This is a genomic window from Oceaniovalibus sp. ACAM 378 (genome assembly GCF_008085915.1).
Lineage (GTDB): Bacteria > Pseudomonadota > Alphaproteobacteria > Rhodobacterales > Rhodobacteraceae > Oceaniglobus.
Map to the genome: position 1 here is coordinate 1 of NZ_VSJK01000020.1, position 57135 is coordinate 57135.

Genomic DNA, 57135 nt, shown 5'->3' on the forward strand with positions numbered 1-57135 from the left:
TGTCCTCTGTCAATCGAGGCAAAATCACCTCGATCAACAGCACACACCCAACATCACAAAACGCGAAACAAATCCCAGCTCAGCACATAGGCAGAAACAAGCGCCCTATCGCGGAGCGATTTAGTGCTCGAGCCCTCTTTACCGATTTTCTACGGTGCAACGAATGGCTGCTTTTGTTCGAGCGACCTGACTTCCTAAAAATCTTCGGCGAAATTTATGCTTCCAGCAGGGCATCGATAACCGCGCATTCTGGGGCGGCGTCGCCTGTGCATCGGGCGACGGTCTCCGACAGGACACGTTCAATCCGCGTGAGATCGGCGATTTTCGCCTGCACATCTTCAAGATGCGCCTCGGCAACGGCCTGAACCTGAGCGCAGGTCTGGGATCGGTCATCGACCAACCCGAGCAGACCGCGAATTTCTTCCAGTGAGAAGCCAAGATCGCGGGACCGCATGACGAATTTCAACCGTCTGACATGAGCATCGTCATAGCTTCGATATCCTTTTGCGGTGCGGGGCGGGTCCGGCATGATGCCGACCGTCTCGTAGTAACGGATGGTTTCGAGATTGCAGCCCGTGGCGCGCGCCAGATCAACGCGCCGGAGTGCTGTCACGCTTCTGTTATCCATTTTTCGCAGAAATCCCTTGAGCCTGTATCAACTACAGACCGTAGAGCTGTGGAAATATCTGAGCAAGGGCGATTCCATGGAACAGAGCTTCACGGCACAGACGCCCGATCAAACACGCCAAGTCAGCGATGAAACGGCGAAAGGATGGGGCGCGACCGGCTTTGGTGTTCTAGGTGCATTGGCAATGACTTCGTGCTGCATTCTGCCGCTCGTGCTGGTGAGCTTTGGCGTGACAGGCGTGTTCATCGCGCAGCTCGGCGCGCTCTACGCCTACAAATGGTATACTTTCACGCTGAGTGCCGCGTTCCTCGGATACGGGTTCTACAAGGCCTACAAGCCGGTGAGTCCGGGCGCTTGCGCCGATGGCACCTGTGCCCGTCCGATCAACCGCAAGGTCATGCGGGCGACGCTCTGGACCGCTACCGCAATTGTCGCTGTAGCGATGGTCTTTCCCTACATCACGCCGTTCATCCTGAAACTCTGAGCAAGGATCAAAACCATGAAAAAGATACTGTTGTCTTCGGCGCTGGCCCTTGCCGCGCTATCCTCAGCGGCCCTCGCGGAAGAGCGTAGGGTCGAGATCGCGGTCAGTGAACTGACCTGTCCCTCCTGCTCCTTCATCGTTGCCAGTTCCATGCGCGGCGTCCCATCGGTTCAGATCGAAAGCTTCGCAGACGGCCACGAGTATGGGCAAGGCGTTTACAGCGTCACCTTCGACGATACCGAAACCAGCGTGGATGGCCTGATCGCCGCCGTGACCGCGAATGGCTATCCCGCTCAGGTCTTGCCCAAAACCGGATCCTGACTGTGGACGGGGCAAGAGGTGACGCGCTGTCGTCATCTCTCTCACGCCACTCAGACGCAGTTCCGACTTCAAATAGAAAGTTTGCACGTTGACCCAAGATACCCAAGATCCCGACCTCTTGCTGAAATGGGGGCTGGGCGGCGCGCTGTTCGCAGCCCTGTGCTGCTTCACACCCCTTCTGGTCGTCGTCGTTGCTGGCGTTGGTCTGACGGCTTTGACCGGCTGGCTCGACTACGCGCTGTTCCCCCTGCTGTTCTTCAGCCTTGCCATCGTGGCGCAGGCGCTCTGGTTGCGCGCTGGACGGCAGGGGCCAAGTCCGAAAATCTGGGCGACAGCACTCGCGACTCTGATGTCGGCGTTCATCATTTGGATCGAGTTCCGCTTTGCCCTGCGCATCACGGTCGGCGCTTTCATGGCTATTGGCGTCTACGCCTTTGTCCTCAATCGAATAAAATCAAAAGGAGCAACGCAATGATGATGGGATCTTGCACAGGAGTCGGCATGTTCTTCGGAATGCTTGGCATGCTGATACCGCTCATAGCCATTGGTGCGGTCATCTATTTGATCGTGGCAAAACGAAAAAATTCTGATCTGCACGAGGCGCGCTGAAATGAAAGACATCAACAAGAACGACGACGGAAACGGCGGCTATGACCTGATCGTCATCGGGGCCGGATCGGCGGGGTTCTCCGCTGCGATCACGGCTGCTGACGCGGGAAAACGTGTTGCACTTGTCGGGCATGGCACCATCGGCGGAACCTGCGTTAACGTCGGCTGTGTGCCGTCCAAGGTGATGATACGTGCGGCAGAGGCAATCCATGGCGCACATGCGGCAAAGCGGTTTCCCGGTCTGTCCGGTCACGCCCAGGTCGACGACTGGCACACCTTGATCCAGTCCAAGGACGATCTGGTAGCAACCCTGCGGCAGAAGAAATACGCCGACTTGCTGCCGGAATATCCCGGGGTCGATTATATCGACGCCGGTCCCGCGCGGCTGATCGAGGGTGGCGTCATTGTCGGTGGGCGCACCCTGACCGCACCGAAGATGATCATCGCAACCGGAGGTCATCCGGTCCTACCGACGATTGACGGCATCGAGGAGATCGGTGCACTCGACAGCACCAGTCTGCTGGAACTCGAAACCCTGCCGGAAAGCCTGATTTTCATCGGGGCGGGCTACATCGGGGCGGAACTGGCCCAGATGATGAGCCGGATGGGTGTGAAGGTCACCCTGGTTGCACGATCACACCTGCTGCCCGGTGCCGAACCGGAAGTGTCCGAGGCTTTGGCAGACGCGTTCATGGTCGAAGGGATCACCCTGTTGACCGGGCTGAGCTATGAGAGTGTCAGACGTGACGCGGCGGGCGTGACCTTGCGGGTCATGCAAGACGGCGAGCCGGTCGAGGTTACGGCGGATCATCTTGTTTCGACCTCAGGTCGGCGTGCCAATACCGACGGTATGGGTTTGGAGGAAGCCGGCATAGAGACCGACACGCGCGGGTCCATCGTCATCAGCGACGACATGCAGACGTCGGTGCCTGGCATCTTTGCGGCGGGCGACGTGACCGACCGAGACCAGTTCGTTTATATGGCAGCCTACGGGGCGAAACTGGCTGTGAAAAACGCCATTCTGGATGATGATCAGCGCTATGACAATTATGTCATGCCCTGGGTCGTGTTCTCCGATCCACAGGTCGCCGGGGTTGGCCTGAGCGAACAACAGGCGAGGGACGCAGGGTTCGACGTGAAGACTTCTGTCGTGCCGCTTGATCAGGTGCCCCGCGCTCTTGCCGCCCGTGACACGCGTGGATTGATCAAGCTTGTCGCGGACAAGACCACCGACAAACTGCTTGGTGGCCAGATCATCGCACCCGAAGGGTCCGACACAATCCAGACACTGGTCATGGCGCTGAAGTTTGGCATGACGACCAAAGCTTTGGGAGAAACGATCTTCCCCTACTTGACCACTGTGGAGGGGCTGAAATTGGCCGCGCAGACTTTCGATATGGACGTGGCAAAGCTCAGCTGCTGCGCCGGATGAAGGCACAAACGAAGGACGAGAATATGAGTGAGACGTATGACCTGATCGTTATCGGGGCAGGTATGGCCGGGGTTGCGGCGGCGAACAAATGCGGCGCGGCGGGCTGGCGCGTGGCGATTGTCGATGCGCTGCCCTATGGCGGCACCTGCGCCCTGCGGGGGTGCGATCCGAAGAAGATCCTTCGGCGCGGCGCGGAAATCGTCGATGCCGCGCGGCTGATGGACGGCAAGGGGATCGACCCGGACGGACTGTCGATTAATTGGTCCGATCTGATGGCCCACAAGCGCGGCTTTACCGACCCGGTGCCAGACAAGATGGAAAAGGGTCTGACGGGGAATGGTGTCGAGACGCTGCATGGTACCGCGCAGTTCACCGGACCCAATACGCTCGAAGTTGACGGGAACGCCTACGAGTCGCGCCGCTTTCTCGTCGCTGCTGGAGCGATCCCGAGACCTGTCACCTTCGCCGGTGCCGATCTGATGATCGACAGCACGGATTTTCTCAATCTTGAGGCTTTGCCCAAGCGTATCCTGTTTGTCGGCGGCGGCTTCGTATCTTTCGAGTTCGCGCATATCGCGGCGCGGGCCGGTGCCGCGCCGGTCATCGTGGATCGCGGAGCCCGACCGTTGAACGCCTTTGATCCCGATCTGGTCGAGATGCTGATTGAGCGCAGCGCCGGTGTCGGTGTGGAACTGCGCCGCGAAACCGAGATCGTCTCGATCATGGAGACAGATGGCGTATTCATGGTCGAGGTGAAGTCGAGCGGCGAGACTAGAACCATCGAGACCGATCTGGTCGTGCATGGCGCTGGCCGCATCGCGGCCCTTGCCGATCTCAACCTTGAGGCAGCCGATGTCGCGTATGGCGATAAGGGCATCGCCGTGGCTCCGCATCTGCAAAGCACGACCAACAGCGCGGTTTTTGCCGCCGGGGACTCTGCTGATACCAAGGGTATGCCGCTGACGCCCGTTGCCGTGATCGAGGGCAAGGTTGCGGCCTCCAACATGCTCAAGGATGCCCAGACGGCCCCGGACTACGTTGGTATCCCAACGGCGGTGTTCACGGTTCCTGAACTGGCGCGCGTCGGGATGTTAGAGGCCGAGGCCAGGGAGGCCGGTCACGATGTTGATGTCCGTTTCACCGACACGGGCGGCTGGTATTCAAACTACCGGATCGGTGAAAAATCCGCCGCCGCGAAGGTGCTGGTGGACAAGTTAGATGACAAGATACTTGGCGCGCACCTGTTCGGCCCTGAATACGGTGAGCTGATCAACTTTTTCGGGCTGGCGATCAAACTGGGGCTGACCGCAAAACAGCTCAAGTCGATGACCGCCGTCTATCCAAGCGTTGGGTCGGATTTAGGGTCGCTGCTCTGAATTGGAAGTTGGCGTGACCTATCGAACGCAAGGTCAAATTCGTAAGACAGCTTGGCATCAAGAGCAGCGATTGACCCTCCGCCGGGATCGACCACGGCCGAACGACAAGTGGCACCTGGACGAAGTCGTGATCTCGGTCCGTGGCGAGAAGCACTGGCTCTGGCGCGCAATCGACGCAAATGGCAACGTCCTCGATATCCTCGTGCAAACACGCCGAAATGCTAAGGCAGCAAAGCGGTTTTTCAAAAGGCTGGTTGCAAAGTTTGGCCAAACGGGGGTCGTCATCACCGACAAACTACGCAGCTACATCAACCCGATTAAAACAGTAGCCCCGGACGCTGACCACCGTGCCCACAAGGGTCTAAACAACGCGATCAAAGTATCGCATCGGCCGACTCTAAAAAGAGAGGATACTTGGCCGATTCAAATCTTACCGGCAAGCTCAGAGGTTTCTGTCTGCACATGACCAGATCAACCTGATCTTCCGCCAGCACCGCTACCAACTTTCAGCAGCCTCATACCGCCACGCCCGCTCCGATGCCTTCAGCCTCTGGGCAGGTTACGCCGCCGAAAGGGCCGCATAATCCATCCTTTTCCAACCCTTCACAGTCCGGGGCAATCAACTTGGCAATACCCCGCCCGGCTCTACCAACCCAGCCCGTCTAGATCCAGCTACCTGGCCTTCACTTTGGCTGCCGTCAAGCTGGGGCCAAAGCGTGCAGCATTATATCGCGGATGCGGCGCGAATTGCCAGGATCAACTGACAACCGGGCCGGCGCGATAGACTCGGATGATGTGACCGCTCTACTTTGTGGATCGTTGCGGACCGGCCTTGGCACATCAATGCCGTCGGGGGGCACATCATCAGAGCCGTTTGCTGGGGTAATTCCATGGGGACTGTTGCATTAACTGCCGAGTGTTTGGGATTATGGTTGTGAAAGGACCTCTAAGAGGTTGTGTGAGAAGTCATCATGGCGCGATCCGGCGGACCATCAGGGCGCATGCGGCAATCCTGATGAGTGTTTCGGACGTCTGCACCCGATACTCGTAATCCTTCGACATGCGGCGCTGCCGACCAAGCCAAGCGAAACTGCGTTCGACGATCCAGTTAAGCCCGGCGATCTTGAACGCTTGTTCCTTGCGCTTGACGATCGTCAGCTTCCAGCCGTTTTGATCCTTCAGGTCTAGGAACAGTCCTTTGCTCTCGTAGCCAGCATCTGCGATCATAGTATGGATTGCCACAGCGGGGACAGCCCGCCAGTCAGGAAACGGGCTGTCCGACACCGTCGGTGATATTCCCGCCATCTGGTCCACAAGTCCTTTAAGGGGCGCTCCCGGAAAAGAACGTTGCGATCCATGCGGCAAAGGCGGCAGCTTCGGGGCTGTCGTGGGCCCGCACCACCAACCAGTAGACATCGCGCGGCAACGGCGGGGTTTCCATCCGTACCAGCCGCCCATCGGCCAGGTAGGCGTCAACCAGCGGATTTCCGGCAAGCGCAACACCCTGACCCTCGATCGCGGCCTGAAGCATGGTGGTGTAGCTGTCGAACTGGATGCCCTTTGCTGCGCCCGGAAAGGCCAGACCGCATTGGGTGAACCAGTGTTCCCAACGGGCCTGGGGGCGATACTTTCCGCTGAGTTGCAATAACCGCTCAGAGAGCAGATCCTCGGGCGCGCGCAGGGCAGTCTGCGCTTCGTAGGTCGTGCTCCAGACCGGGGCGATGAATTCCTGGGTCAGCCGCACCCCGCCGGGCGCTGCTTCGGGGCCATAGCGGATCGCGACGTCAATGCCGTCGTCGTCGAGGTCGAGATTGCGGTCGGACACGATCAGGTCGATTTCGATCGAAGGATGGCCGGTGATGAAAGAGGCCAGCCGGGGCATCAGCCAGAGGTTCGCAAAGGCCGCCGTGGCCGTGACCTTTAGCCGGCGCACCGGGGCGGGTTCGCGCATCCGGTCGAGCGCTTCGGTGATCGCCGCCAGTGCAGGGGTCACCACCGAGTCAAGCTCGGCGCCGGCATGGGTGGGGTGGACCTGACGGTGACCACGTTCAAATAGGCGGGTGTCGAGATGCGCCTCAAGCTCGCCGATCTGGCGGCTGACAGCGACCCGTGACACGCCTAGTTCTTCGGCGGCGCGGGTGAAATTTTCCGTCCGGCAGGCGGTCACGAAAACGACGAGATGCCTTAGCAGATGCGCGTGCTCTCGGGGTTTTGCCATAACGATATGGTTAACGAAGCGCTACGCAAATAGCAACTGGAAGCATCGTTTCGGTAACCCTATCTTTCCGACATCTGAAAAATTCTGAAACAAACAACGGTGGTTCCCTATGTTCCGTCCGATCCTAAATGCTGGTGCGCTGACGGCCAGCCTTCTTCTTGCCACGACTGCAATCGCGCAGGACATGCCCGGTGATGGCGTGTCGGTGCAGGCCATCAAGGCTACACCGGTTAATGCTTGGCTGTGGAACCAAGTTGTCGCGCTGGGTCTCGAAGAACTTGGCTATGACGTGGCCGAAATCCGCGAGGCCGACTTTCCGGTCCTGCATCTGGCCGTCGGTCAGGGCGACGCCGATTTCACCGCCAACAACTGGAAGCCGCTGCATGATGCCTATTTTGACCGTGCCGGGGGCGACGATACAATGGTGCGTGTTGGTCCGATCACCACCGGAGCCGGACAAGGGTACTACATCGACAAGGCCACCGCCGATGAATACGGGATCACCAATCTTGGACAGTTGAAAGACCCCGAGATCGCCGCGCTGTTTGACAGCAACGGTGATGGCAAGGCGAACCTGGCAGGCTGCAATCCCGGTTGGGGCTGTGAGGGTGTCATCGAGCATCAGTTGGACGAATTCGGCCTTCGCGATACTGTCCATCACGATCAGGGCAGCTATTACGCGATCATTGCCGATGTGCTGACCCGGCATGAAAATGGCGAGCCGATCCTGTATTATACTTGGACCCCCAACTGGGTGGGTGACGTGCTGGTGCCGGGTGAAAACACCACGCCGCTGAATGTGCCCTATTCGTCGATGCCGGGTGATCCCGATGTAGATACCGAAATGCCAGACGGTTCAAACCCCGGCTTTGTCATGAACGAAATCTATATTCTGGCCAACCGTGAGTTCTATGACGAGAACCCGGCTGCAGCGACATTCATGGAACAAGTGAGAATTCCGCTGTCCGACGTGAATGCCGTGCAGGTTCAAATTCGCGATGGTGCCGATAAAGCCGAGGATTTCCTGAACCAAGCGCAAACTTGGATCGATGACAATCGCGATACGGTTGACGGCTGGCTGGAAAAGGCGCGGGCGGCAGCAAAGTGAGCGAGTTGAACCAAGAAACAAATGCGGGCGAGCGGTCAAAGATCGCCCGCGTCGCTTGCAAAGGGGTTTGGAAACTTTTCGGTGACCGCGCTGACGAAGCATTGGAAGCTGCGCGCGCTGAAAACCTGTCCAAGGACGAAATACGCGAGCGTTTTGACTGCGTGCTTGGTGTGCGTGATGCCAGCTTTGAGGTCTATGAGGGCGAGATTTTTTGCATCATGGGCCTCTCCGGCTCGGGCAAGTCAACGCTTGTCCGCCATATCAATCGTTTGATTGACCCCACAGCGGGTGAAATTCACGTTGCGGGCGACAGGGTGGATACTATGGACGAAGCGTCGCTCAACGCGCTGCGCTCTGAAAAGATCGGCATGGTATTTCAGCACATGGCGCTTTGGCCCCATCGCACATTGGCCGAAACTGTCGCCTTCGGGTTGGAAGTACGCGGTGTGCCCAAGGCCGAACGCCGCAAGCGGGCAATTGCCGCGCTGAGTGACATGGAGCTTGGCGATTGGGTCGACAGCTATCCTGACGAGCTTTCGGGAGGCATGCAGCAACGGGTCGGACTGGCGCGTGCGCTGGCCGCCGATCCTGACATTCTGCTTATGGACGAACCGTTTTCGGCCCTTGATCCGCTGATCCGGCGGCAATTGCAGGATCAGTTTCTGGATCTGTCGCGCAAGCTGGGCAAGACAACGATATTTATTACCCATGATCTGGATGAAGCGATCCGGATGGGCGACCGGATTGCCATCATGAAGGATGGCGTGATCGTGCAGACCGGAACAGCGGAAGAGATCGTCACCGCGCCTGCCAACGATTATGTGGCGGCTTTTGTCGAAAACGTCCCCAAGGGCGGCTTCGTCACGGCCAGCCAAATCATGGAACCCGTTGACGGCACGAAATTGGATCGCAGTATCGAACCCGGCATGCCACTGGACGATATCCTGGCGACATTCGCAGAGGATCAAACGCCACTTGCCGTCGAACAGGACGGTGACACCCTCGGTCGTGTGACTGTTGGTGATGCGCTTCAGGCGCTTGGCGGGAAAGAGGGCTCCTGAATGGATATCTGGAATATTTTCGACACCGAATGGGTGCCTGTGGGCACGTGGATAGATCAAGTGCTGAATTGGCTGGTGTCCGATTACCGCTTTGTCTTTCAGGCCATCAAAGTACCTTTCGACATCGTTCTTTCCGCGCTCGAGGACGGGCTGACCGGCGTGCCGGATCTTTTGATGCTTGTTATAATCACACTCATCGCATGGCAGGCGGGCGGGCGGCGAGTGGCAACGGTTGCCACGCTGTCGATGCTTTCCATCGGGCTGATGGGGGCGTGGGAAGAAAGCATGACGACGCTTTCTATCGTGCTGACCTGCGTGTTCTTCTGTGCGCTTGCGGGCCTTCCACTTGGGATTGCCTCGGCAAGGTCTGACCGGGTTTGGAACTGGGTCCGTCCTGCGCTGGATCTGATGCAGACCATTCCGTCGTTTGTCTATCTCGTGCCGGTGGTGATGCTATTTTCCATCGGTAATGTTTCGGGCGTGATCGTTACGTTCATCTATGCCCTGCCGCCCCTTGTGCGGCTGACCAATCTGGGCATCCGTCAGGTGCGCCCCGACATGGTAGAGGCGGCGCGTGCGTTTGGCGCAACGAAACAACAAACCCTGTGGAAGATCGAACTGCCGTTGGCCATGCCGACGATCATGGCGGGTGTGAACCAGACCATCATGATGGCGCTGTCCATGGTTGTTGTCGCCTCGATGATTTCGGTCACCGGGCTGGGGCAAATGGTGCTGCGCGGAATTGGTCGGCTCGACATGGGGTTGGCGTCAGTCGGGGGGCTGGGGATTGTCTTCCTTGCCATCATGATTGACCGGATCAGCCAAAGCCTGGGCCAGCCCTCGCGTGAGCGGGGCCACAAGCGCTGGTATCGGACTGGCCCTGTTGGGGTGGTTACCGGCCTTTTTGTTAGCCGCGCCTCACCTGCGACCTCCTATAAAAATACGGCGGATACCCCGCCAGACTCTAAGAAAACCGGAAAGACACAGGCATGACTGACAAACCGAATATCCTTTTTATCCAAGTAGATCAGTTAATGGCTGAGGCGTTGGGTGCATATGGCAACACAGTTTGCCACGCCCCCAATCTCGACCGGCTTGCCGCGCGCGGCGCGGTGTTTGAGCGGGCCTATTGCAACTATCCGCTCTGTGCGCCCTCGCGCGCCTCAATGGCGGCTGGGCAGCTATGCTCAACGATCGGGGCCTACGACAATGCCGCCGAACTGCCCGCGTCAATTCCGACCTATGCCCACTATCTACGCGGCGCGGGCTATCGCACGGCCCTGTCGGGCAAGATGCACTTCATCGGACCGGATCAGTTTCATGGGTTTGAGCGGCGTTTGACGCCTGACGTTTATCCCGCCGATTTTTCATGGGTGCCGCGGGAAACCGGCATGAAGAAAAGCGAAACCAACGACACCCGAGGCGTGACTGTATCAGGTCAGGCCGAACGCACGGTGCAGATGGATTTCGATGACCGCGCGACCTTTGAAGCGGTGCAGTATCTTTATGACGTGGCCCGCGACACGGAAGACACCCGGCCCTTCTTCCTTCAGGTGTCCTGGACCCACCCCCACGATCCCTATTTGTGCAAACCGGAACACTGGGCGCTTTACGAAGACAAGGACATTCCGATGCCGCGCACCGGCGCGCTGTCCAAGGAGGAACACGACGTTCACGCGGCGCGCCTGTTGGATAACTTTTCCATGTTGGGGGTGGAATTTACACCCGAAGAGATCATCCGCGCCCGTCGGGCCTATTATGGCTCGATAAGTTATGTGGACGAGATGGTGGGCAAGTTGATGGAAGTTCTGAAAGCGACCGGGCAGGCAGACAACACCGCCATCGTGTTCACCTCGGATCACGGCGAAATGCTGGGCGAGCGGGGCATGTGGTTCAAAAAGCACTTTTACGAACCTTCCCTGCGGGTGCCCCTGATCATTGCGGCGCCGGGCCGGGCGGCGAAACGCGTGGCGGGGCTGGCCTCGCTCGTCGATCTGCTGCCGACCTTCATGGGTCTCGCCGAAGGACCGGGTTGGAGCAGTCCTGTCGAGACGCTCGCCGGAGACGATCTGACGCCCTATCTCGACGATAAGGAAATCCCCGAAGATCGCGCGGTCTATGCCGAATACCTGGCCGAGGCGACCCCGGCCCCGATCCTGATGATCCGGCGTGGCCGGTTCAAATATGTCCACTCGGAGGTGGACCCGGTGCTCTTGTTCGATGTGGAATCTGACCCGGATGAACGTGAGAACCTTGCAGGCCATCGCGAACACGCCGAAACTCTCGACCGCTTTGCCACCGAGGCGCGGCAGAAATGGGACAACGATGCCCTTTGGCAGCAGATCGGCGAGAGCCGACACCGCAGGTTGTTGATCCTCGAAGCGATGGAGCAGGGCGTTGGTCAGCGCTGGAACCATGACGAAATGCCGGGCGAGGTTGTGCCATGGTATCGGGGGCTTGAAGGGTACAACGAATGGGCATTCGAGCACATGCCGGCGCGCGCCGCCGAATAGCGGGCGGCACATGCTGTAGGGTGCTTTTGCCGGTTTTGAGACGCTGCAGATCGCCGCTGGCTTGTTGTTTTCGACAATGTGGAAAGAACCTGCAGCGGGCACTGGCGGAACAGGGGCACTGGGCCAACTGTCGCGGTTGCAGAGCGATTCACAATTGCGTCGCTTCATCTGGGCGCGTGGCCTTTTGACGTCAACTGCGCTCGCGCCTCCCTGCCTCCCTATGTTAGTCCGAGTTGAACACCGGCATCAGGCGGCCTGTCGGGCGTTCTGCCCTGCTCTGGTAGATGCTGTTGGCACGCGGATGAGCTGACAAAGGTTGATGATCAGCCAAAGTATGTGGCGCAAAAAGTCCCTCAGATGCCTGAGGGTCATGCGGATGTTGTGACCGTAACTGCAGGCGACAGCGAAGAGGGCATCCCCGGTGGTTTGAACCGCGCCGGGGATGCCGGAGGCTCCAACTTCTGAGTAGGATGGAGCATCATGAGCAAGACAACGAACAAGTTTTCCCCTGAAGTGCGCGAACGTGGCGTACGGTTGGTCCTCGACAATGAGGGTCAGCACGGATCGCGTTGGAATGCGGTCCTGTCGATTTCTGCGAAGATCGGCTGCGCACCACAGATTTTGAACGACTGGGTCAAGCAGGCCGAAGTCGATAGCGGCAAGCGTCCGGGCGTCTCCAGCGAGATGGCCGAACGCATGAAGGCCTTGGAACGCGAGAACCGTGAACTGGGCCAGGCGAACGAGATCCTTCGGAAGGCATCAGCGTATTTTGCGATGGTGGAGTCGACCGCCGCTCGAAGGGATGGTCAAGTTCATCGACGACCATCGGGGTGAACATGGGGTCGAACCGATCTGCGACATGCTGCCAATCGCTCCTGCCACCTATTATGACCAGCTTGGCGGACGCTACCCTTTGAAATTGATCAACTGTTCAATCCTGACTGGGTCTCGGGAACGTGCGGGGTCTGGCTCGACACGCCCGGCAACACAACTGAAATCCGAAACTTTGCGACACTACCGGAGAGGCCGCGCAGGTAAAGCACAGGCAGCAGCGCATCAAGGCTGCGCGAGCGCCGGGCCCATTTTGGCAGGATGTTCGAGGTGAAGCGCACCCTGTCTTCATCCGTCGTATTCCCAGATCGGTCTCGCACTTTTGGGCGCTGAATGTCGAGCGCACCGATCCCCGTCTGGATGGATCGCTCGGGGCCGTGTCGATGCCTGACCACTCGTCGGCGCCCGTCAGGCAACGTCTCGTCGGCGAAACTGGCGACGAAGGCATCGGCCTCCGCCTTCAGGGCCTCGGCCAACATGCGCCGCGCACCTTCCCGCGCGATCTCGGTCAGCGGGTCCGTGACCGAATCCGGCTGGTGAAACGGGAGGATCGTGGTATCGTCTTTCATGGCGTATCGCTCCTTTCCTGGAGGTTCTGGCAGACTCAACACCCGCCACGATACGCCGCCCTTCCCAGGACGCCATCACCCAAATTCCGGCATAGCTCTACTACGCCGTCTTGGAGTTCAGCCAAATCGATAGAGCCCCCCCTTAGAAACACCACGCAACCTTCTTTTCGTCACGCAAGATGGCAAGCAACCATGTGCCCTTTGCCTGCGTCTCTGAACTCTGGAACGTCCGTCTTGCAGCGGCTTACCGCAACAGGGCATCGGGTGTGGAAACGACAGCCCGAGGGCGGGTTCACGGGGCTGGGCAGATCGCCTTCAAGCAAGGTTCTTTCGCCCCGTTCGCGGGTCGGATCGGGCAGAGGAACGGCAGATAAAAGCGCCTGAGTGTAGGGATGTTTTGGGTTTGAATACAGCGACGCGCGATCGGCCAGCTCAACGATTTTCCCCAAATACATAACGGCCACCCGGTGACTGATATGATAAACAATCGAAAGATCATGGGCGATAAAGACATAGGCGATGCCCAGTTCTTTTTGCAAATCCATCAAAAGGTTAACCACCTGTGCCTGGATAGATGCATCCAAGGCAGAAACCGGCTCGTCGCATATAATCACCGATGGATTAAGGGCAAGCGCGCGGGCAATCCCGATCCTTTGGCGTTGCCCACCCGAGAACTCAGAAGGCAGCTTGCTGATGTCCGAAGCGCGCAAGCCAACACGACGAAACAAATCTTCGGTCCGCGCTTTACGTTCCTCGGGTGTGCCGATCTTGTGAATGATCAGCGGCTCTATCACAATCTCACCCGCGGTCATGCGCGGATTCAATGATGAGTAGGGGTCTTGGAAAATGATTTGTACATCACGGCGCAGATTGTCCTCTTGGACATCGGCAACGTTTACACCACGCAGGCGAACCTCTCCTGCGGTGGGGTCCAAGAGCCGGGTTAACATCCGGCCAACAGTGGATTTCCCACAGCCGCTTTCCCCCACGATGCCCAATGTCTCACCCGGGGCAACAGAAAGGGAAACACCATCTACCGCCTGAACCTGGCCTGTGACACGTTGGAAAAACCCTTTGCGAACCGCAAAATGCTTTTTCAAGTCGGTGGATTCCAGGATCGGTGCGCCTTTGATTTCGGTGCTTGTCATTGATTCAGCTCTCCCAGAGTGTCGGCGCGGATACAGGCCACAAATTGGCCGGGGGCAATTTCAACCAGGGGCGGGCGACCGGCGATGCAATCATCGGTGGCGTATTTGCACCGGGCGGCAAAGGCACATCCCTCGGGCAGATCCCAAAGCGCGGGAACGACGCCGGGAATTTCCTGCAGACGATCGGCGCCGTGCAAGGCCGCGAAATCAATCTTGGGTATCGCACCAATCAATCCGGCGGTATAAGGGTGCCGGGTTTTTTGAAACAAGTCCGTCACCGATGCGGTTTCGGCCACACGCCCGGCATATAAAACCAAAACGCGGTCGGCAGTTTCGGCCACCACGCCCATGTCATGGGTGATAAAAATCACCGCCATGCCCAGGCGTTTCTGCAAATCTTTCAACAGGTTCAGGATTTGCGCCTGAATGGTCACGTCCAGCGCCGTGGTTGGTTCATCCGCAATCAACAGTTGCGGATTACAGGCCAGAGCAATGGCGATCATCACCCGCTGTTTCATCCCGCCTGACAGATTGTGGGGATACTCTTGCATCCGCTGCTTAGGCTCGGGAATACGGACAAGTTCTAACAACTCGATCACACGCGCCGTGCGTTGTTCCCGGTTCATATCGGTGTGCGTTTCCAGCACCTCGGCGATTTGATCTCCAATCCGCCGGATCGGGTGCAAAGACGACATCGGGTCCTGAAAAATCATCGCAATGCGATTGCCGCGAATACGCCGCCATTCATCGGCATCCAGGCTCAGAAGGTCGGTGTCACCGAACTGAATACGTTTCGCATATATCTTTGCCGGTGGCTCGCTTAGCAGTCGGATCAGAGACATCGCCGTGACGCTCTTACCCGATCCTGACTCTCCGACGATGGCCAGCGTTTCACCCGGCATCAAGGAAAACGACACATTGTCGACAGCCGTCACCGTGCGGGATTTCGATTTAAACTGCGTTGTCAGCCCTTCGACTTCCAGCACAGGCGTTTCTTTCGACAGTGGGGTGGGGGGCACGTCTTGTGATACGCTCATGTCAGTGGTCCTTGGTATGCGGATTAAGCGAATCCTGCGTGCCATCCACCACGAGGTTCAGCCCGATAATGGTGATAAAGATCGCGATGACCGGCAAAAGAGAGGGCCATGCGTTGATGTAGAGCGTCGAGAGCCCCTCGCGCACCATCAACCCCCAACTGGGCGTTGGTGGCTGCACACCCAGACCAAGGAAACTCAGGCTTGTTTCCGTCTTGATCGCGGTTGCCAACCACAGTGTTGAAATTGATGACATCTCGATCATCACATTGGGCAACAGATGCCGTATCACGATGCGTGACGGGCTGGCGCCAATGGCGCGCGCCGCCTCAACGAATTCGCTGGTGACCAGGGTCAATGCAACACCGCGCGACATGCGCACCATTCGCGGCAGGAAGGCGACGGCAATGGCGATGCCCACATTCAACGTGCCTTGGCCGAGGATTGCGACCACCACAACGCCCATGATGACCATCGGAAAGGTCAACAGGATGTCCATGGTCCAGCAGATCAGTGAATCAACCCAGTTGCTGCGGTTATAGGCGGCAACAAGACCAATCAGAATGCCAAGCCCGGCAGACAGCAAAAGCGCGGAGGAGGTCAGCAGGATCGTGTGCCGGGTGCCCACAACCAGCCGACTGAACACATCGCGGCCAAAAGCATCGGTGCCAAACCAGTGTTCAGCCGAAAAACCTTTGTTGCGGTTGATTAGCGATTGCGAGACTGGATCATGGGGCACCAAAAGCGGCCCAATCAATGCTGTACCCAAAACAAATATCAGGATCAAAACGCCGATCTGGCCACTCATTGGCAGGCTGCGGACCCGTTTGTAAAATTTGATCGGAAGTGCCAGCAGCCCAGATTTTGGCGCAGGCACATCGTAATTAAGGTTTTGCGAGCTGATCATGTGTAACGGATCCTCGGATCAAGGAAGGTATATGTGACATCGACAATGATGTTCACGAGGCTCACAAATGCGGCGTAAAAGATGATCGCGCCTTGGAGCATTGTAAAATCACCCTGTGAAATTGCCCCAATGACAAGACGGCCCACACCGGGACGCCCGAAGACAAGCTCAATCGCAACCGAGCCGCCGACGCTCACGGCCGAATAAATGCCGATCAGGGTCACGATGCCGACCCACGACAGTTTCAGAACATGACGCGTCATAACACGAAATTCGCTGACGCCCTTGGCACGGGCTGTGCGGATAAAATCCTTGGACAGGATCTCAAGGATCGAGGTGCGAGTCAGACGGGCGATATATGCCGCAACCGCCAGCCCAAGCGCCATAGCAGGCAGGAAGAGGTGGCTGGCGCGGCTTGACAGAATATCCATGTCGCCACCGCCGTTGACGGGGAACATGCTGAACGTAATCGCAAAAATGATCAGTAGCAGATAAGCGATAATAAAGGGCGGCATTGAAATGCTTGCCAACGTACCGACGCGGATCACCTGATCCCAGAACGTGTTTCGCTTGATCGCCGAAGCAAAGCCAAGAGGCACGCCAACAACCACACCAATAATCATGCCCCAAAACGTGAGATCAAAGGTATTGGGCAGAACCAGTAAAATCTGTTCCAGCACCGGGCGCCCATTCTGAAGCGAAACGCCAAGATCGCCAGTCAGAACGCCGGTCATGTACATGACGTATTGTTGCCAAAGCGGCTCATCCAACCCCAGAGAGGCGCGCAAAAATGCGATACTTTCAGCGGTCGCATAACTGCCCTGAATGGCGATGGCCGGATCGGTGCCGCCAAGGCGGATGCCAAAAAACATTGCCGTCACAACGACAAACATCGCCATGAACATAAGCAGAAGACGGGTGAATATCATTCGCGCCATGAGCAGTTCATATCCCTAAAAACGCAGACTGCGGATCCGACCGCTAGGCAAAGCCTGGCAGCCGGAAAACACGCTTAAACTGTGGTTGCTGGGGTGACGTGGTAAAGGTACGGCAGGCTGGTGACATCTTCGCCATCAGCAATTTCATAACCCAAATCGACGTAATCCTGACGCAGGACAGGTGTCGACATTGCGCCCAGTGGAACCACCGGCAGATCGGTCAGTGCCGTGATCTGCGCTTTGGCAAAACCCGCAGCTCTGACTTCTGGATCAGCGCTGGCAATCGCCTCGGCATAGGCTTCGTCGAATTCCTCGTTGCAGTATTCGGCGAAACCTTGAACGCCGCCTGGCTGACTGACACGAGCGCCACACAGGAAGAATTCGCGCATCAGATATTCGGCGCTGGGATAACGCGAACTGATGGACCAAACCAACGTCCCGCGCTTTTCCTTGATGATAGCAGCAACCCAAGACCCGTGGTCAAGGATATCCAGCTTCAGCGTAATTCCGACCCCGGCAAGGCGTTCCTGAACGATCTGCGCCAAGGCAAGGTAATCGCCACGTTCGCTGACAACAGTGCTGATCTCAAAACCATCGGGCAGACCGGCCTCGGCCAACAGGGCCCGTGATTTTTCAGGATCAAAGCTGTATTTCAGCTCTTCTGGGATGTCTTCGGTTTTGAGACCACCGAAATAGCTGGGCGGGATCGAAGAGTGGGTGCCTTTGAAAACAGGACCATAGTACTGTTCAAAGTCATCACGATTGATCGCATGGGCAATGGCCTGACGGACAAGAGGATTGCCCAAAGGCTCTTCTGTTGCCTTCATGTGCAGGTTGACCGAGCGCTCAGGCCCAAGCAGATCAACAGTTGGGTTGCCTGGGGTCGATTTAATCACCTCGGCCAGCCAATCCTGATTTGAGGCACCTTGGATGATGTCCAATTCCTGTTGGACAAAGGCAAACCGGCGGCTGGTTTCGTCTGGCACATAGGAATAAACCACACGCTCAAGCTTAGGCGTTCCGCCATAGTAATCGGCATGTGCAGTAACGATCACATTGTCCTGTGGTGTATAGCTGTCAAACTGAAACGGGCCAGATCCGACAGGCTCTGTGCGGTAACGGTCGCCCATTTCATCGGACGCCTTTTTGCAGATCACAAAACCACCCTGCCAGTTGGCCATCGCGGTTACAAAGGTTGGATCAGCCTTTTTAAGATGGATAACAACGGTATAGGCGTCCGGTGTTTCGACTGTGTCGATGTTTCCGTACAGTGGGCGGAACGTCGATTGCTCATTATCGCGCACATTGCTTAGGGAAAAGGCAACATCGGCTGATGTGACTTCGCCATAACCCTTCTGCCACTGCGCGCCTTTGCGCAGATAGAAGGTGTGGGTCATGAAGTCGTCCGACATTTCCCACTTTTCAGCAAGATCGGGCTGGATCGCAGTTATATTAACGCGTGTTGGTTCATAGCGGACCAAGCCACTGAAGACGGATGCGATAATCGACACATCTGCACCGCCGGTCGCCACATGGGGATGAAGAACGCCCATATCGCGGGCATTCAACCCGATGCGCAGCGTTCCCGCCAGTTGTGCCGTCGCTTTCGAGCCCAGCGACAATCCAGCAGTCGCGATCAGGCCCGCAATACCATAGCCAAGAACATCGCGGCGGTTGTGACCGGTTCTTTTATTATCTGTTGTTTTATTCATCGTGATTTCCCTGTTTGGTTTTCGGTTTGTTGGGCGATTTCACCCCTATTAATCTTTATTTTACCCGGTCTTAGGCCGACCGTAGGCCCGCCATCACTTCTTGAGTTTTGGTGGCATGGGGCAGTGAGTTGAGGAGATCACCCCAAAGGGCCGCCACTTTCGCGTCGCATCCGGCATGGACGCAGCAATCCACAAATTTCTCAAAAACCTCGTCCGAGGTCAGCGGGCGCTCTGTGCTGCCCCGTGTATGTACAACGGTGGTTTCGATCAGCGCGCCCGAGGTCAGTGTCATTCTGGTGCGCACAGGAACGCCCATGGGATCATCGCCATTTTCCAGGCCGTACATTTTTACTTTTGACAGGTTTTCCGGTGTGGCGAACTGGGCCAGGGCAGGGGCGGTAAAATCACTCAGTTTTAGCCCGCCAGTATCCAAAATACGGGTCGCGCAATAGGCCATGCTAAACCGCGCCTCGATGATGTTTTTGGGATGGTGATAGCGAAGGTTCGCGGCAAGATCTGCTGGCACCCAGGTTTCGATCAACGCGACCGATGCAGGATCGACGCCTTGATCGCCAAGCAACTCCATCACCCCATCCAGGGATTTGTGCGTTGCAGCGCAGCAGGGGAACCGCTTCATCTGAAGAACGCCTTCGCGCAGCGCATTTCCCATGCGCAAATCGACCATCACTTGCGCGACCCGCTTTGCGTCCGGATTGGCGTTGAATTGGCGCAACATGCCCCAATCCCCGGCAAGCGGTTCCTCATCCCCCGAAATGCCGGCACGGGCCAACAACGCCGCCTCAACGCCAGCGCGGGCAGCCAATCCGGCGTGAATGGGTTTCATCTCGCTGCCGATTTGTTTTTTGCTGCCCCCCGCCATGCTGAAGCAATTACTGATCGCCGCCAAAATACCGTCAGCCCCAAGGCCCAGAAGATGGGCGCATCCCGCGGCGGCGCCAATCGCACAAAGGGTCGATGTCGAATGCCACCCAGCAGCATAGTGTTCGGGGTTGAACAGACGCCCAAGCCGATCTTGCACTTCGACGCCAACAATAAAGGCATCAACCAAAGCGGCCCCAGACAGATCCTCTGCTTCGGCCACGGCGATAAGGGCCGGGACCAGAACTGCTGAGGTATGGCCAAGCGCCGTCGTGCAGGCATCGTCGAAATCCAGCGCATGCGCCGCCGTTCCGTTGATCAGCGCGGCATCCGGTGCCGAGCGCAACCATTCCTGCCCGAAAACCGTGCATTTTCCACCCCCAGCGTGGGTAAGGGCGGCCACTCCGACAGTGGCCTCATCGCTGGCCCCGGCAATCATGCATCCAACCGTGTCCAAAACCGCCAACCGCGCCGATTGGATCAAGGCAGAGTCGGCCGGCGTCTGATAATGCGCCGCCGCTTCTGCAAGTTTGCGCGCCACACCGGCGGCCACATCCCCATCATGCAGGTGTACCAACATCAGAAAGCCCCCCCATTCACGGGCAATATCTGACCTGTGATGTAGCCTGCCGGACCCATCCCCAAAAACGCCACCGCCTCGGCCACGTCATCGGCAGTTCCAAGGCTGCGCATTGGGATATTCTCGATGATCGCGTGCTGTTTTTCGGGGCTATAGCTGTCCCATTGGCTGCGCGTGCCGGGCGAAACCGGCTGCAGGCCTGGTGCAACGGCGTTTACTGTAATGCCAAAGGGGCCAAGTTCGCCTGCCAACTGGCGGGTCAGCCCATGAAGGGCATGTTTCGCTGTGGTATAGGCCTGAACCCCCGTGCGCGACGCACGAAATCCAGCCCCAGAGGTGATATTGATAATCCGGCCATGGTGCGCGGCCTTCATTGAAGGGGTGACAAGGCGGCTCATCATTAATGCGCTGCCCAAATTGGCGGCCATGACGGCATCCCAATCATCAAGATCAAGATCCTCAATCGCTGCCGCTTTGCGGCCAACGACACCACCGGCATTGTTCACAAGACATTCAACAGAACCCAGTTTCGCGATCATCTGCGGTATTGTTGCAGCAACAGCCGCACGATCTGTCAGATCAAGGGTACAGAGAAGAGTTTGATCAGTTGGGAAGCACGCAGCGGCAAGACCAACGGCATCACGATCCACGGCGCAGACCTGCACACCCTTTTTCAGAAAAGTTTCTACAATAGCTTTTCCAAATCCGGTCGCTGCCCCGGTCACCATCGCGGTGCGATGATGTGGCGATGGGTGATTTTCTTGCAGCTCTAGCATTATGACCGGCCTCCGGCAGAGCCGCGCGATCCGCCTGTTGCGCGAGCATGTTCGGCAATGATCAGCAGGGCCATTTCGCCTGCGCGTTCCACATGGATACGGGCCGCTGTTGCTGCGGCGTCTTGATCGCGTGCTTTTACGGCTTCTCCGATCTCGCAAAGCTCGGCCATGCTGCGTTCCGCACGCCCCGGCCAACGCGTTGAAGAAAACCGAAACAGCGCCATGCGATTGCGGAGGGTTTCAAGCGCCTTGTTGATCGCGCCATTGTCTGCGCCTTCGGCCAGAATGTCATAATACCGGCTCGAGGCTTCGATGACGCCGACCATGTTACGCTCTTCATGGCCGCGCCCGATGTCCTGAATCGAGGCATCTAGGGCTGCGACCTGTTCATCCGAAGCGCGCTGCACGAACAGGGATGCACAATGCCCTTCAAGAACCGCGCGCATGTCATAAAGATCGCGCACTTCCTTTTCGGTCAGTTGCGTCACGATCGGCCCGCGATAGCGCACAACCGTGATCAAACCTTCCGACGCGAGTGTCTGTATAGCTTCGCGCACAGCGGTACGGCTGACGCCCGTCACTTCACACAATTCGCGTTCGCTAAGATGTTCACCGGGGCGAAACTCGCCCGCAACAATCCCCTGTCGGATGCGTGCGGCGGCCAACTCGCTGGCACCGGGTTCACGCGCTGAATCGGGGTGATCCAGGGCGGTTTCCTGGGGCTCGGTCTGGTTCGATGCGTATTTCATATGTCAAAATGTGAAAGATCGTCAGACAATTGTCAAACCAATTATCATACGATAACGTAGAAATTGTACGCTGACATGGTGACGCTGTGCTTTGTCAGGGCGCGGCGAGGCCGCAAAATGATTGATTTGGGGGTTTGGAAATGGTCGAACAGAGTCTTCAACGCGGGCAGGATGACAGCGGCGCAACACCGGTTGTGATCTGGGGCAGCGGCGCCATCGGCGGCACGATAGGTGCCGCATTGGTGCGCGCGGGGCGGGACGTTCTGTTCGTTGACGTCAGCAAGGATCACGTGGAACGGATGCGATCAGACGGGCTGTGTATTGAAGGGCCGATCGATAACTTCTCCTGCCAGACTAATGCCTTGACCCCAGACGAGATGACGGGCCAGTGGCCCTTGATCTTATTGGCCGTAAAGGCGCACCACACCGAAGCCGCAACACGACAGTTGTTACCATTTCTGCGCAGCGATGGCGCGGTTGTGTCCTGTCAGAACGGAATGAACGAACCCGTGATTTCCGATATTGTCGGGCCTGACCGGGTGATTGGTGCCTTTGTCAATTTTCTGGCCGACTACATCGAACCGGGCAAAATCCTCTATGGTGGCCGCGGCGCCGTGGTCGTCGGTGAAATCGACGGAACACAATCGAAACGGGTCAGTGAAATTTACGAAACGCTCAAGCTGTTCGAACCTGACGCGGTGCTGACCGACGATATTTTCGGCTATCTTTGGGGCAAAGCGGCCTATGGCACCTTACTTAAAACCTCTGCAATCGCGGATGCCTCAATCGTTGATTATATCACCGGCGAAACCTATCGCAGTGTGCTGTTGGGGATGATCCAAGAAGTTTTGACCGCCGCACAGGCCGAGTGCGTGTTGCCAAAGTCCTTCAACGGGTTTGAGCCCGCAGTGTTCCTGGCCAATGACACGACGGGCATTGCCAAATCGCTAGAGGCCTTGCGGGCCTATAACGCGCTCTCGACCAAGACCCATAGCGGGGTATGGCGCGATCTGGTGAAACGCAAACGTCAGACGGATGTGGTCGCCCAGTTGAATCCGATCCGCATGATTGCGGCGCGCCATGGGATTGCCACGCCCCTTATGGATCGTTTGATCGAACTTGTTGAAGATGTCGAAGCAGGCCGCCGCGAGGTAGGTGCCACAACATTTGCAGCCCTAAGCGATGTAACATCATGAATATAAAAACAGATTTCCTTTCGCGCTTGGCATCCGATATCGCGGTCGAGCCGATGATGAAGCACCTGACCGAGTTTTCGCGCTGGCAGAAACTGGCAGGAACCGTAGAGGAAGCGACCAGTCTTGAATATGTTCGTCAGCAACTTGATGAATACGGTTTGAAAACAACGCTTCTGCATCACGACGCCTTCATCAGCCTGCCCGAAAAGGCCAGCCTCGACTTTAATGGAAAACGGATCACCGCGATCACCCATTCCATGGCCATACCATCGCCAGAGGCGGGATTAACTCGCACGATCATCGATCTTGGCAAGGCAACACAGGCGGATTTTGATGCCGTAGACCTGCGTGATAAAATCGCTTTGATCAACGGGATGGCCACGCCGGAAATGGCCAAACGGTGCCGCCTTGCGGGTGCAGCCGGACAAATCCACATCAGCACGAACCACAACCTTCACGAAATGTGCCTGTCACCGGTTTGGGGCAATCCAGACGTTGAAACCACGCAGGAACTTCCGACGACATGCGCCATAACCGTGTCAAACGAAGATGGACAGGCAATCCGTGCGCAGCTGTCCAAACAACCCGAACTTGAGGCGACTATTCATGCCAAGGTTGATACGGGATGGCGAAAAACCCCCATACTGGTTGCTGACCTAAGGGCAGAGAATGCAGCCAAAGACGCGCCATTTGTTATGTTTTCCGGGCATCACGACACTTGGTATGAAGGCGTAATGGACAACGGCAGCGCCAATGCGACCATGCTTGAAATCGCGCGTTGCCTTATCCCACATCTCAGCGAAATGCAGCGGCATCTTCGTCTGTGTTTCTGGTCGGGCCATTCCCAAGGGCGGTATTCCGGCTCTGCCTGGTTTGCCGATCACCACTGGCATGAATTGGAGCGCGATTGTGCGGTTCATGTCAACGTGGATTCCACTGGCGGCAAAGGCAACACCCTGCTCAGCTTGGCCCCGGCTGCAACAGAACTCTGCGCACTCGCGGGCGAGGCGATTTCAGTGCATTCTGGTCAAGAACACCATGGTGCCCGCTCTGCACGGAACTCTGATCAGTCCTTTTGGGGTATCGGAATTCCATCTATATTCGGGATATTAAGCTGCCAACCCGTTGAAACCCCCGGTGTGCGCAATGCCCTGGGATGGTGGTGGCACACACCACACGATAAGATCGAACATATCGATCCCGAATTATTACTGCGTGATACCAGGGTGTATTCCCACATTCTGGGCCGGTTGCTCTTTGAAGATCTCCTTCCGCTTGATGTGTCCGCCCAGGTTGGGGATTTGGTCACGCAACTGAATGAAATCACACTGCCATCAGAAAGCACTGTTCCCCTCAAAGCCCTGATTGCAGAGGCTGAAACCTTGAAAGCAGCTCTGTCGGTGTTTCAGGGTAAGACGCCACAAGATGCGCATGCCCGCGTGCGCCGCGACAGAACCTTGATGTGCGTGTCACGCTATTTAGTGCCACTCGACTATACCAAAGGGGATCGGCACCGCCACGATCAGGCATTGCCACTGCCCAAATGGCCAAGCCTGGAACCCCTGCGCTGTCTTTCAACCCCACCGCAAAATCCAACCGCGTTTCATCTTCACAATGGTATGGCCATACGCTGTGCAAACCGGATTTTGTCCGACCTGAGACAGGCAAACAGCCTTCTTCACAGCGAAGGATTGGATGAATGAGCGATAGCAGCCCCTTGCCAATCACTGCCCAAGATCTGGATCTTCCCGCGTTTTTGAACGAACTGCGCAAATGGGTGGATATCGAAAGCCCCACCGCCGATGCCGATGCCGTGAACCGCATGGTTGACCACGTAGAGACCCTGGCAAAAACCGCAGGCTTTGCCGTTTCGCGTGCTCCTGGAACATTAGGGCGGGGGGATATCCTTACCGTGCGCCATGGCCCATCGCCCAACCCAGATCAAAAAGGCATTCTGATTTTGGCGCATCTGGATACGGTTCATCCCATTGGGACCCTAACCGGGCCGTTGCCTTGGAAGGAAGAAGGCAGCCGAATTTACGGGCCTGGTATCTATGACATGAAATCCGGTGCGTTGATGGCTCTAGAGGCTCTTAAACTGGCGCGGGGCTGTGGCGACGGCCCGAAATGCCCCGTTACGATCCTGTTTGTTGCAGATGAAGAAACCGGCAGTCGGGCATCGCGCGCAACGACCGAGGCAGAAGCAAAGAATGCGTTTTGCGTTTTGGTTGTGGAACCGGCACGCGATGGCGGAAAAGTTGTGACTGCGCGTCGCGGCTCCGCGATTTATGAGATTGCGGTCAAGGGCCGCGCGGCCCATGCGGGAACAAATTCGCAAAAGGGGCGCAGTGCCATACGCGCAGCATCCAAGCTTGTGCTGCAATTAGAAGATATGAACGATTTGGCTAACGGGATCGGAGTCTCCGTCGGAACGATAACTGGCGGCACAACGCGCAATACGATTCCAGCGGAATGCCGATTTCAACTGGATGTTCGATTGCCAGACGCCGCCGCAACCGAATGGGTCATCCCTCAGATCGAAGCCTTGCAATCAACTGAGCCGGATATTGAGGTTCAGATCGAAGGCGGATTGACCCGCCCAGCATTTGCGAGGTCTGAGGCAGGAGATCAGCTGTTTTCCTATGCCGCAGATATGGCCCAATCATTGGGATATTCATTAATCGGAATGTCGAGCGGTGGCGGTTCTGACGGTAACTTTACAGGTGCACTGGGTATTCCCACGCTTGATGGGTTAGGACCAGATGGAGAGGGTGCGCATACTCACGTGGAATGCATTTACCCTCAAAGCGTTGCACAGCGAACCGCGCTTTTGGCCAACTTGATGTTGGCATCCCCTAGCAACTGATGATGTAACCGCCACCCGGTTCAACGAAGCGGATCGCGATTCCAGTCCTTATATATCAAATATCGTGCGTTCCCGCGGCCGAGCGCGCCGAACAATTTTGGGCAACAGGGCGCCATCCAGATCGCATCTCCCGCGCAAACCGGATACCATTGTTCTCCTAACCGATAGATCCCGCCGGCATCGTCAAGTTGCGGGGGGACGCACGTGGCGGTCGGTTTTCTTATGACCACCCAAGCAACCTGGTGCCTTCTTAGGCCATCGTTTCCCACCTGAGATTATCGCATACGCTGTCTGGGCCTATCACCGATTCCCCATGAGCTTGCGCGATGTCGAGGACCTGTTGGCCGCGCGCGGAATTGTGGTCAGCTACGAGTCAATCCGCTCTTGAGTTGCGAAATTCGGGCTGAAATATGCCCAAGTAATCCGCCGGGGTCGTCCGGCAGCGGCGGACAAATGGCACTTGGACGAAGTCGTTATTCCGATAAACGGCAAGAAATATTGGCTCTGGCGCGCCGTCGATAGCCGTGCCGATGTGCTCGACATCCTCGTGCAGCCTCGGCGCAACAAACGCGCCGCAAGTCGCTTTTTCCGCAGGTTATTCAAGGCATTTGGTGCGCCGCGGGTGATCGTCACAGATAAACTCCGAAGCTACGGGGCTGCCTTGAAAGAGCGTCCTGCGGGAACAGAGCATCGTAGCCACAAAGGTCTCAACAATCGATGCGAAGGGACACACAGGCCGACACGGCGGCGAGAAAAGATCATCGGTCGTTTCAAATCACTCCGCCAGGCACTACTAGCCATAACCACCCCTGTCGGGCTGTTATGACTATACGGCCAAGGGGTTAAAATCGCGGCAAAGCCCGATCCCCCCTTTGGCGCCCCCCTCTCCCAGTGTCCGAATGACTCGCGACTATGAAGTACGCCGCGCTGTCGCTCTTGAGGTGCCGGTGGATGTTCGGCAAGGTGCGCGGCGTGACGCGATCATTTTCTGCGTCGGGGCAAACGCTTCGCAGGGCCTGCGCCGGACGAATGCCGACAAGCGGCGCGCTGTCATGGTGCTGCTGAATGACCCGAAGTGGTCCGCGTGGTCTAATCGTGAGATCGCGCGGCATGGTGCGGTTGATGATAAAACGGTAGCCAAGTGGCGAAACGAAGGGACTACGGATATCCGCAGTGAGGAACCCCGTACCCATACCACCAAGCACGGCACCACGGCGACCATGAACACCGCCAATATCGGGGCTGGATCAAAACCCGATCAAGAGGCACCCGCCGCCGATCCGCACCGCAAGGGCATCTCCACACTGACCCGTGAAGGGCTTGAGGATGGGGTTACCGGGATGCGCGCGGCGCTGGCTGACGAAGCCCGGCAAGGTCCCGATCGGGTGGAACAGGGCGAGGAAAACACCATTGGCGGATGGCTGGCCTATGGTAACGCGCTGTCACAACTTGATACAGCGGACAGGATGGACCGCGCACACCTCATCTTCGGGATCTGACGGTTGCGACTGGACTGGCGAGAGCGGTTTGGAGAGCGCGGCAATCACAAAAGTCGCTAATCCGTTCTCAAGTTGAAAGAGCGTGCTCCCGGATCGCGGCGAGGTCACCCCGCTTGGATCAGCGCCCGGAAAACGCTCTCGCGATGCAAAATTCCGATCAACCGGTCCTTTTCCACGACTGGAAAGCTCCGGTATGGATGCTCCAGAAATGCTTCGGCTGCCGATACCAGATCGGTGCCTAGGTCCAGGGTGACCGGATTCGTGCTCATGAAATCGCCCACGCAGCCGTTCCATTCGCCATAATAGCTGGCAAGCAGAACAGGCCGGAAGCAATCCTTCTGTGTCAGCACTCCCAACAGTATCCCGCTGTCGTCGGTGATCGGCGCGGCCGCGGTGCCTGTGTCTGCCAATTGTGCTGCGCCGCGACGGATCGGCGTGTCGGGCCGCAGGATCAGGGGATCAGTCGCGACCAGCAGGTCGATGCGCCCGACGGTCACGACCGGGGCTCGGGGGCGCGGCGCGGGCAACCTTCGCAGGCAATGTCCTTCATGCAGGACATGCCACCGCACGATCCGCGCAGCGGCCCCCGCCCCAGCACCAATCCCAGTGCAAGACCGCCGACCGCCAGAAGGAAAATCACCAGAACCAGAAGTATTTCCATCGCGTGCCTCCTAGAGCATGTGCCGGTCAAAATCGGCTGTCATCACCCGCCGAAGCCCATCCGCCTTGGCGAAGAGGAACAACGCAGAAATGCCTTTGCGTCGCGCGAGGTCAGGACCGGTATCCCCGGCTGCCATCAATGCTGTGGCCCAACCATCGGCGATCATGGCGCTGTCTGACAGGACGGAAACTGACGCCAGCGTTCCGAGGGCGGGGCGCGCGCGGTGCGGATCAATTATGTGGCCTTGGCGGTGCCCACCATGGTCAAAACCCTGCGCACGGTTGCCCGAAGTTGCCACCGCCAGGTCGCCAAGCTGCATCACTGCCGACCCACTGACCACATCCGGGCGCGGATCTTCGATCGCGATCTGCCAGCCGCGGCCAGACGGGTGATGACCATACGCAGCCAGTTCGCCGCCAAGGTCGATCAGGAAATGCCGGCAACCGGCGGCGATCAACGCATCGCGCATCAGATCCAGCGCGTGTCCCTTGGCAATACCGCAAGGGTCCATCGTCAATCTGGCGTCATCTTTAGACAGGTGATTGTCTTGCATGTGCAGGCCTGTCCAACGTCCGTTGGCCCCCTCAATGGGTCCAAATCCCAGTTTCCGGACCTGAGGGCCGACGGTGGGATCAAACCAGCCATCGCTCGCCTGCGCAATGTCCAGCGCCGCAGCGACGACACGCGTCGTTTCGCCCGACAGGGCGGTGGGCCCCGAGGCTCGGTTGAAGGCGGAGATTTCGCTATCACCGCGCCAGGGCGACATCAGGCGGTCGATGTCAGCCAGAAGCTTTGCCAGTGCGGGGCGCAGAGTTTCGGTGCCGGTCAGATCGGGCAGGGTGACGCGCCACGTGCTGCCAAAGGCGGCCCCGTTGATATGCTGGACCGCCGGCGCGCCATGCAGGACGGCGGGGGCACAGATCAGCGTGGCACCGGTCATCGCCAGAAGGCAGCGGCGGGTCAGATTGGGGGAAGATCTGCTCATCGAGTCACACTCCGAAATCGTCGTTGAAAATGGATTGCGGCTCGACTCCCAGCCGCGCCAGCATGGCCAGAACGGCCGAGATCATCACCGGCGGGCCGCACAAATAGTATTCGCAATCCTCGGGGGTCGGGTGGCCGCTCAGAGCGGTACGCACGGTCTCGTGGATGAATCCGGTTGCCCCGGTCCAACGGTCGCCGGGGGCGGGGTCGGACAGGGCGGGGGTCCAGCTGAAATTGCTATGGGCGGCGGCGATCGCGTCGAACTCCTGCGTATAGAACAGATCGGCGGCGGTGCGCGCACCATAGAAATAGCGCATCCTGCGCGCCGTACCCTGACCAATCTGTTCGTGGATCATCGCCCGCAGGGGCGCCATACCGACGCCGCCACCGATAAAGATCATTTCGCGGTCCGTGGGCTGAACGTGGAAATCACCGAAGGGGCCGGAGGTCTCGACCGATGCGCCGGGTTGCAGCGCGAACAGCCAACTGGAAACGACGCCGGGCGGAATTTCACGTTCTTGTCCCGCCGGCGGCACCGCAAGGCGGATGTTGAACACTGCGCGCCGCCCATCCTCGGGGCGGCTGGCGATGGAATAGGCGCGGGTGACTGGCGCGTCGGAAGATGCGACCATGTCCTGCCAACCGGCATTGCGCCAGGCGTCGCGAAACGGCGCGTCCACCTCGATATCGCGAAACGCCAGACCATACGCCGGCGCAGTCAGCTGCATGAACCCCCCGGCGCGGAACTCGAACGGCTGACCCTCGGGCAATTCCAGCACCAGTTCACGGATCAGCGGCGCAAGCTGGCGGTTCGAAACGACGGTGCAGGCAAAACCTGAGGCGTCCATGAAATCCTGCGGCACGGTGACCGCGCAGGGACCGCGCAGCACGGTCTGGCAGGCCAGCCGCAGATTCGCCTTGCGCTCGGCCGCCGAGAGCACGCCCTTTTCGGTGGCCTGCGCCTGACCCGCGCCTTCCCCTTCGACCGTGACGCGGCACAACCCGCAGGTGCCCGACCCGCCGCAGGCCGCCGGAATGCCGATTCCGGCACCCTGCAATACCTCAAGCAGGCGGTCGCCGCGCGACGCCTCGATCATCGTGGTGTCGTTGACCGTGACCATCAGCGCCTCGGCCGGGATCAACCGCCGCCGCGTGGCCAACAGCGCCAACGTCAGCGCAAGGATCAACAGGATCATCAGGACAGTGCCGATCGCGATTTCGGTCATGACGCTACCATCTGCGCGAAGGCCGAAAACCCAAGCGACATCATCCCGGCAATGACAAAGGTGATGCCAAGCCCGCGCAACCCGTCCGGCAGATCGGCGTATGCCAACCGCGCGCGGATCGCGCCCAGCATGATCACCGCGACGGCAAACCCGGTGCCTGCGCCCAGCCCGAAGACGGCAGACTCGGCCAGATCATACCTGCGTTCGACCATGAACAGGCTGCCGCCAAGGATCGCGCATTGCACCGTGAGCAGCGGCAGGAACACCCCGAAGGCGGTGTAGATCGCCGGAAAGAACCGATCCAACACCATTTCCAGCAATTGCACCACGGCAGCGATCACTCCGATGAAGGCGATCAGCGACAAATAGGACAGATCCAGCGCGGGCATCCCGGCCCAGCCCAACGCGCCGGGCGCAAGCAGGGCCGCATAGATCAGATGGTTCAACGGCACCGTTACGCCCAGAACTGCAATCATCGCCACGCCCAGCCCCACTGCCGAGGCGGGCCGCCGCGACAGCGCAATGAAGGTACATAGCCCCAAAAAGAACGTCAGCGGCATGTTCTCGACAAAGGCGGCGTGCAGGAACAGGGTGGCCAGATCACTCATGTCCGCTCACCTGCGCTGTCGGGCGGCGTGTGCTCGGGCGCTTCGACCTGTGCGGGCAGTACGCTGCGCACGGCCCAGACCAGACCGCCCAACAGGAAAAACGCACTGGGGGCCAGCAGCATCAGGTTCAGCGGCGTGAACCAGCCACCTTGATCCACCGTCGGAAGGATCTGATAGCCCAGCAGCGAACCGGCGCCGAACAATTCGCGGATCGAGCCGATCACGATCAGCACTAGCGAATAGCCCAACCCGTTGCCAAGCGCGTCGACCATCGCCGGAACCGGCGGGTTCAGGCGCGCGAAACTTTCGCTGCGCCCCAGAACAAGACAGTTGGTGGTGATCAGGCTGACGAACACCGAGAGCTTGCGACTGATCTCGGGCAGAAAGGCCTGAAGGACTTGATCGATCACGATGACCAGCGAAGCGATGATCACGATCTGGATGATCAGCCGGATCGCGCTCGGAATGTGGTGCCGGATCAAGCTGATGAGACCGGCCCCCATGACCACGACCGCGGTCAGCGCCGCCGACATGGTCAGCGCCGTCGCCACCGATGTCGTCACCGCCAGTGCCGAACAGATGCCGAGGATCTGCAGCGTCACCGGATTCTGGCGGACCAGCGGATCGGTCAGAACGGACCAGAGGGCAGGGCGAGCCATCCCCTAGAACTCACCGCGCTGGATGGCGGCAATCAACGGGCCATAGCCCTGCGGCCCCAGCCAGAACCGCACCATCCGCGTGATCGCGTTGCTGGTGCGGGTCGCCCCGGTGATGCCGTCCACCTCATATTCGTTGCCCGACATCCCGCGCGCCACGGCAAAGCGGATGTCGCCCGAGGCATCGGAGACTTTGGTGCCGCGAAATTGCGACAGCCATGCGGGTTCCTCGATCCGTGCGCCCAGACCGGGGGTTTCGGATTGTTCGGTGATGGCAAGGCCCGCGATGGTGGTCATGTCGTCCTCCAGTGCGAGGATGGCGTCGATCGGCCCGTTGTATCCCGACCCGCTGATTGGCAGAATCGCCAGCGAAACATCGCCGCTGTCGTCGCGCAGCAGATAGATCTGCGCATAGTTCGGGCGACTGCCCAACCCGGCCAGATCGGTGGACGGCTCCAGCCCGGTCCAACTCGCCGTATCATCCAAAGCGCCCGGCAGGGTTTCGGGCGTGACATCGACGGCGGCGGCCCCGCGCGCCAGATCAATAACAACAGTGCCAAGGCTGCCGCCTGACTGTTCCAGCAGCGTCGACATGCCGGGGATTCCCGCCACCAGCGCTTCAAGCCGGGCCTGCTGTTCTGCGGCGCGGTTCGCGGTCTGGATCGGCCGCAAAAGTACGGTCGCACCACTGACCATCAGCGCGCAGATCCCCGAGACAAGAAAGGCCATCGCCACCGTCTTTGTGCGGCTTTCGTTGGGCAAGGCCAGAAGGCGGCGCCATAGGTTGATCGGATTCAAATCAACCATGCCGTCGTTTCCTTCGTGCAAGCCATGTTGCAATGGCGATTTCGTCAAGCAGAGGGGCCACCAACGATATTAGAAGCGCTGCGGACACAGCCATCTGCAGGGGCGCGGCGAGTTGCCACTGCACCGCGAACAGGACCATCAGCGCGCCGTAAAGCACCCCGTTCAGCCAGCCGCCCAAGCGGGTCGACGCGCTGGCCACTGGATCGGCGACCAGCAGCACCAGCACAATGCCTGCGGCTGGCAGCACTGGCCCCACCGGCAGCCCGGCCCAGTGCGCCAGCCCCCCGACCAGCGTCGCAGCCAGCACCGTGCGCGCAGGGATCACCCCGGCCACCATGGCGATCAACGCCGCCGGAATCGCCGCCCATGCCACCGGTAGCGGCAGGTCGGCCCAAGGGGCGGCAGGAAAGCCAAAGCCGAGAAACGCAAGCGTCACCGTCGCCGGGTTCAGGACATTGCGACCCCAACCTCCCATCACCAGTTCCGCCATGACCGAGCCGAAACTGATCCCCAGAACGAGCTGGAACAGGCTCAGGTCCGGAGGCGCCAGCATTGCCACCGCCAACGCGGTCAGCGCCCCGGCGAAGGAGGGCGGTTGGGCGCGGACCAGCATGAAAACCAGATGCCAGAACCCCGACAACAGAAGTGTCAGAAGCAACCGGACCAAAGCCGCGCTGCCACCATACCAAAGCCACGCCAGTGCCATGGGCATTACCGCCGCCAGCAACACCAATGCGACCATCTCGCGATCCCACAATCCCCGGGTCACGGAGCGGCCTCTTCGGTGGCGATGAGGTCCAGTACTGTGCGCAGTTGTCCAGAGACGCGTGGGACGGCCCCGGTGACGTAATCGGCCAGCGCAAGATCCTCCTCCAGCAGCGACAGCGCGCCAAGACGGATCGCGCTTTCGGGATCGCCCGAACCCAGTGCGCGGATTAGGGCGTGGGCGGGAATGTCACCGCCCAAGGCCTGTTCCAGCGCCGCAGTGGGAATGACCGGCATCGGTCGGGCAGCGCGGCGTAATGCGGCTCCAAACCAATGGCGATGATCGGCACCAGTTGCACCGGGCAGGACCGTCACTTGCCGGTCGCGGGGGGCCAACCAATGAGCCTGCTGGCCATCCAGCGCCGCGCCGCTAAGCAATCGGTGCGGACCGGGGCGCAGGACACCATGGACCAGACCGCGCAGATCTGCCCCTGGCTGACAGCGCAGCAGACGCGGCTCGCGCAGTCCCGCCCCGGTGACGCTGACCAGACGCGTGTCGGGGACAAGCCCGGTGGCCAAAAAGGAACCGAGACCGGCCACGTCTTCGGCATGGATATCCCAAACGGGGGCGTCTATGCGAGCCGGGTGATGGCGGTGGATCTGGATTCCGGGCAGGCCTTGGGGATGCAACGCGCCGCAAAGAATCCGGCGAACGCCAACCGGGACCGGCAGATCGCTCACCTTGCCCTCGCAAAGCCAGATCTGACCTGCCGTGAGCTTTTGCAACGCTTCAAGACCGGCGGCGAAATCATCCTCTCCCCCTGTCAGAGCCAACTGCGGATCGGGCGCGCCCGGGCGCGTATCGGTGGCCATCACGAAGATTGCGGCGGGACGTTCACCGCTGGCAGGCATCCGCCCGAACGGACGGCTGCGCAGGTTTCGCCATAGACCCGCACCCTGCATCAAAGCACGCAGCGCGGTTTCGTCCAGCGGTGCGTGCGCATACTCATGGCGGTCGTCGCCTTCGCGAAACAACACCAGCCGCAGAAGACGGCGTCCGGGCGCCAGTTCGATCCGCGCCACACGACCCGCCATCGGTGAAACCAGTGCGATTGTCGGATCGGCACGCAACCGCAGCAGCGGCTGGCCCTGGGCGACCAGAGCTTCCTCGTCTACCAAAGGTTCGACCCTCAGTTCTTCGTTGCGATCTGCCGTGATCGCGGCCTCTTCAGTCAACACCACCGGGCATTTCCCGGGCGCAGCCATTGCGACAGCGGGCAGCCGAAGACCTGCGGAAAAGAAGCGATCGAACATCATGCTCCGATCCATTCCTGGCCTGTTACCCAATCAGCGGCTTGGCCGGAACGATTAATGTTGTTAGCATCGTGTCAAATGCGGGCAGTCTAGAACGAATTGATCGAGGCGAGAACCCATGTCTTTCAAAAGCAAACATTATCCGGTGCTTGCGCTTGCGCTTTGCGCCACTCTGACCGCATTTTCGGCCCCGAGCGTCTGGGCGCAGCAGGCAGAGTCCACCACGCCGGAAAAGAACGAGATTGAACAGCTCGAAGAGGCGCTGAAACCCTATGTCATGCCAAGGTCTGGGCCGTTCCGTCCTGATCAGATTGCCATCGGGCAGGCAGCGGCCATCTCAGCTTGGGCAGGATCGGCCCATGCCAATGCGTCATCGGAATCCTTTTCACACTGGAACGATGAAGGCGAGATCCCGCCGGTCTGCGCGACTTGCCATGCCGGAGCTGGCTTTCGTACGTTTTATGGCTTGGACGGTAGCGCGCCCGGGCTGGCCGAACATCCCGTCCCGACGGGTGGGGTCGTCGATTGCGAAACTTGCCACAATCCGGGCCTGTTGGAAGTCAAGGAAGTGCGCTTTCCCAGCGGTTTGATGCACCCCGTCGAACCCGGAGAGGCATCGTGCCTGACCTGCCATCAAGGCCGTGCAGCCGGGACCACGGTGGAGAAGGCGGTGGCCGAGATGGCCGACGATACGCCGAACCCGGAGCTGGGTTTCATCAACCCGCACTATGCGGTCGCCGCGGCGACATGGCTGGGCGGTTACGGCGGGTCGGGGTATCATTATCCCGGCAAGGCGTATTCAGGCCGCTTTTTCCACGCCCGCCCCGTCGCCAGCTGCGCGTCCTGCCACGAGCCTCATACACTGAAGGTGGTCGAGCAATCCTGCATGACCTGTCACGAGGAACCGGCGGCGAAGGATATCCGACTATCACGGCTCAGCTATGACGGCAGCGGAGATCTGACGAAAGGGATCAGCGCCGATATCGCTGCCAATGCGGGTGTGTTGAAACAGATGCTGGCGGACTACGCGACCAAAGTTGTCGGTATTTCGATGGTTTATGACGGACACCGCTATCCGTATTTCTTTGCCGATGTGAACGGCGATGGCCGTGCCGACATGTCCGGCGACAACCCGACCGCCTACAGGGCGTGGACACCGCGCCTGTTGAAGGCCACCTATAACTGGAAATTCGTGACGGCAGATCCCGGTGCCTATGCGCATAATCCGCATTACGCATTGGAATTGCTGTACGATTCTATCGAGGATCTTGCAGGGACGCTGGATCGCGACATGTCTACCCTAGGCATTCAACGGTAAGCTGACCCGAGCGGGACTGGAACCCTGTTACCCGGTAGTGTTGATGGACGCGATCCGGGTCAATATCCGCAGCAACGGGGCGGTCTGCAACAAGGCGGTCTTCGTGGCCCTGGCGATCCTGCCGGACCGCACGCGTGACGTCCTGGGCCTGTGGTTTCAGGCCAACGAGGGCGCCAAGTTTTGGGCAAAGGTGCTAAACGATCTCCGCAATCGCGGTGTCCAAGGCATCCTCATTGCTGTGGTCGACGGCCTCAAGGGCTTTCCCCAGGCCATTGAGGCGGCCTTTCCAAAAACTCAGGTCCAGACGTACATCGTCCATCTGCTGCGCCACTCCATGAGCTTTGCCAGCTACAAGGATCGCAAGGCCGTGGCGACAGCGCTGAAGGCGGTCTACACGGCCTTGGACGCCGGAGCGGCAGAGGCCGCGCTGGCCGAGTTCTTCGCACTCGAGGCCACTCCCCAATCGATGAGGCGGCAGCGAAATTGATTTATCTGGCGCTCAATGCTACATCCAATAAGTGTAGGCGCTCCGTGCGAGAATGGCACGCTGTCAAAAGCCAGTTCGCCATCACGTTCGAAGAACTCTTCCCAATGGCGTAATAAAACGCGTCAGGGCGGCGCTGTTGCGCAAATCGGGCAAAGGCCGCAATGCCCCTTTCGCCGGAGACACTTATCCTACGGCCATTGTGACGGGTATGCCGAGTGCCGTGAAACGGTTCAGCACCGCAGCGCGGATCTGAACCTCGGCAACTTGGCGGTCAAAGTCACGCGCCATGCATTGCCCGGCAGTCGCGCTTGCAGCGATGAGAGGGAGGCGCTGACCAAGCCCCTTCACACAGTTCATCTTCGTCTCAACTCGACTTCGTGGGTGATACTCGGTCCAACGCCGCCACAGTGATCGGCCGAGATATGTTGAGGCCCAGAGCGCCTCGTTGCGGGCCCTGGCTCCGGCAGTGGTCGGCTTCCACGGCATGTCGTTCCGGCGTGGCGGGATGATTGCGGCCGCACCGTGGTCGGACCCTCTCGTGCATGTAAACATGCACTGCCTGGCAGTGGATGGCATTGTGGCACTTCAGCGTATCAAAGGCGCCATCGGCGGTGACGGTTGCGATCTCTTGCTCCGGGTCAATCTGGTCGAGCAATTCTGGCAGCATCGGTGCATCTCCGACATTGCTGGTGGTGACCTCCACCGCCCGGATATCTCCAGTGTTTCCTCGTCGATCCCGAGGTGGATTTTGCGCCAAACCCGCCGCTTCGGGCCGCCCATTGCCCGGCAGTCGAAACGAAGTTTCGATGAGAGGGATGCTTGCGCGCGTGCCACTCACCTTCAACCTTGATGCCGGTGCTGTCCACTGCCCGGCAGTCGCTGCTTGCAGCGACGCGAGGGGGTCAAGAGGTGCAATGGCCCCTTCGATCCGCGATACGGGACAGCCACGTTCAAGGTCTTTTGCCGGCGGCCCAGCGTGCTGAAAATTGGCACGGACCCGTCGAACCCGGCGAGCTTCAGCAGGCTCGCGACAAACCCAGTCGTTTGCCGAAGCGCCATGCCGAAGAGGACCTTGAGCGTAAGGCAGGCCTGAATGGCCGCATCCGTATAGATCGGTTGGCGGCCGCGTTTGCCCGTCGGTGCAGCCTCCCACACCATATCCGGATCGAACCAGACGCTCAGCGATCCACGCTGTTTCAGCGCGAGGTTGTAGTCATGCCAGTTCGTGGTCTTGTAGACTGTCTTTGCAGATATCCTCATGCCGCTAAGCTACCACATTGGATTCCTGTGGTGAATCCCAAGCAGGCTTTGCGCAACAAGGCCGCATCAGCTTCAAAAAGAGCCACAAAATAGAAACTTAACTGGGAAAGCAGGGAAAGACTTGAAAACCAAACGCAGGGATATTGGCCTACCGCCTTGGCAATCGCATTGTTGGGCACGCAATCCTATGCGCAGGAAAAAAATCCTGCGTTTCGTGCATGACAGCAATGGTAACATATACGACAATCCAAACCATGCCTGCGCATCGGTCTTTGCCGGTATTGTGAACACCGGAAGCAACGTGCACTGAAGGTTGAGATTTATCCCGGCGGTCAACTTGGCACAATCGGCGAAGCAGTCCAGATGGTGCACGATGGTGTGATCGAAGTGACCAATGCCTCGATAGGAGCCCTCGCGCCTTATTATCCACGCATCGACGTTCTGAACCTGCCCTTTGCCTTCGCCAGCAATGGCGCAGCCGATATGACTTTTAATGGCCCGTTCGGTAATGCGCTGGCAAAAGATATCGAGGCAAGCTTGGGCGATGTCTTGGTTGTGGGCTATCCGGATACTGGCGGCTTGTTCGTGATTTCGAACTCGAAAAGGGAAATCTCCACGCTCGAAGAAATGAAGGGAATTCGCATGGGTACCATGACGCTGCCGTCACATCAGGCGATCATGAAGTCCCTCGGCATGGAGGCTTATCCGCTAGCCTTCTCCGAAGTCTATTAGGGGCTTCAAACCGGCGTAATCGATGGGCAGATGAATCTGATCCCGATCTTGGTTTCCGCCAAGCTTGATGAAGTGCAGAGCTATCTCACGTTGACCAACCACCTTTAATTGCCATTCACGATGCTCTTTAACAAGACATTCTATGAAGATTTGACCGAGGATCAAAGGGATTTTATCCAAACCGCAGCGCAATCCTGCGAAGCAGCGGCCTACGGCATTTCCCATATCATTGAAGCCTCGGATCGTGGTCTGGCCGGACTGGCGGACAAGATTACAATCACAGCAAAGTCACCTAAAGATCGTACTGAGATGCGTGAAGTAACGGGCGCGGCGTTTGACAAGTTTATGCTCGAAACCCACGGCGAGGATGCGATCGCGCTGGTAGACTTCCTCAAGGCCGAAAGCGAAAAAGCAAATAATACGCGCTACTTCGGAGAATAAACTCCACGACAAATCATCTTGGGGGCAGGGTATGACTTGCCCCCAAAATCCGCGCGCCGCGTCGTTATCGGCCGGGCCCGAATCCTGACTCTCAATGCCAACGAAAGAAAATTTTATGCGATCGACCCTTGGGGAAACCAGATCGAGCGTTCAGCGCACGCACGCCCTGATTTGCAATGACAGTCACGGGGATAGTCAAGTTATCGGCGATCTTGGCAGCGAAAGTCGGGACGCCGGATCTCAAACAGCGTTTAGCTCACGAGTGATGTCGTCCCAGATCCAATGGGCGTCGGCTCTGGATTGTCTGTAAGTAGCGGCTGAAAGGGTGTGTCGGCGCGGCCGGAAGATGTTTTGGACCTGATCATGGACGGACAAGAACCGCTGGGCTTGGCGGGGAGATTTGAAACGACCGATGATCTTTTCTCGCCGCCGTGTCGGCCTGTGTGACCCTTCGCATCGATTGTTGAGACCTTTGTGGCTGCGATGCTCTATTCCCGCAGGAGGCTTTTTCAAGGCAGCCCCGTAGCTTCGGAGTTTATCAGTGACGATCACCCGGGGCGCACCAAATGCTTTGAATAGCCTGCGGAAAAAGCGACTTGCCGCCCGTTTGTTGCGCCGAGGCTGCACGAGGATGTCGAGCACATCGCCACGGCTATCGACGGCGCGCCAGAGCCAATATTTCTTGCTGTTTATCGGAATAACGACTTCGTCTAAGTGCCATTTGTCCGCCGTTGCGGGACGATCCCGGCGGATTGCTTGCGCATATTTCAGCCCGAATTTCGCAACCCACGAGCGGATTGACTCGTAGCTGACCACAATTCTGCGCGCGGCCAACAGGTCCTCGGCATCGCGCAAGCTCATGGGGAATCGGTGATAGGCCCAGACAGGGTATGCGATAATCTCTGGTGGGAAACCGTGGCCTAAGAAGGCACCAGGTTGCTTGGGTGGTCATAAGAAAACCGACCGCCACGTGCGTCCGCCCGCAACTTGACGATGCCGTTGCTCAATGACCTGACCATCAGCATTGTTGCGGTTGCGGCTGCGCGCCTCCGTGCACTGCAGAAAAGTCGAAGGAAGGGGTGAGTGAGGCCGAGCCGCGCGATGCGATGGGCCGAGACCCGACAACGCAACAGTCCCACTACCAGAGCCTACAGAGCCTCACGCCAGCTGACGCCTACTCCGAGCGCGGCCAGATCATTCTGAAACAACGGGAAAGGATCAAACAAAAGACCACCGAAACCCGGCGCTTGCTTCACCGAAAATCCGCCGCATAATCGCATGGACTAGATGAGCCAGAGCCTCCCTTAAATCAGGCAGCCAAATGGCCCAAAATCCCTGACGAAGGAAAATGCCGCCGGAATGCTACGATGATCGCCTCCTCATCGAGCGTCAGCACCGTGGATTTCGCGTCCTTCGGCCCGGTCGGCAGATCGGCAACCGACGTCCGCTTGCACTACTTGGCCACGCCTTCTGATTGATCCCGTAGCGCGCCGAAAGCGCCCTCAGGCTCTCTTCACTATTTTGTATTGCTCGACGGATTGCCTCAGTCGTCGTGGCGCTGCCGTGAAAAATCTGGCCCATAGTGCCTCCTTCCAGTCCAACGAAAAGATTGCACCATCAAAGTCCGGGATCAAACACCTAACCGGCTCACTTCTGCGTGGACATCTATACCTTCGGGGCTATCTGGATCGCGCTCGCGCTGCCGAGATGGGATGGCCACCGCCAGATGATTTTGTCCGACACCGACCTCGACCGACTGATCTATCCGCGGACAGCGCGGGACGTTTCGAACCGTGCGACCCAGCCTGACTGGGCGTATATCCACCGTGAGCTGCGCCGCAAGGGCGTGACGTGGTCCCTGCTGTGGGAGGAATATCGCGCCAATTACCCTCAGAGCTATGGCTACTCCCGGTTCTGCGACCTTTACACGCGGTGGGAAGGCAAGCTGTCGCCGGTGATGCGTCAGCGCCATCTGTTACCCGGCAGGTGAATGCTTGCATTCACCGAGAGGGCGGCCGGCGAGTGGCTGTTTGTCGATCACGCGGGGCACACGATCGATGTGATTGATCCCCAGACCGGCGAGGTGCGCCCTGCACAGCTGTTCGTCGCGGCGCTCGGGGCCTCAAGCTACATCTTTGCGGAGGCGGCCTGGACGCAATCCCTGCCAGATTGGATCGCGAGCCATGTGCGCGCCTTTGGCTTCCTCGGAGGTGTATGGCCCAGATTGTGTCCGGCAATCTGAAGGTCGGGGTCACAAAGGCCTGCTTCTATGACCCTGCAATCAACCGGACCTATGCGGATATGGCTACCCATTACGGCACGGCCGTGGTGCCTGCGCGGCCGCACAAACCCAAGGATAAAGCAAAGGTCGAGGCCGCGGTTTTATTGGTTGAGCGCTGGATCCTGGCGCGGCTGCGTAATCAATAATTCTTCAGCTTTGGGGACGTGAACGCTGCCATTCGCCCGCTGCTGGACCGGCTCAACGACAAGGTCTCACGCCATCTCGGGGCCAGCCGCAGGCAGCTGTTCGAGCGGTTGGACAAGCCCGTCCTGAAGCCACTGCCGGTGGCGCCTTATGTCTACGCCGAATGGAAGAAGTGCCGCGCCGGGCTCGATTACCACATCGCGATCGACAGGCATTATTATTCGGTGCCCTATCAGTTGCTGAAGAAAGAGCTGTGGGCGCGTATCACCGCCCGGACGGTCGAAGTCTTCCATATCGGCAGACGCGTGGCCTCGCATGTGCGCACTTCCGGCAACGGGCAGCATTCCACGCAGCGCGACCACATGCCGGCACACCACAGGTTCCGCGAAGATTGGACGCCGCAGCGCCTCCAGGCCTGGGCCGCCCGTGTCGGGCCGAACGTCGCGATCTTCGCAGAGGTCGTTATGCGCGACCGCAAGCACTGTGAACAAGGCTATCGCACCTGTCTGGGCGTGATCCGGCTGGCTGACAGGTTCGGTCGAGACCGCCTCGCTGCTGCCTGCCGAAGGGCGCTTGAGATCAATGCCAGGTCCTACTCATCGGTCCAGTCCATTCTGAAGAATGGGCGGGAAAGCAAACCTCGTAACCGCGCCACGGAGGAGCCTGCCATCACCCACACCAACATCCGTGGCGCCGAATACTTCCATTGAAAGGACCCGACAAGCTCCCTCATCCAACCCTCGATCACCTGAAGGCAATGCGACTGGACCGCATGGCCGAAGCCTTAGCGGACCTTCAGGCCCAAGATGGTGCCGCCGATCTCAGCCACGCCGAATGGCTTGGTCTGCTGGTCGATCGCGAAGTCGCAAGCCGAGAAACCAAGCGCTTTGAAGCCCGGATGCGCTCCGCCAGGTTGCGCCATGTGGGTGCTTGCCCAGAAGATGTCGATTGCCGCGCGCGGCGCGGCCTCGACAAGGCGCTGTTCCAAAGTCTACTCACCGGCAAATGGATCACCGACAAGCGCGGTCTGATCCTCACCGACCCCTGTGGGGTCGGCAAAACCTGGCTCGGCTGCGCCCTGGCACAAGCAGCCTGTCGCGACGGTGTCACCGTGGTCTACCAGCGAATGCTGCGCCTCTTCGAAGATCTGGAACTGGCCCATGGAGACGGTCGCTTCCCCCGGTTGTTTCGCAGCATCACGAAAACCCAGCTGATGATCCTCGATGATTGGGGGCCGGACCGGCTTACCGCCACGCAGCGCCGCAATCTGATGGAGATCGTCGAGGAGCGATACGGTCGCAGCTCAATCATGATCACCAGCCAGTTGCCCATCAAAGCGTGGCATGACGTCATCGGCGAGCCGACATTTGCCGACGCCATTCTCGATCGCATCGTTCACAACGCCTACCGCATCGAGCTGGAGCGGCAATCTATGCAGAAAACCATCGCCAAAATGGATGACGGCGAAACGCCCCAAACCTGATACCTGAAATCCGCTGCCTCAGGGCAACGCGGCACAGGTGGGCGAATATCCCGGAACAGGTGGGCGCGTGTTGTCGGAATGGGTGGGCGAATGCTCCGGAATACGCATGGGCAGTCTGGGAAGTTGAGGCTAGGGGTTTACGCATCCTTGTCCGGCTTTGGGTCGTCATGGGTAAGAAAGATCAACGTACAGCATTGCAGCTATCTGAACGATTTCGGGGCGGTTCCGAGGCGTCTGAAGATGCGCTTGCTCATCCTCAGACGCTTCAAGACCGCTCCTTCCGGCCTGGGCCGGTTTGTTCTGACAGCGTCACTGTCCAGCTTTTGGTGCCTGCCATCCCGTCGAATTGATGGCAGGCACCGCAATAAAACCCAGTTCGGTTTTACGAGGCTCAGAGTGGGCTCTCGGGGGTCAACCCTTCGATTGCATAGACACGCGTAGGTGAGCCGTCTGCGCGTGGCAGTTTCAGCGGTGCCGCACTGAGGAAGCAGTGCGATCCTGACAGGCTTGACGTGTTCACGACATATTCGATCAGCGTGATTCCGGCCCGCAGACAGACGTCGTGGGTCACATGCTCTTCTGTCGGAGCCATGACACCATCCAGCAACAGGCGGATGGCATAGTCCTGCGGAAAATCGACAGCAATTGCCGTCGGTTTGCGCGCAGCAAGCCATTCTGCAGCGTCGCGGGTCAGATAGGGTGCATCGGTCCAGAACGTGCGATCGCGATAGTCCCGTTGAAGATCCCAACCGGACGACAGCAAAAGGATCTCACCCTCTGCTCCGCCCGGATCAGCGCGTTCAAGCCTTTCGGCGTCGATTGCCTCGTTCGGTTTGACGTCACGCAGGTTCAGAATCCGACAACGGCCAACGACATGTGCAAGCGGTGTCGCCTCTATCGTTGGCGCACCTGCGATAAAGTGGGCCTGCGCATCGACATGCGTGAACCCGTGACAGGTGGTAGCCAGGCGGGAGACCCTGAATTCGTCCCCCGCCGCGATATCGCCTTTGACTTCCAGATCGACCGGCCAGCGCAAATGCGGCTCGATCATCATGCTAAGATCAACGATCCGCATTAGCTGGCGGCTCCTTTGATCTGATCCAACAGATCGGTGCCAAAGGTTGCCACAAAGTCTTGTTCAACCGCTTCGGTCACAATTTCTGCGAAAGCTGCGCGATCAGGTTCTTCCACAACTTCCATGCCTGCTGTTTTCAGCTCAGCAAGGCTTGTTGCTTCGGCGTCTTCGTTCATCTGCCTTTGCGTCACTGCCATGTCACGCGCAGCACCGAGCAGAACGTCTTGCAAGGCCGCGGGATAGGCCGCGAACTTGTCGTTGTTCATGCAAAGAGGGGCGGTGGTAAAGGCGTGCCGGGTCAGTGAAAGGTGCTTTTGCACTTCGTAGAAACGGGCATTCAAGATAAGTGTGACGGGGTTTTCCTGCCCATCGACCGTTCCAGTTTCCAAAGCGGTGAACAACTCGGTGAATGCCATCGGTGTCGGAGACGCGCCAAGAAGTTGGAAAGCCTTGATATGCGCGGGGTTCGGAGTGGTTCTCAGCTTTAGGCCGCGAATGTCGTCGGGAGTTGCGACGGCGCGCCGATCGTTGGTCAGGTTCCGCCAGCCAATATCCCAAGTGGACAGGGCTTTGATGTTGGATCCTTCAAGCTCTGACCGCATTCCGTCGCCGATCGGGCCATCCATGACAGCGGCCACATGATTGCGGCTTTGGAACAGAAACGGCAAATCAAGTACGTTCAGGACAGGTGCAAGACCGGTAAAGTATGGGTTGCCGGTGATGCAAAAGTCGATGGATCCCCCACGAACGGCACCGATGATCTGCTGATCCGATCCAAGTCCGCCATTGGGGAACACCTGGACTTCGTATTCGCCGTCTGTGTCGGTCTTGATGCGATCGGCAAATTGCAGCGCGGCGGCCTGCCAGCTGTCCGAAGTCGGGTGCGGGTGTGCAAAGCGCATCCGAGTTGCTTTGGCTGCGGCGGGGCTGCCAATAGAGAACAGTGCGACACCGGCGGCAGCGCTGGTAAGGGCGGTTCTGCGAGTAAGCTTCATAGTTTTCTCCCGAGTTTAAAAGTTTGCAGAAAGATCAGCGACCCATGAACCAAGCCGTCGGAACGGTTATCAATTCAGGAACAAGGATCAGCAGAATTAGGACAAGAACCTGCGACAGCAGGAAGGGCAGGACATTGCGGATGACCTGTTCCATGGGCGTTTTACTAACGGCGCAGGTCACGTTGATAACGGTCCCGACCGGAGGCGTCAGCAGCCCGATTGCGGTGGCCATGATGAAAAGCACACCGAAATATACCGGGTTAATGCCTGCCTGTTTGACAAGTGGCATGAACACCGGCGTGAGGATCAGGATGGTCGGAATGAAATCCAGAACCATCCCGATCAGCAGGACCAAAAGCACCATGACAAGCAGAAGCAAGGTCTTGTTGTCCATGACCGGCCCAAGAAGCCGGGCCACTTCGCCCGGAACGTCGGCAATCGTGATAAGCCATGCCGAAACCATGGCCGCAGCAACCAGAAACATGACCGCAGCCGAGGTTTTCAGCGCAGAAAGCATGAGTTCCCGCATCTCTGACAGCTTAAGCTCGCGATAGATAAAGCCTCCGACAAAGGCGGCATAGACGGCTGCAACCACGGCGGCTTCGGTTGGCGTGAACACGCCCATCCGCATCCCACCAACAATCAGCAGGGGCATTCCCAAGGCCCAAAGGCTGTCCACCAAGGCTTTGCGCACTTCGCGGCGATCAGCCTTGCCTTCACGGGCCACTGGTTCGTCACCGGCGATCAGCCACCAAGTGAAGGTCAGTGAAAGGGCCATAAGAATGCCCGGTACAATGCCAGCCATGAAAAGCTGCGTGATCGAAACACCGGCGGCGACGCCGAAGACGACAAATCCGATAGACGGTGGAATGATCGGCGCGATGATCCCGCCCGCAGCAATCAACCCTGCGGCGCGTGGGACATTATATCCGACCTTGCGCATCATCGGGATAAGGATCGACGCCAGTGCCGCAGTGTCTGCAACGGCAGATCCCGAAATGCTGGCCATGATAAGGGCGGCGACGATGGTCACATAGCCAAGCCCGCCGCGCTTGTGGCCCACAAAGGCCACCGCAAGATTGATGATACGGCGCGACAAGCCGCCCGCATTCATAAGCTCACCGGCAAGCATGAAAAATGGTACGGCCATCAATGGAAAGCTGTCCGCACCACCGATGAGATTCTGTGCGAGAATCTGGGCATCGAACATGTCCAGATGCAACATCAGTGCAACACCGCAGATGAGCAAAGCGATAGCTACAGGTGCGCCAAGGGCCATCGAGCCAAGAAGCGAACCGAGAAAAACGAATAACATTAAGAACGCGGCTCCTTGTTCGAAGCACTCTGCGCAAGCAATTCATCGACTGCCATCGGTAGCGGTTCGATGAACCGCCCGGTCAACAGGCGGAGCAGCTTTTGCAAGTTCAGTCCGGCAATGCTCAGACCGCAGGCGATTCCGGCAACATAGGTCACGCCCAGAGGTATCCCCGAGACCGGGGAATAGTTGGTCATGTTGATCTTCGCCTGCGCCCAGCAACCAATTACCAGCAAGGACATGCAGAACAGGCTGGCCAGTTCGACACTGATCCGTGACATCAATCGCGCCTTTGGGTGCATCATGTTGACCACGGCCGACATCCCAAGATGCCCGTCCTCACGTGCCACCAGAAACGCGCCGCCGAAGGTCAGCCAGACAAAAATCATCCGCGAGACTTCTTCAGAAATCGTGATGCCGGAATTGAATCCATAGCGCAGCACGACATTTCCGAAGACCATTGCGATCATCACGACGAAGCCTGCAATCAACAGGTTTTCGACCGCTGCAAGCAACCAAGCTCGCAGGGTCATTCCATATATGTTTTGTGTTGTCATGGGCTAGAGTACGAACCGCCCGCCATCAACCATCAGGACTGATGCGGTGACATAAGAGGCTTCATCAGAGGCCAACCAAAGAACGGGATAGGCAACTTCCATTGGATCAGCCCAACGGCCCATCAGGCAACCGCCCTGCGCCTCAAGATCAATGTCTGCCTGCGAACGTCCTGCTTCTTCTGCCCGCCGACGGTGGAACGGCGTAAAGGTCAGGCCCGGGCAAACGCTGTTAACGCGAATTCCGTGCTTTGCCTCTTCAAAGGCAAGCGTTTTGGTCATCGACACGATCCCGGCTTTGGTGACGTCATATTGCCCCATTCCTGCGCGTGGATTGACCGCATGGGTCGACGAGATATTGACGACACTGCCGCGCCCGGATGCGCGCAGATCACCGATGACTTCCTGCGTCAGCCAAGCATAGCTCAGCAGGTTGACGGCGAAGATTTTATCCCATGTTTTGGTGCGGGCTTCGGCCAATGCTTCGTAGGACCGCATGCCAGCACAGTTGACCAGAGTGTCGACCGGCCCAAAATCGGCCCGGGCCTGATCCGCTATGTGTTTGGCACTGGCTTCTTCGCCGACATCGGCGACCAGCGTTGAAAGTTTGATGTCTTTCTGTTCCGCGCGAAGTGTCGTTTCGACTTCGGCCAGCGCGGCCTTGTCTGAATCGACCAGCAGCACCGATGCGCCTTCACCGCACAGCAATTTACCGATTGCCGAACCGATGCCCCCGGCTCCGCCGGTCACAATCGCGACTCTGCCTTCTGTACGTCCCATCGTTTTCTCCATTTGTATAACTTAGCTAAGCAGGGTGATTTCCTGGGAAGGATCTTGGCGCAGCCAGATGATGCGAAAGAGCCAGACCAGGCTGTAAATGGCCATCAGGAACCCACCCGCCGGGATCGCCGCGTACCAGTATGTTTTGTCCAGACGCAGGAACGGCGTCGTCTCGCCAGAAGCTGCGGCGAAAAGCCAGCCGTAATAGGTCAGCATCATAGCGAAACCGAACATCAGCAGATTGATGCAAACCGCGAGAGCAAACTTCGCGCGGGGCGGCAACATGCCTTCCACGATTGCGACGCGATAAAGCAGACCATCGCGCCAAAGCGTTACCGTCGCCAAGATCACGATCCAGATGAACAAGAGCTCGACGATCTCGTCATAGCCACTGATTGTGAACAGCGGCACGAGCCTTAGGATGATGGACATGCCAAGTAGCAGGAACAGCGCCGCGAGCATGATGATGCAGGTGATTTTGCAGAAACCGGCAACTGCATTATCCATTTTTTGCAAGAAATCCATCATCAAAACCCGTAGCCAAAGTAGTGTGGCAGCCAAAGTGAGATCGCCGGAATATAGGTGACCAGCAAAAGGCTGACGATAAGGCCGATGAAATACGGCCATATTTCCCGCACGATTTCTGGGATCGGTACGCGTGCGACACCTGACACCACATAGAGACAAAGACCGACGGGGGGCGTTACAAGACCGATCATCAGGTTCAGCACCAAGACAACGCCGAAATGGATCGGGTCGACCCCTATGCTTTGCACCACGGGCATCAGCACGGGGAAGGCGATGATCATCAGGGCAATGCCCTCGATGAACATGCCAAGAACCAAAAGCGCGATGGTGATGATCAGCATGATCACCCAGGGTTCGCTGGACAGGCCAAGCAGTGCCTGAAGAATGGCGTTGGGGATCTGCTGCTGGATCAAAACCCAGCCGAATGGTGCTGCGAGGGCAATGATGAACATGACCTGCGCGGTCTGACGCGCGCTTTCCCACAGGACGTCATAGACTTGAGTATATGTAAGCTCTCGATAGACCCACCGGCCAAGTCCGAACGCAAAGGCCGAGGCCACAACGGCCGCCTCTGTCGGTGTAGCGATGCCGGTGAGAATGACCGTCAGAATGGCTGGCGGCAGCATCAGGGCAGGGAAGGCGGCCAACAGGGTTCGCACTGCCTGTCGGAACGGCGGAAAACCGGCACCCCGTGGCAGGTTAAGATAACTGGCTGAAATTGCGATGGCCGTCATCAGGCATACGGCCATAAGCAATCCGGGCAGGATGCCCGCAAGAAACAATGCTCCGACCGATACGTTTGCGAGACTGCCATAAATGACGAAGGGAATGCTGGGCGGAATGATCGGCCCGATGGTCGAAGAAACGGCAGTGATCGTTGCGGCATAGCTGGGCCGGTAACCTGCGGCGGTCATCGCCTTTTGCTGGATGACACCCATACCGGCGGCATCTGCGACGGCCGAGCCCGACATTCCTGCAAAGATCACGCTGGCCAACGTGTTAACATGGGCAAGCCCACCGCGAATTCGGCCCACCAAAAGCTGCGCCACGGCAAAAATTCGTTCTGTCGTGCCGCCGACATTCATCAGGTTTCCGGCCAGGACAAAAAATGGAATGGCCAGCAGCGGAAACGAGGTCGTTCCAGCATAGACCCGCTGCACGAAGATAAAGAGCAGATCCGGCCCGACAGTAAGCACCATTGTTGCAGCCGCGATCAGGCCAAGGGCAATCGCAATGGGAACCCCTCCCATTATTACGATGCATATGGCGACGATTAGCGTGATGGTGAGCATTGCCGCAGGCTCCGGAATTGTGTTGCGGGACGGAGACGGGAACGGAGTGTTGCCTCCGTTCCCGTTAATGGATCTGTGGTGAGTTTAGGACCGTGCGGCTTGCACCAGGCTTTCCCATTCTGTCCAGGTTTGGTCACCAAGTGCTGCACGCAGCTGATCGTAGGCCGGACCCATTTTGGCGCGGAAAGGCTCTACTGCTGGCCGTGTAACTGCAATGCCGAGACCTTCCATCGTTGCGATGGCAGCCTCTTCGCCGCTTTGCACTGCCTTACGTGCCTCATTGCCTGCCTTGATGGATTCTTCGGAAATGATCGCACGCTGTTCTTCAGTCAGCCGGTCGTTCCAGACCCGCGGATTGGCGCAAAGCATGATGGTTGCGTAGATATGCTTGGTCAGTGCCAAGTGGTTCTGCGCTTCAAAGAACTTGGCAGCAAAGGTTGTCGAGACGGGGTTGTCCTGTCCGTCGACCATCTTGTTCGCCAGTGCCAGATAGACTTCCTGGAAGGCGACAGTCTGTGTCGAGGCGCCAAGCGCTTCGAATGCTGCTTTGATGGCCAGTTCTGGCGGAACGCGGATCTTCAAGCCTTCGACGTCTTCTGGTGTGTTCACTGGGCGGCGGCTGTTGGACAGTGCTCTAAAGCCCCATTCAAAGTTGGCAATCCAAGAAAAGCCGGCTGTCGCAAGCTGGGCTTCGATCCAGTCACGCGCGGTCACGTCCAGCACCTTGTGGGCATGGTCGTAGTCGTCAAACTGATAGGGGATGTTGATGGCGCCAATGGTGGTCGAAAGCGCTTCGATATTGGCCGGGTTCATCAGAATAAGGTCAATCGCACCAAGTCTGGTCTGCTGCGCCGTATCGGTCGGCGAACCAAGCGCGTTGTTTGCGAAGATCGTGATGCCGATCTCTCCGCCGGTGCGCTCTCCGATGCGGGCGACCATCGCCTCGGCCGCAATATGCACCGGGTGACTTGTGTCCGCCGGGTGTGTCAGTCGCAACTGGGTCGCTGCGGATGCGAAGGGTGCGCGCAGCACCAGTGGAGCAGCCAAGCCCCCGGCCAGAACAAAACGGCGGTTAAGTTTAATGGATCGTGACATATTGCCTCCCTGCAAATTCACTTTGGTTCGTTCGTCTAGATAGCTTTCTTGATCCTATTCAGGGCTCGCTTAACCACCCTGCCTCCCGGGCATTTGGCTATCGTGACTGCCGACGGTCTGTATCGGACTGCCGTTTCGAAAAACTTTCTGCGCCCCGGTGTCGTTAGAATTGCCGAGTGACTGAGGTCTGGAATTCGCCTTTGAAAGAGCTGTGACGACGGCTGTGCACATTCTATATCGTATAGGATATACATTACTGATCAAGAGATTCCCCTTTTCCATCGTCCGCGGTTCACTCCCCCAACCCCACTAGAGTTGATCGCGCACCGCAGTCCTGCTTTCGACTCTTTGGGGTTTATCATCCGGAAAATCCTGTTGTGTGTTTCAAGTCGGCCTGTTGGCACAGCCCGCCCAGTCAGCGATCTGCCAGCATTTCATCATCCATTTCTTTGCGCATTGACCAAAGTTTTGACTCTTGCGGCGCTTCGACCATGTCCATCGTAATCACGGTTCCTGCTGGAACATCGCAATTCAGTCGGTGGTGGCACATCATGTGAAACGGGATGGGCGCGCCGGGTCGGGCAGCACGGGCCGGGACGAGAAGCCCGTCTATGCCTTCCACCTCATGATGGCGCCCCTTCGGCTCAAGCAAGGTTCCCTTGCTCAGTGGTCGGTTTGTGCGTCCCACCAGATCAAACCCGGCTTCTACACGTCCGGAACCAGAAGACCTCTTTTCGAGACCTGCAAGCAGAATGGTTGTCGCGGATTGCACCCCAAGCAAGTGGACCGGGTTTACAATGGTTGCAGACTTGCCATCGCGGCTGACCAAATGGCCCTTTTCGCGCAGGAATTCCCAAGTATAGCTGTCCTCGCAGGCGACAGTTACAAAGACGCCACCCGCAAGGCTGAATTCATCCGGGCGCCGCAAAAGATTGACAACATCGACCACTCCGCCGCACGATAGCATACCGCCCGGAACAAGCAGATCAGGTATTTCCTGCACCCGTGCGACAGGGGCGTGAAAATCTGCTCTGTCGACCCCCAGCCCAAGGGCATTGGCGACAAGTCCCATTTCTGTAAGATCGGCCACCGTTCGTTGTGGGATTTCCGTCAGTTGCGCGGCGCGTGCCGCGATGACCTCGGCAGGATCTCGTTCTGCGAAATTCCATAAGTCGCCAAAGCCGGGGACCGAAACCGTTTGGGAGACACAGGTTACGGTTTCTCTCGCCGGGTCGAATACAAAGTCATACTCGCTGGATTTTGCAGCACTCAGAACCTCAAGCCCAACGACCTGCGCCCAAAGAACAAGTTGCATCAACAGGCTGGGCTGATCGCCATCGACAGGTGTATAGACCACTCCGGCTGAGGTTGCGCGCTTGGCAAGAAGCGGGCCGATAACGGAGTCGGCCTCTTTAGACACCATGACCAAGTGACGGCCCTCGGAAATCGCCAGTGCAGCATGGGTTGCGGCGGCTTCGGGATGCCCGGTTGCTTCTACGACAACATCGACAGTCATGCGCGGAACGAGTGTTCCATCGTCAGTCAGCACGATTGAGCCTGCTTCAATGGCAGCAGTTGCCTGAACAAGTGAATTCGTCTGCACGACGCGGTCTTCGGAAATGCCCGCTGCCTTGATGGCAATCAATGCGCGGTCAGCATCGGTGTCACAGATTGCGACGATGTCCAGCCCGGCAGCTTTGCGGGCCTGAAACAGCAGCGAACGTCCGTAGTCGCCAAGCCCGATAAGCCCGACCCGCAGTTTATGTTGCTTGGCTTTTTCAAGCAGGGAACCGTAGTGCAAGCGCCTTCTCCTCCAGAAGCAGGGCAAAATTCAATATGTCGACGGCCGCAGCCTCAAGTGTAGGTTTCGCCTGGCCGGTTCGGCCGGGTGAACTCCAAGTGACACCTTGACGGTGATGTTTTCGTGATCCTTCCCCGGGTGGAAAACGCTTGCACCAATAGACAGTTAGGCCCTCTAAAACCTAAAATGCATGCAAAGAGACGGATTCGTCAACAAATTATTCTGGAATGTACGAATATTCGAGTAGGTTGCGTGCAATCTATCCTGTTTCCCGTTTGCGGATATGGCACCATCTTTAAAATGGGCTCTGAAAACACGAGGCTGGCCAAATGACAGAACACATAGATTCGACTGCTCCTTTACCCGATTTCGCCGACGAGAACGGCCAGACACAGCATGTGCGTGTAACCGACTGGTTGCGGGATCGCGTCATTGAAGGGGAGTTTGGGCCGGGCGACCGAATACCAGAGGTCAGGACATGCCAGCGCTTGCGAATCTCTCGTACGCCGCTGCGCGAGGCGATCAAGGTTCTTGCCGCAGAACGGATTCTGACCTTAAAGCCCAATCGCGGGGCCATTGTCACACAGACCAATCCGCAAGATGTGGATCACGCCATGACAGTGATCGCATCGCTGGAAGGGCTTGCCGGAGAGTTGATGTGCCAACGTGTGACGCCCGAAGAGATCGAGCGTCTGACCGTCCTGACCGCGGAGTTGACGGATCGGTTTCTCGACAGTGACCTTCTTGGTTACTTTAAGGTCAATCAGGAGATCCACCGTCTGATCGTTGAAGGCTCTCGCAATCCGACGTTAATGGAGACGATGATTCAGCTTAACAACCGCTTTGCCCGTTACAGATATGACAGCAACAAGTCGCCCGAACGGTGGAAGCGTGCGATTCAGGAACATGAGCAGATCCTGATTGCCATTTCCGAGCGTAACGTCGCGCTTCTTGGTGCATTGCTGCGCTCCCATGTTTCTCGCGGATGGGGTGTCGCCAAGGAAGAGACGTTGGCAGAGCAGAAATCAGGGAGGGCGGGCCTTCCTGATTGACCATCTGAACCCCAGTTTAATGCCATCGTGCAAGTGTCATCATCTTGTCGCTGCGGCCAGCGGGAACGGTTTCCTTTCCGAAGCGGTTCGGGGCTTGCACGTTCACCTTAATATCTTTCGGCATCTCTATAAAATCAATGCGTCGGTGTCGGCCTTAAGTCCGTAACATATCGCGATTTCGTCAATCAGCGAGTCTGAAGGCCGCTGCTGGTCGCAAAAGCCACCTCCTGCACACCCAAGCAACGCCGCGAACAGATCCGATCCGCGCCTCAAGCCACAATGACGAACTCTTCCGTATCGACATATGGTTCAACCGGACCAAAAAGGGGTGAGCTTTGCAATGGAAATTGACGTTCGTCAGTCGCCGCAACAGTGATCTCAGTTGCCAACTAATCCTATACGATATACAAGATTTTGGATACGTATTGCGTTAATGCTGGCTTTCCATTATTGAATGCAATTTCAAAGGTGGTGAAGCAGGCCGTTACTCCTTTGAATAAAATAGACTTTTGGGGAGGAAAAGTTATGGCGTTGCCGCTGGCGGGAATCCGAGTTCTCGATATTTCTCAGGTCATGGCAGGGCCGTTCTGTTGCATGCTGCTCGCTGATATGGGCGCGGATGTTATCAAGATTGAACCGCCGGAAACTGGCGATTCGACGCGCCAGTCCATGGGCTTTCGTCTGAAGGGTTCTGACAGCCCCGGCTTTCTGGCTCTCAATCGCAACAAACGCAGTATCACTCTCAACCTGAAAACCGATGCGGACCGCCAAAAGCTGTATGCGCTGGTCAAGACCGCTGATGTGCTTGTCGAAAATGCCCGGCCCGGCGTGGCCGGTCGGTTGGGCATGGATTATGACACGCTGCGCGCGATCAACCCGCGTCTTATCTACGCCAGTATTTCCGGTTTCGGACAGACCGGCCCTTGGTCGCAGCGTCCGGGGTTCGATCTGATCGCACAGGCGGTGTCGGGCGTTCTCAGTTCCAACGGCTTCGAAGGAATGGAGCCTGCCAAGAATTCGATACCTGTTGCCGACTTGGGGGCAGGGTTGTTCACATCTTATGCCATTCTCAGCGCCGTTATCGGGCGGCAGGTTTCCGGCGAGGGTCAGTTCATCGACTCCTCGCTGTTCGAGGCCGCTTTGTCCCTATCAGTCTGGGAAACCACTGAGCTTTGGGGAACGGGAAAATCCCCCGTTCCGATTGGATCGGCAAACCGCATGTCCGCACCTTATCAAGCGGTTGAAGCATCTGATGGCTGGTTTGTCATCGGTGCTGCCAACCAGGGGCTTTGGCTCAAGTTGCTTGAGGTGATGGGAATAGAAGAGCTGCAACAAGATGAGCGGTTTGCCACCAATGCTGCGCGAGTGGCCAACCGGATCGTTCTGATCGAAACATTGGCCCCGACGTTCAGCAGCAAAAGCCGCGAAGAGTGGATTACAGCATTGCAAGAAGCAGGTATTCCGGCGGCTCCGATCCTTGATTACGGCGAGGCGGTTGAATCGGAACAGGCCGTCGCACGCGAGATGGTGCAGATGGTGCCACATCCGGTCGAAGGCGAATTCCGCGCACTCGGGTTTCCCGTCAAGCTTAGTGGGACACCGCAACAAATCCGTCGGCACCCACCATTGCTGAATGAACACGAAGACGAGATCTTGGCCGAACTTGTGGAAAAGGGACTTTTGAGCCGTGATAGGGGTGCCGTCTGATGCCCGCGCCTCAGATCATTCTTGAAAAATCCGGCTCCGTCGCGCGGATAACCTTTGACAACCCCAGCGCATTTAACGCGCTGACCTCTGGCATGTGGCAGGACTTGGCAGATGCCGCGCGCGATGTGACTGCGGATTCCAACATCCGCGTTGTTGTGTTTCGAGGTGTCGGCGGCAAAGCATTTGTTTCCGGCACCGACATTTCCGGTTTTGCAAAGTTCACGTCGGGATCGGATGGGGTCGACTATGAGACCCGCATTGATGCCTGCATGCGGGCGCTGGACGAGATTTCCGCAACGACGATTGCAGTCGTGGACGGATGGTGTGTTGGGGGTGGACTTAACATCGCCTCGGCCTGCGATTTCCGCATTGCGACGCCAGAGGCGCGGTTCGGCTCGCCGATTGGGCGGACCTTGGGTAATTGCCTGTCCGCGCTAAGCGTTGCGCGGATTGGGGCGGCAATTGGTGTCTCAGTGGCAAAGCGCATGCTTTTGCTCGGCGAAATCATCCCAGCGAAAGAGATGATGACCAATGGCTTCCTACTCGAAGTGGTCGAGCGGGACGAAATTGATGGGTGCGTCGATGATCTATGCAAACGGGCGGCGGAAAACGCGCCGCTGACAACAGCAGCCTGCAAGGAAGTGCTGCGTCGCATGACGCTTGAGAACCTGCCAGATGCAGATGACGTGATCAGCCAAGTCTACGGAAGCGAAGATTTCCGGCGCGGCGTAGAGATCTTTCTTGGTAAAACAAAAACCCTTCCAGAATGGACGGGCCGATAGGGACTGACACGGCAGCGCGTCCAATTTGCAGACCGAAGCGGGGGCGGCACGGCAGGTGTCTGGAAGAACTGTAATTAGGGAGGAATGACATGACGCAAGCAGCTAAGCTGAAACTCGGGTTCATCGGCGTCGGCTTGATGGGAGAGGCGATGGTGCGCCACCTTCTTGATCTGGGCCACACCGTTACCGTTTGGAACCTTGAGCCAGAACGCCTTGAAACAGTTGTTCCGCACGGAGCCATTGCCGCGCAATCCCCGGCGGAAGTGGCGGCTGCCAGCGATATCGTCATGATGTGCGTTCTGAACATGGCTGCGGTCGAACGCTGCATCTTTGCCGAAGACGGCGTTGCCGCCAATGGTGCTGGACCTGCCGTTGTGGTGGATTTCTCTACTGCTGATCCCGAAGGCACCCGCAACGCGGCCGAGCGTCTGCGCAAGATGACTGGCGCTGGCTGGGTGGACGCGCCTGTATCAGGTGGCCCGCAGCTTGCACGCAACGGCGGCATGACGGTGATGGCCGGCGGCTCTGCCGAGGATTTCGAAAAGGTCCGCCCTGTGCTTGATCAGATGGCAGGCAACCTGACGCTTATGGGGCCGGTAGGCGCTGGCCAGACCACAAAGATCTTGAATCAGGCCATTGTTGGCACGGGTTATGTGGTGATGGCCGAGGCTTTGATGCTGGCCGAAGCTGCGGGAATTGATGCCGCCGCTTTGCCCGCCTGTCTTGCCGGGGGTCATGCCGACAGCACCCTTTTGCAACGGCTTTATCCCATCATGCAGCAACGCGCGTTTGAGCCACCCACCAGCTTTGCACGCCAGCTTTTGAAGGATCTCAAGGCGGTTTCAGCCTTTTCGCAGGGGCTTGGGGTTGATCTTCCGGTCATCGAAAAAGGCGTGTCGCGGTTTAACGAATATGTCGCGCTTGGCCATGAGATGACTGAATCCGCCGGAGTGGTGAAGCTTTACGAACACGAAGCGGAAGAGAGGAAGAAATCCAAGTGAAGATGTACAGTGGACGCTGATACCATCTGATCAAGATCTAAGGTTGGAGAAATACTAGATGAGCGAGCTTCCCAAGCGTCCAAAGGCCGTCATCGACGCGCATCATCACATATGGGATCTGCGAAACGATCTTCCGTGGCTCAAGGAAGAGCGGATCCCCTTTCGCTATGGTGATTATTCTTCGATCTGCCGCAACTATATGCCTGACGATTATCGCTTTGATACAGCCGGTTGGCCAATTGTCGGCTCGGTCTATATCGAGGCCGAATGGAACCGCAAAAAGGCAGCCGAGGAAAGCCGCTGGGTTGCAGAAATCGCAGCCAGCAGCGGCGTTCCTTCGGTTATGGTCGGGTGGTGCGATCTTGCCGATCCGGGTGCAGAAGAACTCCTCTCAACGCTTGCTGAAGTGTCGATTTTGCGTGGCATTCGTCACAAGCCCGCTTCGGCGGCCACCGCACCAGAGGCAAGGCGTGGTGAGGCTGGATCGATGGATGATCCGGTCTGGCGTGATGGTTACCGGCTTCTTGAGCAGCATGGGTTTTCCTATGACCTTCAGACCCCGTGGTGGCATCTGGATGCAGCTGCGGAACTGGCGCGGGATGTTCCCCAAACGCCGC

Annotated in this window: 51 protein-coding genes, 9 pseudogenes and 1 other annotated feature (1 of these 61 only partly in view); of the genes and pseudogenes, 27 read left to right on the plus strand and 33 right to left on the minus strand. The window is 58.2% G+C overall.

Features of this window, described 5'->3' with window-relative positions; genetic code table 11:
- Positions 1-214: 214 nt before the first annotated feature.
- Positions 215-628, minus strand: a complete 414-nt coding sequence (locus FQ320_RS20795; protein ID WP_187394011.1) for a helix-turn-helix domain-containing protein — start codon at positions 626-628, stop codon at positions 215-217.
- Between the two features lie 76 nt (positions 629-704).
- On the opposite strand from FQ320_RS20795, the gene FQ320_RS20800 reads away from it, so the two are divergent.
- The 7 genes and pseudogenes from FQ320_RS20800 to FQ320_RS20825 all read left to right on the plus strand — a co-directional run.
- Positions 705-1112 (plus strand): mercuric transporter MerT family protein, encoded by a 408-nt coding sequence (locus tag FQ320_RS20800; protein WP_148475310.1) that lies wholly within the window; start codon positions 705-707, stop codon positions 1110-1112.
- A 15-nt stretch (positions 1113-1127) separates the two neighbouring features.
- The gene (locus FQ320_RS20805) at positions 1128-1433 is read left to right on the plus strand and encodes a periplasmic mercury ion-binding protein (protein WP_148475251.1); all 306 of its coding nucleotides are present in this window, start codon (positions 1128-1130) and stop codon (positions 1431-1433) included.
- A gap of 88 nt (positions 1434-1521) precedes the next feature.
- A complete protein-coding gene (merF, locus tag FQ320_RS20810; RefSeq protein WP_148475252.1) occupies positions 1522-1908 on the plus strand; it encodes a mercury resistance system transport protein MerF in 387 nt (128 codons plus the stop codon).
- Positions 1905-2042: a hypothetical protein gene (locus tag FQ320_RS25835; RefSeq protein WP_187394012.1), complete on the plus strand. Its 138-nt coding sequence runs from the start codon at positions 1905-1907 to the stop codon at positions 2040-2042. The genes merF and FQ320_RS25835 overlap by 4 nt, the downstream gene beginning before the upstream one ends.
- Position 2043: 1 nt before the next feature.
- Positions 2044-3474, plus strand: coding sequence for a mercury(II) reductase (gene merA, locus FQ320_RS20815; RefSeq protein ID WP_148475253.1), 1431 nt, complete (start codon positions 2044-2046; stop codon positions 3472-3474).
- Positions 3475-3497: 23 nt separating this feature from the next.
- Positions 3498-4850, plus strand: a complete 1353-nt coding sequence (locus tag FQ320_RS20820; protein WP_148475254.1) for an NAD(P)/FAD-dependent oxidoreductase — start codon at positions 3498-3500, stop codon at positions 4848-4850.
- 76 nt (positions 4851-4926) lie between these two features.
- Positions 4927-5434 (plus strand): annotated as a pseudogene (locus FQ320_RS20825) (IS6 family transposase); the annotation flags it as partial.
- A gap of 385 nt (positions 5435-5819) precedes the next feature.
- Here the strand turns inward: FQ320_RS20825 and FQ320_RS25840 are convergent.
- Together FQ320_RS25840 and FQ320_RS20835 are read right to left on the minus strand one after the other, a co-directional pair.
- Complete coding sequence (locus FQ320_RS25840; protein ID WP_187394013.1) at positions 5820-6077, minus strand: transposase; 258 nt, start codon at positions 6075-6077, stop codon at positions 5820-5822.
- Between the two features lie 94 nt (positions 6078-6171).
- Positions 6172-7068, minus strand: coding sequence for a LysR substrate-binding domain-containing protein (locus tag FQ320_RS20835; RefSeq protein ID WP_148475256.1), 897 nt, complete (start codon positions 7066-7068; stop codon positions 6172-6174).
- 109 nt (positions 7069-7177) lie between these two features.
- Here FQ320_RS20835 and proX point away from each other — a divergent pair, with 109 nt between their 5' ends.
- The 5 genes and pseudogenes from proX to FQ320_RS20860 all read left to right on the plus strand — a co-directional run.
- Positions 7178-8176: a glycine betaine/L-proline ABC transporter substrate-binding protein ProX gene (gene proX, locus FQ320_RS20840; RefSeq protein WP_148475257.1), complete on the plus strand. Its 999-nt coding sequence runs from the start codon at positions 7178-7180 to the stop codon at positions 8174-8176.
- 5 nt (positions 8177-8181) lie between these two features.
- Positions 8182-9237 (plus strand): glycine betaine/L-proline ABC transporter ATP-binding protein, encoded by a 1056-nt coding sequence (locus tag FQ320_RS20845; protein WP_148475258.1) that lies wholly within the window; start codon positions 8182-8184, stop codon positions 9235-9237.
- Positions 9238-10230, plus strand: coding sequence for a proline/glycine betaine ABC transporter permease (locus FQ320_RS20850; RefSeq protein WP_148475259.1), 993 nt, complete (start codon positions 9238-9240; stop codon positions 10228-10230). It begins immediately after the preceding gene.
- On the plus strand, positions 10227-11750 hold the full coding sequence (betC, locus tag FQ320_RS20855) for a choline-sulfatase (protein ID WP_148475260.1): 1524 nt from the start codon (positions 10227-10229) through the stop codon (positions 11748-11750). The genes FQ320_RS20850 and betC overlap by 4 nt, the downstream gene beginning before the upstream one ends.
- A 480-nt stretch (positions 11751-12230) precedes the next feature.
- Positions 12231-12657 (plus strand): annotated as a pseudogene (locus tag FQ320_RS20860) (transposase); the annotation flags it as partial.
- Positions 12512-12627: a sequence feature (AL1L pseudoknot), on the plus strand. Its footprint overlaps the pseudogene before it by 116 nt.
- A gap of 112 nt (positions 12658-12769) precedes the next feature.
- Here the strand turns inward: FQ320_RS20860 and FQ320_RS20865 are convergent.
- The 9 genes and pseudogenes from FQ320_RS20865 to FQ320_RS20905 all read right to left on the minus strand — a co-directional run.
- Positions 12770-13150, minus strand: a pseudogene (locus FQ320_RS20865) (transposase); the annotation flags it as partial.
- A 170-nt stretch (positions 13151-13320) separates the two neighbouring features.
- Positions 13321-14298: an ABC transporter ATP-binding protein gene (locus tag FQ320_RS20870; protein WP_148475261.1), complete on the minus strand. Its 978-nt coding sequence runs from the start codon at positions 14296-14298 to the stop codon at positions 13321-13323.
- The gene (locus FQ320_RS20875) at positions 14295-15335 is read right to left on the minus strand and encodes an ABC transporter ATP-binding protein (protein ID WP_148475262.1); all 1041 of its coding nucleotides are present in this window, start codon (positions 15333-15335) and stop codon (positions 14295-14297) included. The genes FQ320_RS20870 and FQ320_RS20875 overlap by 4 nt, the downstream gene beginning before the upstream one ends.
- A 1-nt stretch (position 15336) precedes the next feature.
- Positions 15337-16239 (minus strand): ABC transporter permease, encoded by a 903-nt coding sequence (locus FQ320_RS20880; RefSeq protein WP_148475263.1) that lies wholly within the window; start codon positions 16237-16239, stop codon positions 15337-15339.
- Complete coding sequence (locus tag FQ320_RS20885; protein ID WP_148475264.1) at positions 16236-17177, minus strand: ABC transporter permease; 942 nt, start codon at positions 17175-17177, stop codon at positions 16236-16238. The genes FQ320_RS20880 and FQ320_RS20885 overlap by 4 nt, the downstream gene beginning before the upstream one ends.
- A 74-nt stretch (positions 17178-17251) precedes the next feature.
- Positions 17252-18889 carry an ABC transporter substrate-binding protein gene (locus FQ320_RS20890; protein ID WP_148475265.1) on the minus strand — a complete coding sequence of 546 codons (1638 nt, stop codon included), beginning with the start codon at positions 18887-18889 and terminating at the stop codon, positions 17252-17254.
- A gap of 70 nt (positions 18890-18959) precedes the next feature.
- On the minus strand, positions 18960-20348 hold the full coding sequence (locus FQ320_RS20895; RefSeq protein WP_148475266.1) for an MmgE/PrpD family protein: 1389 nt from the start codon (positions 20346-20348) through the stop codon (positions 18960-18962).
- Positions 20348-21124: an SDR family NAD(P)-dependent oxidoreductase gene (locus FQ320_RS20900; RefSeq protein WP_222861676.1), complete on the minus strand. Its 777-nt coding sequence runs from the start codon at positions 21122-21124 to the stop codon at positions 20348-20350. Before FQ320_RS20900 ends, FQ320_RS20895 begins: the two co-directional genes overlap by 1 nt.
- Positions 21124-21873, minus strand: coding sequence for a GntR family transcriptional regulator (locus FQ320_RS20905; protein ID WP_148475267.1), 750 nt, complete (start codon positions 21871-21873; stop codon positions 21124-21126). The genes FQ320_RS20900 and FQ320_RS20905 overlap by 1 nt, the downstream gene beginning before the upstream one ends.
- Positions 21874-22013: 140 nt before the next feature.
- Between FQ320_RS20905 and FQ320_RS20910 the strand changes: the two genes are divergently transcribed.
- The 5 genes and pseudogenes from FQ320_RS20910 (at position 22014) to FQ320_RS20935 (ending at position 27434) form a co-directional block, all read left to right on the plus strand.
- Positions 22014-23069 (plus strand): ketopantoate reductase family protein, encoded by a 1056-nt coding sequence (locus FQ320_RS20910; protein ID WP_148475268.1) that lies wholly within the window; start codon positions 22014-22016, stop codon positions 23067-23069.
- Entirely contained in the window at positions 23066-24772 is a 1707-nt protein-coding gene (locus FQ320_RS20915) for a M28 family peptidase (protein WP_148475269.1), read from the plus strand. The genes FQ320_RS20910 and FQ320_RS20915 overlap by 4 nt, the downstream gene beginning before the upstream one ends.
- Positions 24769-25935 (plus strand): M20 family metallopeptidase, encoded by a 1167-nt coding sequence (locus FQ320_RS20920; RefSeq protein WP_148475270.1) that lies wholly within the window; start codon positions 24769-24771, stop codon positions 25933-25935. Before FQ320_RS20915 ends, FQ320_RS20920 begins: the two co-directional genes overlap by 4 nt.
- Positions 25936-26209: 274 nt before the next feature.
- Positions 26210-26725 (plus strand): annotated as a pseudogene (locus tag FQ320_RS20930) (IS6 family transposase); the annotation flags it as partial.
- A gap of 109 nt (positions 26726-26834) precedes the next feature.
- Complete coding sequence (locus FQ320_RS20935) at positions 26835-27434, plus strand: hypothetical protein (RefSeq protein ID WP_148475271.1); 600 nt, start codon at positions 26835-26837, stop codon at positions 27432-27434.
- Between the two features lie 104 nt (positions 27435-27538).
- Here the strand turns inward: FQ320_RS20935 and FQ320_RS20940 are convergent, their stop codons facing one another.
- From FQ320_RS20940 to FQ320_RS20980, 9 genes are read right to left on the minus strand one after another with little or no spacing between them, the layout of a single operon-like run.
- Complete coding sequence (locus FQ320_RS20940; protein WP_255509648.1) at positions 27539-27931, minus strand: CBS domain-containing protein; 393 nt, start codon at positions 27929-27931, stop codon at positions 27539-27541.
- On the minus strand, positions 27928-28095 hold the full coding sequence (locus tag FQ320_RS20945; RefSeq protein ID WP_148475272.1) for a (Na+)-NQR maturation NqrM: 168 nt from the start codon (positions 28093-28095) through the stop codon (positions 27928-27930). The genes FQ320_RS20940 and FQ320_RS20945 overlap by 4 nt, the downstream gene beginning before the upstream one ends.
- Positions 28096-28105: 10 nt before the next feature.
- Complete coding sequence (locus tag FQ320_RS20950) at positions 28106-29080, minus strand: FAD:protein FMN transferase (RefSeq protein WP_148475273.1); 975 nt, start codon at positions 29078-29080, stop codon at positions 28106-28108.
- A 4-nt stretch (positions 29081-29084) separates the two neighbouring features.
- Positions 29085-30305, minus strand: a complete 1221-nt coding sequence (gene nqrF, locus FQ320_RS20955) for an NADH:ubiquinone reductase (Na(+)-transporting) subunit F (RefSeq protein ID WP_148475274.1) — start codon at positions 30303-30305, stop codon at positions 29085-29087.
- Positions 30302-30913 carry an NADH:ubiquinone reductase (Na(+)-transporting) subunit E gene (gene nqrE / locus FQ320_RS20960; protein WP_148475275.1) on the minus strand — a complete coding sequence of 204 codons (612 nt, stop codon included), beginning with the start codon at positions 30911-30913 and terminating at the stop codon, positions 30302-30304. Before nqrE ends, nqrF begins: the two co-directional genes overlap by 4 nt.
- Positions 30910-31572, minus strand: a complete 663-nt coding sequence (locus FQ320_RS20965; protein WP_148475276.1) for an NADH:ubiquinone reductase (Na(+)-transporting) subunit D — start codon at positions 31570-31572, stop codon at positions 30910-30912. Before FQ320_RS20965 ends, nqrE begins: the two co-directional genes overlap by 4 nt.
- Positions 31573-31575: 3 nt before the next feature.
- Complete coding sequence (locus FQ320_RS20970) at positions 31576-32376, minus strand: FMN-binding protein (protein ID WP_148475277.1); 801 nt, start codon at positions 32374-32376, stop codon at positions 31576-31578.
- Complete coding sequence (locus FQ320_RS20975; RefSeq protein WP_148475278.1) at positions 32369-33145, minus strand: RnfABCDGE type electron transport complex subunit D; 777 nt, start codon at positions 33143-33145, stop codon at positions 32369-32371. Before FQ320_RS20975 ends, FQ320_RS20970 begins: the two co-directional genes overlap by 8 nt.
- On the minus strand, positions 33142-34398 hold the full coding sequence (locus FQ320_RS20980; RefSeq protein WP_255509649.1) for a Na(+)-translocating NADH-quinone reductase subunit A: 1257 nt from the start codon (positions 34396-34398) through the stop codon (positions 33142-33144). Before FQ320_RS20980 ends, FQ320_RS20975 begins: the two co-directional genes overlap by 4 nt.
- 115 nt (positions 34399-34513) lie before the next feature.
- On the opposite strand from FQ320_RS20980, the gene FQ320_RS20985 reads away from it, so the two are divergent.
- The gene (locus FQ320_RS20985) at positions 34514-35713 is read left to right on the plus strand and encodes a cytochrome C (protein WP_255509650.1); all 1200 of its coding nucleotides are present in this window, start codon (positions 34514-34516) and stop codon (positions 35711-35713) included.
- 16 nt (positions 35714-35729) lie between these two features.
- Positions 35730-36313 (plus strand): annotated as a pseudogene (locus FQ320_RS20990) (transposase); the annotation flags it as partial.
- A gap of 70 nt (positions 36314-36383) precedes the next feature.
- Here the strand turns inward: FQ320_RS20990 and FQ320_RS20995 are convergent.
- A pseudogene (locus tag FQ320_RS20995) lies at positions 36384-37460 on the minus strand (IS5 family transposase).
- A gap of 318 nt (positions 37461-37778) precedes the next feature.
- Here FQ320_RS20995 and dctP point away from each other — a divergent pair.
- Positions 37779-38633: pseudogene (dctP, locus tag FQ320_RS26590) on the plus strand (TRAP transporter substrate-binding protein DctP).
- 240 nt (positions 38634-38873) lie between these two features.
- Here dctP and FQ320_RS21005 read toward each other — a convergent pair.
- Entirely contained in the window at positions 38874-39533 is a 660-nt protein-coding gene (locus tag FQ320_RS21005) for an IS6 family transposase (RefSeq protein ID WP_148475279.1), read from the minus strand.
- A 448-nt stretch (positions 39534-39981) separates the two neighbouring features.
- Positions 39982-40214 (minus strand): annotated as a pseudogene (locus FQ320_RS21010) (IS481 family transposase); the annotation flags it as partial.
- Positions 40215-40241: 27 nt separating this feature from the next.
- Here FQ320_RS21010 and istA point away from each other — a divergent pair.
- Together istA and istB are read left to right on the plus strand one after the other, a co-directional pair.
- Positions 40242-41768: pseudogene (gene istA, locus FQ320_RS26930) on the plus strand (IS21 family transposase).
- A 47-nt stretch (positions 41769-41815) separates the two neighbouring features.
- Positions 41816-42541: an IS21-like element helper ATPase IstB gene (istB, locus tag FQ320_RS21035; RefSeq protein ID WP_148475315.1), complete on the plus strand. Its 726-nt coding sequence runs from the start codon at positions 41816-41818 to the stop codon at positions 42539-42541.
- 391 nt (positions 42542-42932) lie between these two features.
- On the opposite strand, the gene FQ320_RS21040 is transcribed toward istB, so the two are convergent.
- The 9 genes from FQ320_RS21040 to FQ320_RS21080 form a co-directional block, all read right to left on the minus strand.
- On the minus strand, positions 42933-43616 hold the full coding sequence (locus FQ320_RS21040) for a cyclase family protein (RefSeq protein ID WP_148475284.1): 684 nt from the start codon (positions 43614-43616) through the stop codon (positions 42933-42935).
- Complete coding sequence (locus FQ320_RS21045) at positions 43616-44611, minus strand: DctP family TRAP transporter solute-binding subunit (protein WP_148475285.1); 996 nt, start codon at positions 44609-44611, stop codon at positions 43616-43618. Before FQ320_RS21045 ends, FQ320_RS21040 begins: the two co-directional genes overlap by 1 nt.
- 34 nt (positions 44612-44645) lie before the next feature.
- Positions 44646-45926 (minus strand): TRAP transporter large permease subunit, encoded by a 1281-nt coding sequence (locus FQ320_RS21050; protein WP_148475286.1) that lies wholly within the window; start codon positions 45924-45926, stop codon positions 44646-44648.
- On the minus strand, positions 45926-46459 hold the full coding sequence (locus FQ320_RS21055; RefSeq protein WP_187394016.1) for a TRAP transporter small permease: 534 nt from the start codon (positions 46457-46459) through the stop codon (positions 45926-45928). The genes FQ320_RS21050 and FQ320_RS21055 overlap by 1 nt, the downstream gene beginning before the upstream one ends.
- Positions 46460-46486: 27 nt before the next feature.
- A complete protein-coding gene (locus FQ320_RS21060) occupies positions 46487-47260 on the minus strand; it encodes an SDR family NAD(P)-dependent oxidoreductase (protein WP_148475288.1) in 774 nt (257 codons plus the stop codon).
- A 21-nt stretch (positions 47261-47281) separates the two neighbouring features.
- Positions 47282-47785 (minus strand): TRAP transporter small permease, encoded by a 504-nt coding sequence (locus FQ320_RS21065; RefSeq protein WP_187394017.1) that lies wholly within the window; start codon positions 47783-47785, stop codon positions 47282-47284.
- Positions 47786-47787: 2 nt separating this feature from the next.
- Positions 47788-49080: a TRAP transporter large permease gene (locus FQ320_RS21070; protein WP_148475290.1), complete on the minus strand. Its 1293-nt coding sequence runs from the start codon at positions 49078-49080 to the stop codon at positions 47788-47790.
- Positions 49081-49164: 84 nt separating this feature from the next.
- Positions 49165-50175, minus strand: a complete 1011-nt coding sequence (locus FQ320_RS21075) for a TRAP transporter substrate-binding protein (protein ID WP_148475291.1) — start codon at positions 50173-50175, stop codon at positions 49165-49167.
- A 415-nt stretch (positions 50176-50590) separates the two neighbouring features.
- Entirely contained in the window at positions 50591-51976 is a 1386-nt protein-coding gene (locus FQ320_RS21080) for a hypothetical protein (RefSeq protein ID WP_187394018.1), read from the minus strand.
- A 329-nt stretch (positions 51977-52305) separates the two neighbouring features.
- Between FQ320_RS21080 and FQ320_RS21085 the strand changes: the two genes are divergently transcribed.
- The 5 genes from FQ320_RS21085 to FQ320_RS21105 all read left to right on the plus strand — a co-directional run.
- A complete protein-coding gene (locus tag FQ320_RS21085; protein WP_148475293.1) occupies positions 52306-53028 on the plus strand; it encodes a GntR family transcriptional regulator in 723 nt (240 codons plus the stop codon).
- Positions 53029-53442: 414 nt separating this feature from the next.
- Positions 53443-54735 carry a CaiB/BaiF CoA-transferase family protein gene (locus tag FQ320_RS21090; RefSeq protein ID WP_255509651.1) on the plus strand — a complete coding sequence of 431 codons (1293 nt, stop codon included), beginning with the start codon at positions 53443-53445 and terminating at the stop codon, positions 54733-54735.
- The gene (locus FQ320_RS21095; RefSeq protein ID WP_148475294.1) at positions 54735-55517 is read left to right on the plus strand and encodes an enoyl-CoA hydratase; all 783 of its coding nucleotides are present in this window, start codon (positions 54735-54737) and stop codon (positions 55515-55517) included. Before FQ320_RS21090 ends, FQ320_RS21095 begins: the two co-directional genes overlap by 1 nt.
- An 89-nt stretch (positions 55518-55606) precedes the next feature.
- The gene (locus FQ320_RS21100) at positions 55607-56518 is read left to right on the plus strand and encodes an NAD(P)-dependent oxidoreductase (RefSeq protein ID WP_148475295.1); all 912 of its coding nucleotides are present in this window, start codon (positions 55607-55609) and stop codon (positions 56516-56518) included.
- Between the two features lie 58 nt (positions 56519-56576).
- A protein-coding gene (locus FQ320_RS21105) for an amidohydrolase (RefSeq protein ID WP_148475296.1) crosses the window boundary here: on the plus strand, positions 56577-57135 show its 5' portion. Its footprint extends 365 nt past the window's final position; only the first 559 of its 924 coding nucleotides appear in the window; its start codon is at positions 56577-56579; its stop codon lies beyond the right edge, outside the window.

Bases quoted from the DNA above. Each gene is read 5' to 3' on its own strand.
- FQ320_RS20795 (WP_187394011.1), bottom strand. From the start codon at position 628: ATGGATAACAGAAGCGTGACAGCACTCCGGCGCGTTGATCTGGCGCGC.
- FQ320_RS20800 (WP_148475310.1), top strand. From the start codon at position 705: ATGGAACAGAGCTTCACGGCACAGACGCCCGATCAAACACGCCAAGTC.
- FQ320_RS20805 (WP_148475251.1), top strand. From the start codon at position 1,128: ATGAAAAAGATACTGTTGTCTTCGGCGCTGGCCCTTGCCGCGCTATCC.
- FQ320_RS25835 (WP_187394012.1), top strand. From the start codon at position 1,905: ATGATGATGGGATCTTGCACAGGAGTCGGCATGTTCTTCGGAATGCTT.
- merA (WP_148475253.1), top strand. From the start codon at position 2,044: ATGAAAGACATCAACAAGAACGACGACGGAAACGGCGGCTATGACCTG.
- FQ320_RS20820 (WP_148475254.1), top strand. From the start codon at position 3,498: ATGAGTGAGACGTATGACCTGATCGTTATCGGGGCAGGTATGGCCGGG.
- FQ320_RS25840 (WP_187394013.1), bottom strand. From the start codon at position 6,077: ATGATCGCAGATGCTGGCTACGAGAGCAAAGGACTGTTCCTAGACCTG.
- FQ320_RS20835 (WP_148475256.1), bottom strand. From the start codon at position 7,068: ATGGCAAAACCCCGAGAGCACGCGCATCTGCTAAGGCATCTCGTCGTT.
- proX (WP_148475257.1), top strand. From the start codon at position 7,178: ATGTTCCGTCCGATCCTAAATGCTGGTGCGCTGACGGCCAGCCTTCTT.
- FQ320_RS20850 (WP_148475259.1), top strand. From the start codon at position 9,238: ATGGATATCTGGAATATTTTCGACACCGAATGGGTGCCTGTGGGCACG.
- betC (WP_148475260.1), top strand. From the start codon at position 10,227: ATGACTGACAAACCGAATATCCTTTTTATCCAAGTAGATCAGTTAATG.
- FQ320_RS20870 (WP_148475261.1), bottom strand. From the start codon at position 14,298: ATGACAAGCACCGAAATCAAAGGCGCACCGATCCTGGAATCCACCGAC.
- FQ320_RS20875 (WP_148475262.1), bottom strand. From the start codon at position 15,335: ATGAGCGTATCACAAGACGTGCCCCCCACCCCACTGTCGAAAGAAACG.
- FQ320_RS20880 (WP_148475263.1), bottom strand. From the start codon at position 16,239: ATGATCAGCTCGCAAAACCTTAATTACGATGTGCCTGCGCCAAAATCT.
- FQ320_RS20885 (WP_148475264.1), bottom strand. From the start codon at position 17,177: ATGGCGCGAATGATATTCACCCGTCTTCTGCTTATGTTCATGGCGATG.
- FQ320_RS20890 (WP_148475265.1), bottom strand. From the start codon at position 18,889: ATGAATAAAACAACAGATAATAAAAGAACCGGTCACAACCGCCGCGAT.
- FQ320_RS20895 (WP_148475266.1), bottom strand. From the start codon at position 20,348: ATGTTGGTACACCTGCATGATGGGGATGTGGCCGCCGGTGTGGCGCGC.
- FQ320_RS20900 (WP_222861676.1), bottom strand. From the start codon at position 21,124: ATGCTAGAGCTGCAAGAAAATCACCCATCGCCACATCATCGCACCGCG.
- FQ320_RS20905 (WP_148475267.1), bottom strand. From the start codon at position 21,873: ATGAAATACGCATCGAACCAGACCGAGCCCCAGGAAACCGCCCTGGAT.
- FQ320_RS20910 (WP_148475268.1), top strand. From the start codon at position 22,014: ATGGTCGAACAGAGTCTTCAACGCGGGCAGGATGACAGCGGCGCAACA.
- FQ320_RS20915 (WP_148475269.1), top strand. From the start codon at position 23,066: ATGAATATAAAAACAGATTTCCTTTCGCGCTTGGCATCCGATATCGCG.
- FQ320_RS20920 (WP_148475270.1), top strand. From the start codon at position 24,769: ATGAGCGATAGCAGCCCCTTGCCAATCACTGCCCAAGATCTGGATCTT.
- FQ320_RS20935 (WP_148475271.1), top strand. From the start codon at position 26,835: ATGACTCGCGACTATGAAGTACGCCGCGCTGTCGCTCTTGAGGTGCCG.
- FQ320_RS20945 (WP_148475272.1), bottom strand. From the start codon at position 28,095: ATGGAAATACTTCTGGTTCTGGTGATTTTCCTTCTGGCGGTCGGCGGT.
- FQ320_RS20950 (WP_148475273.1), bottom strand. From the start codon at position 29,080: ATGAGCAGATCTTCCCCCAATCTGACCCGCCGCTGCCTTCTGGCGATG.
- nqrF (WP_148475274.1), bottom strand. From the start codon at position 30,305: ATGACCGAAATCGCGATCGGCACTGTCCTGATGATCCTGTTGATCCTT.
- nqrE (WP_148475275.1), bottom strand. From the start codon at position 30,913: ATGAGTGATCTGGCCACCCTGTTCCTGCACGCCGCCTTTGTCGAGAAC.
- FQ320_RS20965 (WP_148475276.1), bottom strand. From the start codon at position 31,572: ATGGCTCGCCCTGCCCTCTGGTCCGTTCTGACCGATCCGCTGGTCCGC.
- FQ320_RS20970 (WP_148475277.1), bottom strand. From the start codon at position 32,376: ATGGTTGATTTGAATCCGATCAACCTATGGCGCCGCCTTCTGGCCTTG.
- FQ320_RS20980 (WP_255509649.1), bottom strand. From the start codon at position 34,398: ATGATGTTCGATCGCTTCTTTTCCGCAGGTCTTCGGCTGCCCGCTGTC.
- FQ320_RS20985 (WP_255509650.1), top strand. From the start codon at position 34,514: ATGTCTTTCAAAAGCAAACATTATCCGGTGCTTGCGCTTGCGCTTTGC.
- istB (WP_148475315.1), top strand. From the start codon at position 41,816: ATGCGACTGGACCGCATGGCCGAAGCCTTAGCGGACCTTCAGGCCCAA.
- FQ320_RS21040 (WP_148475284.1), bottom strand. From the start codon at position 43,616: ATGCGGATCGTTGATCTTAGCATGATGATCGAGCCGCATTTGCGCTGG.
- FQ320_RS21045 (WP_148475285.1), bottom strand. From the start codon at position 44,611: ATGAAGCTTACTCGCAGAACCGCCCTTACCAGCGCTGCCGCCGGTGTC.
- FQ320_RS21050 (WP_148475286.1), bottom strand. From the start codon at position 45,926: ATGTTATTCGTTTTTCTCGGTTCGCTTCTTGGCTCGATGGCCCTTGGC.
- FQ320_RS21055 (WP_187394016.1), bottom strand. From the start codon at position 46,459: ATGACCCTGCGAGCTTGGTTGCTTGCAGCGGTCGAAAACCTGTTGATT.
- FQ320_RS21060 (WP_148475288.1), bottom strand. From the start codon at position 47,260: ATGGGACGTACAGAAGGCAGAGTCGCGATTGTGACCGGCGGAGCCGGG.
- FQ320_RS21065 (WP_187394017.1), bottom strand. From the start codon at position 47,785: ATGGATTTCTTGCAAAAAATGGATAATGCAGTTGCCGGTTTCTGCAAA.
- FQ320_RS21070 (WP_148475290.1), bottom strand. From the start codon at position 49,080: ATGCTCACCATCACGCTAATCGTCGCCATATGCATCGTAATAATGGGA.
- FQ320_RS21075 (WP_148475291.1), bottom strand. From the start codon at position 50,175: ATGTCACGATCCATTAAACTTAACCGCCGTTTTGTTCTGGCCGGGGGC.
- FQ320_RS21085 (WP_148475293.1), top strand. From the start codon at position 52,306: ATGACAGAACACATAGATTCGACTGCTCCTTTACCCGATTTCGCCGAC.
- FQ320_RS21095 (WP_148475294.1), top strand. From the start codon at position 54,735: ATGCCCGCGCCTCAGATCATTCTTGAAAAATCCGGCTCCGTCGCGCGG.
- FQ320_RS21100 (WP_148475295.1), top strand. From the start codon at position 55,607: ATGACGCAAGCAGCTAAGCTGAAACTCGGGTTCATCGGCGTCGGCTTG.